General features: G+C 36.9%; 62 protein-coding genes and 1 pseudogene (1 of these 63 running past the window's edge). 53 read left to right on the plus strand and 10 right to left on the minus strand.

Going from position 1 to position 57,671, the window contains the following annotated elements; all coding sequences use genetic code 11:
• Positions 1-91: 91 nt before the first annotated feature.
• Positions 92-1,657, minus strand: a complete 1,566-nt coding sequence (gene guaA, locus ADH92_RS04740; protein WP_049497491.1) for a glutamine-hydrolyzing GMP synthase — start codon at positions 1,655-1,657, stop codon at positions 92-94.
• Between the two features lie 128 nt (positions 1,658-1,785).
• Between guaA and ADH92_RS04745 the strand changes: the two genes are divergently transcribed.
• The 15 genes from ADH92_RS04745 (at position 1,786) to ADH92_RS04815 (ending at position 14,638) form a co-directional block, all read left to right on the plus strand.
• On the plus strand, positions 1,786-2,484 hold the full coding sequence (locus ADH92_RS04745; protein WP_049492807.1) for a GntR family transcriptional regulator: 699 nt from the start codon (positions 1,786-1,788) through the stop codon (positions 2,482-2,484).
• A gap of 240 nt (positions 2,485-2,724) precedes the next feature.
• Positions 2,725-4,002, plus strand: a complete 1,278-nt coding sequence (locus ADH92_RS04750) for a glycosyltransferase (protein ID WP_049497493.1) — start codon at positions 2,725-2,727, stop codon at positions 4,000-4,002.
• Complete coding sequence (locus ADH92_RS04755) at positions 3,999-4,976, plus strand: NAD-dependent epimerase/dehydratase family protein (protein ID WP_049497494.1); 978 nt, start codon at positions 3,999-4,001, stop codon at positions 4,974-4,976. The genes ADH92_RS04750 and ADH92_RS04755 overlap by 4 nt, the downstream gene beginning before the upstream one ends.
• On the plus strand, positions 4,951-5,778 hold the full coding sequence (locus ADH92_RS04760) for an MBL fold metallo-hydrolase (RefSeq protein ID WP_049497496.1): 828 nt from the start codon (positions 4,951-4,953) through the stop codon (positions 5,776-5,778). The genes ADH92_RS04755 and ADH92_RS04760 overlap by 26 nt, the downstream gene beginning before the upstream one ends.
• On the plus strand, positions 5,744-7,009 hold the full coding sequence (locus tag ADH92_RS04765) for a F390 synthetase-related protein (RefSeq protein ID WP_049497499.1): 1,266 nt from the start codon (positions 5,744-5,746) through the stop codon (positions 7,007-7,009). The genes ADH92_RS04760 and ADH92_RS04765 overlap by 35 nt, the downstream gene beginning before the upstream one ends.
• 12 nt (positions 7,010-7,021) lie before the next feature.
• Entirely contained in the window at positions 7,022-7,966 is a 945-nt protein-coding gene (locus tag ADH92_RS04770) for a 3-oxoacyl-[acyl-carrier-protein] synthase III C-terminal domain-containing protein (protein ID WP_049497501.1), read from the plus strand.
• An 80-nt stretch (positions 7,967-8,046) separates the two neighbouring features.
• Complete coding sequence (locus ADH92_RS04775; RefSeq protein WP_003001435.1) at positions 8,047-8,379, plus strand: putative DNA-binding protein; 333 nt, start codon at positions 8,047-8,049, stop codon at positions 8,377-8,379.
• Between the two features lie 2 nt (positions 8,380-8,381).
• Complete coding sequence (locus ADH92_RS11395) at positions 8,382-8,597, plus strand: hypothetical protein (protein ID WP_031573261.1); 216 nt, start codon at positions 8,382-8,384, stop codon at positions 8,595-8,597.
• A gap of 17 nt (positions 8,598-8,614) precedes the next feature.
• Positions 8,615-10,186, plus strand: coding sequence for a signal recognition particle protein (gene ffh / locus ADH92_RS04785; RefSeq protein WP_049497504.1), 1,572 nt, complete (start codon positions 8,615-8,617; stop codon positions 10,184-10,186).
• 66 nt (positions 10,187-10,252) lie between these two features.
• The gene (locus ADH92_RS04790) at positions 10,253-11,020 is read left to right on the plus strand and encodes an alpha/beta hydrolase (protein WP_049497506.1); all 768 of its coding nucleotides are present in this window, start codon (positions 10,253-10,255) and stop codon (positions 11,018-11,020) included.
• Positions 11,021-11,125: 105 nt separating this feature from the next.
• Positions 11,126-12,109: an acetylxylan esterase gene (locus ADH92_RS04795; protein WP_049497507.1), complete on the plus strand. Its 984-nt coding sequence runs from the start codon at positions 11,126-11,128 to the stop codon at positions 12,107-12,109.
• Between the two features lie 723 nt (positions 12,110-12,832).
• On the plus strand, positions 12,833-13,216 hold the full coding sequence (locus ADH92_RS04800) for a hypothetical protein (RefSeq protein WP_049497509.1): 384 nt from the start codon (positions 12,833-12,835) through the stop codon (positions 13,214-13,216).
• Positions 13,217-13,332: 116 nt separating this feature from the next.
• Positions 13,333-13,602 (plus strand): hypothetical protein, encoded by a 270-nt coding sequence (locus ADH92_RS11190; protein WP_049497511.1) that lies wholly within the window; start codon positions 13,333-13,335, stop codon positions 13,600-13,602.
• A 24-nt stretch (positions 13,603-13,626) separates the two neighbouring features.
• Positions 13,627-14,223, plus strand: coding sequence for a hypothetical protein (locus ADH92_RS04810; protein ID WP_049497513.1), 597 nt, complete (start codon positions 13,627-13,629; stop codon positions 14,221-14,223).
• Entirely contained in the window at positions 14,201-14,638 is a 438-nt protein-coding gene (locus ADH92_RS04815; protein WP_049497515.1) for a hypothetical protein, read from the plus strand. The genes ADH92_RS04810 and ADH92_RS04815 overlap by 23 nt, the downstream gene beginning before the upstream one ends.
• Before the next feature lie 632 nt (positions 14,639-15,270).
• Here the strand turns inward: ADH92_RS04815 and ADH92_RS04820 are convergent.
• Positions 15,271-15,902 (minus strand): annotated as a pseudogene (locus ADH92_RS04820) (IS982 family transposase); the annotation flags it as partial.
• A gap of 473 nt (positions 15,903-16,375) precedes the next feature.
• On the minus strand, positions 16,376-17,389 hold the full coding sequence (locus tag ADH92_RS04825) for a hypothetical protein (protein ID WP_049497517.1): 1,014 nt from the start codon (positions 17,387-17,389) through the stop codon (positions 16,376-16,378).
• Positions 17,390-17,487: 98 nt separating this feature from the next.
• Here ADH92_RS04825 and ADH92_RS11400 point away from each other — a divergent pair, with 98 nt between their 5' ends.
• The 14 genes from ADH92_RS11400 to ADH92_RS04890 all read left to right on the plus strand — a co-directional run bounded on the left by ADH92_RS11400 (position 17,488) and on the right by ADH92_RS04890 (position 33,403).
• Positions 17,488-17,688, plus strand: coding sequence for a zinc-ribbon domain-containing protein (locus tag ADH92_RS11400; RefSeq protein WP_301355111.1), 201 nt, complete (start codon positions 17,488-17,490; stop codon positions 17,686-17,688).
• A 564-nt stretch (positions 17,689-18,252) separates the two neighbouring features.
• A complete protein-coding gene (locus ADH92_RS04830) occupies positions 18,253-20,010 on the plus strand; it encodes a DUF4365 domain-containing protein (RefSeq protein ID WP_049497519.1) in 1,758 nt (585 codons plus the stop codon).
• 127 nt (positions 20,011-20,137) lie between these two features.
• The gene (locus tag ADH92_RS04835) at positions 20,138-21,625 is read left to right on the plus strand and encodes an LA2681 family HEPN domain-containing protein (RefSeq protein ID WP_239681848.1); all 1,488 of its coding nucleotides are present in this window, start codon (positions 20,138-20,140) and stop codon (positions 21,623-21,625) included.
• Positions 21,626-22,165: 540 nt separating this feature from the next.
• A complete protein-coding gene (locus ADH92_RS04840; protein ID WP_049497521.1) occupies positions 22,166-22,765 on the plus strand; it encodes a hypothetical protein in 600 nt (199 codons plus the stop codon).
• Between the two features lie 286 nt (positions 22,766-23,051).
• Positions 23,052-23,753 carry a lantibiotic protection ABC transporter ATP-binding protein PcfF gene (gene pcfF, locus ADH92_RS04845; RefSeq protein ID WP_037606813.1) on the plus strand — a complete coding sequence of 234 codons (702 nt, stop codon included), beginning with the start codon at positions 23,052-23,054 and terminating at the stop codon, positions 23,751-23,753.
• Positions 23,754-23,757: 4 nt separating this feature from the next.
• The gene (gene pcfE / locus ADH92_RS04850) at positions 23,758-24,498 is read left to right on the plus strand and encodes a lantibiotic protection ABC transporter permease PcfE (RefSeq protein ID WP_049492839.1); all 741 of its coding nucleotides are present in this window, start codon (positions 23,758-23,760) and stop codon (positions 24,496-24,498) included.
• Complete coding sequence (gene pcfG / locus ADH92_RS04855) at positions 24,498-25,238, plus strand: lantibiotic protection ABC transporter permease PcfG (RefSeq protein WP_049497525.1); 741 nt, start codon at positions 24,498-24,500, stop codon at positions 25,236-25,238. The genes pcfE and pcfG overlap by 1 nt, the downstream gene beginning before the upstream one ends.
• Positions 25,239-25,310: 72 nt before the next feature.
• Positions 25,311-25,970: a response regulator transcription factor gene (locus ADH92_RS04860; RefSeq protein WP_049497527.1), complete on the plus strand. Its 660-nt coding sequence runs from the start codon at positions 25,311-25,313 to the stop codon at positions 25,968-25,970.
• Positions 25,961-27,328 (plus strand): sensor histidine kinase, encoded by a 1,368-nt coding sequence (locus ADH92_RS04865; protein WP_049497530.1) that lies wholly within the window; start codon positions 25,961-25,963, stop codon positions 27,326-27,328. Before ADH92_RS04860 ends, ADH92_RS04865 begins: the two co-directional genes overlap by 10 nt.
• Before the next feature lie 527 nt (positions 27,329-27,855).
• Positions 27,856-28,731 carry an aminoglycoside phosphotransferase family protein gene (locus ADH92_RS04870; protein ID WP_049497534.1) on the plus strand — a complete coding sequence of 292 codons (876 nt, stop codon included), beginning with the start codon at positions 27,856-27,858 and terminating at the stop codon, positions 28,729-28,731.
• 133 nt (positions 28,732-28,864) lie between these two features.
• Positions 28,865-29,482, plus strand: coding sequence for a DNA alkylation repair protein (locus ADH92_RS04875; RefSeq protein ID WP_013903434.1), 618 nt, complete (start codon positions 28,865-28,867; stop codon positions 29,480-29,482).
• Between the two features lie 684 nt (positions 29,483-30,166).
• The gene (gene gggC / locus ADH92_RS04880) at positions 30,167-31,708 is read left to right on the plus strand and encodes a streptosactin export ABC transporter GggC (protein WP_049497537.1); all 1,542 of its coding nucleotides are present in this window, start codon (positions 30,167-30,169) and stop codon (positions 31,706-31,708) included.
• Between the two features lie 33 nt (positions 31,709-31,741).
• Positions 31,742-32,527, plus strand: coding sequence for an alpha/beta fold hydrolase (locus ADH92_RS04885; RefSeq protein WP_049497539.1), 786 nt, complete (start codon positions 31,742-31,744; stop codon positions 32,525-32,527).
• A gap of 21 nt (positions 32,528-32,548) precedes the next feature.
• The gene (locus ADH92_RS04890) at positions 32,549-33,403 is read left to right on the plus strand and encodes an ADP-ribosylglycohydrolase family protein (protein ID WP_049497540.1); all 855 of its coding nucleotides are present in this window, start codon (positions 32,549-32,551) and stop codon (positions 33,401-33,403) included.
• Positions 33,404-33,507: 104 nt separating this feature from the next.
• Here ADH92_RS04890 and ADH92_RS04895 read toward each other — a convergent pair whose 3' ends face one another.
• Genes ADH92_RS04895 through ADH92_RS04905 form a run of 3 tightly spaced genes read right to left on the minus strand, consistent with a single transcriptional unit; the run spans position 33,508 to position 35,836 of the window.
• On the minus strand, positions 33,508-34,224 hold the full coding sequence (locus tag ADH92_RS04895) for an ABC transporter permease (protein WP_049497542.1): 717 nt from the start codon (positions 34,222-34,224) through the stop codon (positions 33,508-33,510).
• A complete protein-coding gene (locus ADH92_RS04900) occupies positions 34,221-35,036 on the minus strand; it encodes an ABC transporter ATP-binding protein (RefSeq protein ID WP_049497544.1) in 816 nt (271 codons plus the stop codon). Before ADH92_RS04900 ends, ADH92_RS04895 begins: the two co-directional genes overlap by 4 nt.
• On the minus strand, positions 35,033-35,836 hold the full coding sequence (locus ADH92_RS04905) for a MerR family transcriptional regulator (RefSeq protein ID WP_173018722.1): 804 nt from the start codon (positions 35,834-35,836) through the stop codon (positions 35,033-35,035). Before ADH92_RS04905 ends, ADH92_RS04900 begins: the two co-directional genes overlap by 4 nt.
• A 378-nt stretch (positions 35,837-36,214) precedes the next feature.
• Between ADH92_RS04905 and relB the strand changes: the two genes are divergently transcribed.
• The 4 genes from relB (at position 36,215) to ADH92_RS04925 (ending at position 38,541) form a co-directional block, all read left to right on the plus strand.
• A complete protein-coding gene (gene relB / locus ADH92_RS04910; protein WP_049497549.1) occupies positions 36,215-36,508 on the plus strand; it encodes a type II toxin-antitoxin system RelB/ParD family antitoxin in 294 nt (97 codons plus the stop codon).
• On the plus strand, positions 36,501-36,839 hold the full coding sequence (locus ADH92_RS04915) for a type II toxin-antitoxin system RelE/ParE family toxin (RefSeq protein ID WP_049497551.1): 339 nt from the start codon (positions 36,501-36,503) through the stop codon (positions 36,837-36,839). Before relB ends, ADH92_RS04915 begins: the two co-directional genes overlap by 8 nt.
• Positions 36,840-37,362: 523 nt before the next feature.
• Entirely contained in the window at positions 37,363-37,749 is a 387-nt protein-coding gene (locus ADH92_RS04920; protein ID WP_049497555.1) for a hypothetical protein, read from the plus strand.
• Positions 37,750-37,785: 36 nt separating this feature from the next.
• On the plus strand, positions 37,786-38,541 hold the full coding sequence (locus ADH92_RS04925; RefSeq protein WP_049497558.1) for an alpha/beta hydrolase: 756 nt from the start codon (positions 37,786-37,788) through the stop codon (positions 38,539-38,541).
• A 127-nt stretch (positions 38,542-38,668) separates the two neighbouring features.
• Here ADH92_RS04925 and ADH92_RS04930 read toward each other — a convergent pair whose 3' ends face one another.
• Positions 38,669-39,490: a CPBP family intramembrane glutamic endopeptidase gene (locus ADH92_RS04930; RefSeq protein ID WP_049497561.1), complete on the minus strand. Its 822-nt coding sequence runs from the start codon at positions 39,488-39,490 to the stop codon at positions 38,669-38,671.
• Between the two features lie 4 nt (positions 39,491-39,494).
• Entirely contained in the window at positions 39,495-40,382 is an 888-nt protein-coding gene (locus ADH92_RS04935) for a helix-turn-helix domain-containing protein (protein ID WP_049497562.1), read from the minus strand.
• A gap of 412 nt (positions 40,383-40,794) precedes the next feature.
• On the opposite strand from ADH92_RS04935, the gene ADH92_RS04940 reads away from it, so the two are divergent.
• The 19 genes from ADH92_RS04940 (at position 40,795) to ADH92_RS05025 (ending at position 56,818) form a co-directional block, all read left to right on the plus strand.
• Positions 40,795-40,995, plus strand: coding sequence for a helix-turn-helix transcriptional regulator (locus tag ADH92_RS04940; protein WP_003003382.1), 201 nt, complete (start codon positions 40,795-40,797; stop codon positions 40,993-40,995).
• Positions 40,982-41,500, plus strand: a complete 519-nt coding sequence (locus ADH92_RS04945; RefSeq protein ID WP_049497565.1) for a DUF3278 domain-containing protein — start codon at positions 40,982-40,984, stop codon at positions 41,498-41,500. Before ADH92_RS04940 ends, ADH92_RS04945 begins: the two co-directional genes overlap by 14 nt.
• 85 nt (positions 41,501-41,585) lie before the next feature.
• The gene (locus tag ADH92_RS04950) at positions 41,586-42,026 is read left to right on the plus strand and encodes a GNAT family N-acetyltransferase (RefSeq protein WP_049497568.1); all 441 of its coding nucleotides are present in this window, start codon (positions 41,586-41,588) and stop codon (positions 42,024-42,026) included.
• A 186-nt stretch (positions 42,027-42,212) separates the two neighbouring features.
• Positions 42,213-43,232, plus strand: a complete 1,020-nt coding sequence (locus ADH92_RS04955) for a DNA/RNA non-specific endonuclease (RefSeq protein WP_049497570.1) — start codon at positions 42,213-42,215, stop codon at positions 43,230-43,232.
• A 119-nt stretch (positions 43,233-43,351) separates the two neighbouring features.
• Positions 43,352-43,528: a hypothetical protein gene (locus tag ADH92_RS11285; RefSeq protein ID WP_173018723.1), complete on the plus strand. Its 177-nt coding sequence runs from the start codon at positions 43,352-43,354 to the stop codon at positions 43,526-43,528.
• Between the two features lie 186 nt (positions 43,529-43,714).
• Positions 43,715-44,590: an Abi family protein gene (locus ADH92_RS04960; protein ID WP_049497573.1), complete on the plus strand. Its 876-nt coding sequence runs from the start codon at positions 43,715-43,717 to the stop codon at positions 44,588-44,590.
• A 221-nt stretch (positions 44,591-44,811) separates the two neighbouring features.
• A complete protein-coding gene (locus ADH92_RS04965) occupies positions 44,812-46,560 on the plus strand; it encodes a glycoside hydrolase family 13 protein (RefSeq protein WP_049497575.1) in 1,749 nt (582 codons plus the stop codon).
• An 86-nt stretch (positions 46,561-46,646) separates the two neighbouring features.
• Positions 46,647-47,186 carry an RDD family protein gene (locus ADH92_RS04970; protein WP_049490761.1) on the plus strand — a complete coding sequence of 180 codons (540 nt, stop codon included), beginning with the start codon at positions 46,647-46,649 and terminating at the stop codon, positions 47,184-47,186.
• Between the two features lie 59 nt (positions 47,187-47,245).
• Positions 47,246-47,689: an 8-oxo-dGTP diphosphatase gene (locus tag ADH92_RS04975; RefSeq protein WP_049490763.1), complete on the plus strand. Its 444-nt coding sequence runs from the start codon at positions 47,246-47,248 to the stop codon at positions 47,687-47,689.
• A gap of 220 nt (positions 47,690-47,909) precedes the next feature.
• Positions 47,910-48,770 carry a MerR family transcriptional regulator gene (locus tag ADH92_RS04980; protein WP_049490765.1) on the plus strand — a complete coding sequence of 287 codons (861 nt, stop codon included), beginning with the start codon at positions 47,910-47,912 and terminating at the stop codon, positions 48,768-48,770.
• A 150-nt stretch (positions 48,771-48,920) separates the two neighbouring features.
• Positions 48,921-49,232: a hypothetical protein gene (locus ADH92_RS04985; RefSeq protein WP_049490766.1), complete on the plus strand. Its 312-nt coding sequence runs from the start codon at positions 48,921-48,923 to the stop codon at positions 49,230-49,232.
• 203 nt (positions 49,233-49,435) lie between these two features.
• A complete protein-coding gene (locus ADH92_RS04990; protein ID WP_049497578.1) occupies positions 49,436-50,023 on the plus strand; it encodes an Ltp family lipoprotein in 588 nt (195 codons plus the stop codon).
• Positions 50,024-50,223: 200 nt separating this feature from the next.
• The gene (locus ADH92_RS04995) at positions 50,224-51,111 is read left to right on the plus strand and encodes a DUF4300 family protein (protein ID WP_049490769.1); all 888 of its coding nucleotides are present in this window, start codon (positions 50,224-50,226) and stop codon (positions 51,109-51,111) included.
• Between the two features lie 3 nt (positions 51,112-51,114).
• Positions 51,115-51,531, plus strand: coding sequence for a hypothetical protein (locus ADH92_RS05000; protein WP_049497580.1), 417 nt, complete (start codon positions 51,115-51,117; stop codon positions 51,529-51,531).
• Positions 51,532-51,553: 22 nt separating this feature from the next.
• Entirely contained in the window at positions 51,554-52,309 is a 756-nt protein-coding gene (locus ADH92_RS05005) for a CPBP family intramembrane glutamic endopeptidase (protein WP_049497582.1), read from the plus strand.
• Complete coding sequence (locus ADH92_RS05010; RefSeq protein WP_049497584.1) at positions 52,306-53,061, plus strand: CPBP family intramembrane glutamic endopeptidase; 756 nt, start codon at positions 52,306-52,308, stop codon at positions 53,059-53,061. The genes ADH92_RS05005 and ADH92_RS05010 overlap by 4 nt, the downstream gene beginning before the upstream one ends.
• Positions 53,062-53,218: 157 nt before the next feature.
• A complete protein-coding gene (locus ADH92_RS05015; RefSeq protein ID WP_049497586.1) occupies positions 53,219-53,890 on the plus strand; it encodes an ankyrin repeat domain-containing protein in 672 nt (223 codons plus the stop codon).
• Positions 53,891-54,077: 187 nt separating this feature from the next.
• Positions 54,078-55,586: a glycerol kinase GlpK gene (gene glpK, locus ADH92_RS05020; protein WP_049497588.1), complete on the plus strand. Its 1,509-nt coding sequence runs from the start codon at positions 54,078-54,080 to the stop codon at positions 55,584-55,586.
• Between the two features lie 467 nt (positions 55,587-56,053).
• Positions 56,054-56,818: a (S)-acetoin forming diacetyl reductase gene (locus ADH92_RS05025; protein WP_003006860.1), complete on the plus strand. Its 765-nt coding sequence runs from the start codon at positions 56,054-56,056 to the stop codon at positions 56,816-56,818.
• 49 nt (positions 56,819-56,867) lie between these two features.
• Here the strand turns inward: ADH92_RS05025 and ADH92_RS05030 are convergent, their stop codons facing one another.
• A complete protein-coding gene (locus tag ADH92_RS05030) occupies positions 56,868-57,287 on the minus strand; it encodes an SP_0198 family lipoprotein (RefSeq protein ID WP_049497591.1) in 420 nt (139 codons plus the stop codon).
• Here ADH92_RS05030 and ADH92_RS11195 point away from each other — a divergent pair.
• On the plus strand, positions 57,274-57,453 hold the full coding sequence (locus tag ADH92_RS11195) for a hypothetical protein (RefSeq protein WP_049497593.1): 180 nt from the start codon (positions 57,274-57,276) through the stop codon (positions 57,451-57,453). The two genes, ADH92_RS05030 and ADH92_RS11195, sit on opposite strands and share 14 nt — an antisense overlap.
• Here ADH92_RS11195 and ADH92_RS05040 read toward each other — a convergent pair.
• On the minus strand, positions 57,446-57,671 hold the 3' portion of the coding sequence (locus ADH92_RS05040) for a type B 50S ribosomal protein L31 (RefSeq protein WP_021153079.1). Its footprint extends 17 nt past the window's final position; the window shows 226 of its 243 coding nt (coding positions 18-243); its start codon lies beyond the right edge, outside the window — the gene reads right to left on this strand; its stop codon occupies positions 57,446-57,448. The genes ADH92_RS11195 and ADH92_RS05040 overlap by 8 nt on opposite strands.

A 57,671-nucleotide genomic window follows, 5' to 3' on the forward strand; every position in this document is an offset into this window, starting at 1 on the left:
TATTTCTTAGCTCGTGAATCAAGGTCCCCCGGACCTTAGACTCGCTTTTCTATTTCTTAGCTCATGAAAAAAAGGTCCCCCGGACCTTTTTTTATTCCCACTCTACAGTTGCAGGTGGTTTACTTGTGATATCGTAGACGATGCGGTTGACGTGGTCAACTTCGTTTACGATACGGACTGAGATTTTTTGAAGGACTTCCCATGGAATCTTCGCAAAGTCAGCTGTCATTCCATCGATAGAAGTGATAGCACGAATGGCGATTGTGTAGTCGTAAGTACGGCCGTCTCCCATAACACCTACGGAACGAACTCCTGTGTTGACAGTGAAGTATTGCCAGATATCGCGGTCAAGACCAGCTTTGGCGATTTCTTCACGGAGGATAGCGTCTGATTCACGAACTGTTTCGAGTTTTTCTTCAGTGATTTCACCCATGACACGGATAGCAAGACCTGGTCCTGGGAATGGCTGGCGCCATACGATGTGATCTGGCATACCAAGCTCAGTACCAAGGGCACGAACTTCATCTTTATAAAGAGTGTTCAGTGGTTCGATAAGCTCAAACTGCATGTCTTCTGGAAGTCCACCCACATTGTGGTGAGACTTGATGGTTTGAGCAGTATCTGTACCAGACTCGATGACGTCAGTGTAAAGTGTTCCTTGTGCTAAGAATTTCACATCTTTAAGCTTGCTTGCTTCATCATCAAAGACATAAACAAACTCGTTACCGATAATCTTGCGTTTTTGTTCTGGATCAGACACACCAGCCAATTTATCAAGAAAACGTTTAGCAGCGTCTGCTTTAACAATGTTCAAACCAAATTTGCCACCAAGCATCTCCATAACTTGATCTGCTTCCCCTTTACGAAGAAGACCGTGGTCTACAAAGATACAAATCAATTGATCGCCGATTGCTTTTTGGAGAAGAACCCCAACAACAGAAGAGTCAACACCACCTGAAAGGCCAAGAAGAACACGTTTGTCTCCGACGGTTTCACGGATTTTTTTGATCTGCATGTCAATGAAGTTGTCCATGGTCCAGTCACCTTTAGCCCCACAGATGTTCAAGGCAAAGTTACGCAAGATATCATAACCGTGAACAGAGTGACGAACCTCAGGGTGGAATTGGATCCCGTAGATTTTCTTGTCTGGATTTTCAATCGATGCAAATGGACAGTCAGCAGAAGTACCTGTACGGATAAAGTCAGCTGGAATTTCTGTAACAGCGTCTCCGTGGCTCATCAAGACTAATTGTTTGTCTGGTGTGTCCGCAAAAAGAGCAGAAGATTCTGTCAAAGTCAATTCAGATTGACCATATTCGCGGTTACCAGCATCACCTGCTGGAACGACCTTCCCACCCAATTTATGGGTCAACAATTGCATCCCGTAACAGATTCCAAGGATTGGAATACCGAGTTCAAAAATTTCAGGATCGATATCAAAAGACCCTTCCTCGTATACTGAGTTTGGTCCGCCTGAAAGAACGATCCCAACTGGATTGATTGCACGAACTTCATCAGCAGAAATCTTATGGCTCTTCAATTCTGAGAAGACACCAATTTCACGAATTCGACGTGAAATAAGCTGATTGTATTGGCTACCGTAGTCAAGCACAATGATTTTTTCAACATCATGCAAATCAGTTGATAGGTTTGTCATCTTATCCCCTTCTTATAGAAATTTACTTTCCTCTATTCTAACACAAAAGCCATGTCTTTACCAATCTCTGATTGAAGAATTAGGAATTTTACGCTACAATAGAAGTAACACAGAGAAAGAGCAATGTTATGATTCCAGCTTACATTCAAATTCATGATCAGATTAAATCTGAGATTGATCAAAAAATATGGAAAATTGGAGAGCGGCTTCCCAGTGAACGCGATCTAGCTGAAAAATTCCAGGTGAGTCGGATGACTCTTAGGCAGGCCATTACCCTTCTGGTCGAAGAAGGAGTACTTGAAAGACGGGTAGGAAGTGGTACCTTTATCACTAGCACGCGCGTCCAAGAAAAAATGCGCGGAACAACCAGTTTTACTGAGATTATGAAATCGCAAGGTAAGGAACCTTCTAGTCAAGTGATTTCTTACCGTAAAACCATTCCTAGCCTCCAAGAAGTGGATAAATTAGGCATCGATAAGACAGACACCATCATTCGGATGGAGCGGGTCCGGTATGCGGATGGGATCCCTGTCGTTTATGAAGTGGCCTCTATTCCAGAGAAATTTATTAAGAATTTCAATCGTGAAGAGGTTACCAGCCATTTCTTCCAAACCTTGGAGCGTCATGGCTATAAGATTGGAAAGTCGCACCAGACCATCTATGCGCGATTGGCCAAGGATAAGATTGCGGAGTACTTACAGATTTCAAAAGGGCAGGCTATTTTAGGTCTGACACAGGTTTCCTATTTTGAAGATGGGACGGCTTTTGAGTATGTAAAAAGTCAGTATGTCGGCGAGCGGTTCGAATTTTATTTAGAAAATAACTAAGCTCGCAAATCGTAAAAATAGAAAACTCTTCAAATGTGTGAGAGACTCACTCTCTTTGGCATTTGGGAGCTTTTTTTAGGTTGAAATCATTCTTTCTAAATAGTGATAGTAAAGGCAACATTGAAAATTTTTAAAAATTTTAAAAAAAAAATTTTATTTTTTCTTCAATTTTTGATTTATTTTACGAATTAATAGATAGAAGCTAGTTTTAGATCTAAAAAAGATATAAGGCAGGAAAAAATGAAAAAAATTAAAATCGATGTGGTAGCTGTTCCCTTGAGTGGGCATCTGTACCCAACTTTAAATCTCGTTAAACCCTTATTAGATGATCCAACTATGGAAATCCGAGTTTTCACGGGTCCTCAGAAAAAAGCCGTCGCAGAAAGTCTCGGCTTCACGGTCGTTCCGATTCTAGAGGACAAAGTAGAAGAATTTGAACGTGTGGCTAATAACGATAAAAAACACAATCTCTTTTCAGCTTATCGGCAATTGTCTAGGAGTCTTGATTTGATTAATCATGTATCGGATCAATTGCTAGAGGAGTGGCGTGTCAACCGTCCAGATATTGTCATTGCTGACTTTATCACTCTATCAGCAGGCTTTGTGGCAGAAGAGTTAGAAATTCCTTGGATTACCACCATGGCAACACAATTTGCAATCGAAACTCCTTATGGTCCTCCTTGCTTCTTCGGAGGGATGGGAGTCGCGCGCACAAAGAAGGAAGAGAAGATCCAAGCACTATGCCGTAAACTCACACGCATTGGAAAATACTGTGGCGCCTTCCTCTTACGCAAACGCTTAAAACGTTACAATTTCAAGTTGTACAATCAAAATGGAGTGGAGACCATCTACTCTCCTTATGCCATCTTTGGAATTGGTATGATGGAGCTAGAGTTAAAAACACACTTCCCTCATCAATATGCCTGGCTTGGCCCTTTGGGAACTTCTCTTGAAAAAGCTGAAGATTATCCTTTAGATCTCAGTCCTTATGAGGACAAGACGAAGGTACTCGTGACATGTGGAACCCAGTTGCCTTGGGCAAAAGAGAACTTGCTCCAGCAAACCCAGCAGTTGGCCAAAGACCATCCAGAATGCCACTTTTTCGTCACCTTAGGAGATGGAGCAAAGGAATTCTCTGAAGAAGAAGTAGCGCCAAATGTGACGGTCGTCTCTTATCTGCCCTACAAAGAATATATTCCGCAGATGGACTATGTCATTCACCATGGAGGAGCTGGAATCTTTTATCAGTGTATCGAATTTAAAAAACCAGCCTTGATCTTGCCACATGATTATGATCAATTTGACTATGCGATTCGAGGAGTAGAAGCAGGAATTGCTTTTCAAGCTCATCGCAATCGCACCGAAGAGATTCAAGCAGGTTTCAATGCCCTATTAGAAAAAGAATCTTGGGAAAAGTTAGAGAGACTAAACAAACTTTCAAAAACCTACAAGCCGTTGGATACCTTGGAGTTTGAGATTCAACGATTATTAAGACGTGGAACGGATGGGAAACTATGAAAATTCTTGTAACAGGTGCGACTGGCTTCCTTGGAAAATATGTGATTGATGAGTTGTTGGAACACAACTATTCCATTGTAGCCTTTGGCCGAAATGAAAAAATTGGGAAGGCTCTGGAAGGTGAGTGCGTCCAATTTATCAAAGGGGATTTGACCTCTATTGAGGAATTAAGACAAGCCTTTCAGTCTGTTGATGCTGTGGTTCATGCAGGAGCTTTATCTTCCGCTTGGGGACCTTGGAAGGCCTTCTATCAGGCGAATGTAGTTGGCACTCAAAATGTCCTTGACTTGTGTAGTGAATATGCGGTAAAACGCTTGGTTTACGTATCTTCTCCCAGTATTTACGCAGCTGGAAAAGATCAATTTAACATCAAGGAAAGCGATGCTCCAAAAGAAAATCACCTCAACAATTATATCCGAAGCAAATTGGCGTCTGAAAAACTTTTTTCTGACTATCCGGATGTGCCAAGTATCATCTTGCGTCCTAGAGGATTATTTGGTGTGGGAGATACCAGTATTTTGCCTCGTGTCTTACGCCTCAGTCGAAAAATTGGAATTCCCTTGATTCGAGGAGGAGAGCAGCTCATGGATATGACCTGTGTGGAAAATGTTGCCCTAGCCATTCGCTTGGCTCTGGAATCAAAAGAAGCACACGGACAAGTATATAATATTACAAATGGGGAACCAAAGACCTTTAAGTATTTGATCGAAACAACATTAAAGGAATTGGGAGAGCCGATCCGCTATCGGAAAATTCCGGCAGGTCTTGTAGCAGGTGCGGCCTATAGCCTGGAAGGAGTATATCGATTCTTTCATCTGAAAGCCGAACCCCCATTGACTCGCTATACCTATTATCTCCTTCGATATAGCCAAACTCTCGATATTCAAAAGGCCCAAACCGAACTTGGCTACTATCCAAAAATGACCATTGAAGAAGGGATTGACAACTATGTCCAACATGATCAAGCGCATTGATTATTTTCCAGCAGGCTATTGTAGCAGTCATTCCGGTCTCTTATTCAAAGGGATTCCGAATGAAAAAATGCAATTTCCAGCAGGTGTCTTTTTGATTCACCACCGTGAAAAAGGTTATATTTTGTACGATACCGGCTATCACTACGAGATTAAGAAAAAAGCTCGGTATTTTTGGTACCGTCTAGCCACCCCAATGCAGATGAAAAAAGAAGACCAGATCAATTATTTATTGCAAGAGCGTGGGATTGATCCAGCAGAAATTACTTATGTGATTCTTTCGCATTTGCACCCTGATCATCTCGGTGGAGCAGCCCTTTTCCCAAATGCTCATTTCTTTGTTACCCAGGAAGTCTATGAGGTGTACCAAAAACCGAAATTTAAAGATCTAATTTTTAAAGAGTTTTTGCCAGCTGATTTCAAAGATCGGGTGACTTGTCTCAAAGCAGATCAAAGGCATCCTGCTTTCCCCTATCGCCCGACTGCGGATCTTTTTGGTGATGGGAGCATTCTTGTATCGTCTATCGATGGACATGCGAGAGGGCAAGGTTGTCTTTATCTGGATGAGCTCAAACTCTTCATCGGAGCAGATCTTTCTTGGGGAGTAGACCTCTTGCCTTTCACACGGCAAATGCGTCTCATTCCTTCCTTGGTTCAGGATGATAAGAAGGCTTATTTAAAAGGAGCTGATTTGCTGGAAACACTCTTGCAGGATGGCATTCAAGTTGTGGTCAGCCACGACCCACAAGATCGGATTGAAAGGATTTTAAATGAAAAAAACAGTCTTTCTGAAAACCTTTATTGAAACCAGATGGTGCCATCGATTCCGTTCAAGGGAAGCCTTAGAAAGGTACCAAAAAAAGCAATTGGCGCGTTACCATGCTTTTATCACCTCTCAATCTCCCTATTTTCAAACCCATTCTCCCGAATCCTTTGGAACCATGGATAAAACCTTCATGATGACACATTTCAATGAGCTCAATACCCTAGGGGTGGATCGAGATCAGGCTTTAGAGATGGCAATTCGCGGAGAACAAACACGAGATTTTACCGAGATGAATGGAGAAGTAGCAGTAGGTTTGTCTTCTGGAACCTCCGGCCACCGAGGAGTTTTTGTCACCACAGAAAAAGAAAGAAGTATGTGGGCCGCAGCGATCTTAGCCAAGATGCTACCGAAAGGAAAACTGTTTGGTCATCGCATTGCCTTTTTCTTACGAGCGGACAATGAACTCTATCAAACCATTAATTCAGGCCTTATTCGCTTGGAATATTTTGATATTTTCAAGGATAGCAAGGAACATTTAGAGCGTCTCAAAAACTATCAACCAACCATTGTGGTTGCACCAGCTTCCACCTTGATTGAGTTAGCTAACTATGTCAGCAATCAGCAACTTGCGATCCAACCCGTCAAGGTTGTCTCTGTCGCAGAGATCCTAGAAGATCGAGATGCTCAGACCATCGCCAAAGCTTTTCAACTAGACAAGGTTGATCAGGTCTACCAAGCGACAGAGGGATTTTTAGCTTGTACCTGTTCAGAAGGCAATCTACATCTTAACGAAGATATTTTGTATGTCGAAAAAGAGTATCTTGATGATAGCCGCTTTTATCCGATTATTACGGATTTCAAACGAACGAGTCAACCCATCTATCGCTACCGACTCAATGATATTCTGGTGGAAGAAAAGTCCCCTTGTCCTTGTGGCTCCATCTTTACTCGAATCGCAAAGATCGAAGGACGATCAGATGATATCTTCTATTTCAAAAAAGAAGATGGCAGTAGCCAGATGATCTATCCGGATTTTATTCGACGGTGCATTCTCTTTGTCGAAAATATTCAGGACTATCAAGTAACTCAGTTGGCAGATGGATCCATTACCATTGCCTTGAGTCACCGGACAGAGTCTATGGAGCAAGCGATCTTTACTCAATTTGAACTCTTAGCTCAGCAAAAACAATTCATTCTCCCAAGTATTCTATTTATCGATTACCAATGGGACTCAACACGTAAATTAAAACGTGTTCAACGACTTCAATAAAAGGAGAATCCTATGACTACCGTAAAAAGACATTTGCAAATTAAAGGCTATGGAACAGCGCTTCCAGCTCATACAGTAACTTTCAAAGACCAGACTCGTTACCGCGTGAAAGAAGGAGAAGAAACACAGATTGATCTTGCAGCGCGTGCGATTGAGGCAGCTTTAAAACATGCAGGACTTGATATGACAGACATCGACTGCCTGGTTTCGGCTAGTGCGGTTGGTGTTCAGCCCATTCCTTGTACAGCAGCTCTTATACATGAGCGCGTGGCCAAGGGACTGACGATTCCTGCTATGGATATCAATACCACTTGTACCAGTTTTGTATCAGCTTTGAGCACTGTTTCTTATCTGATTGAAGGTGGTGAATACCAACGGGTTCTGATTGTATCCAGTGAAGTAGGAAGCCTAGGGCTTAATCCCAAACAAAAAGAAAGCTTTGAACTGTTTAGCGATGGCGCTGCAGCCTTTATTTTTGAAGCAACAAAGGAAGATAAAGGAATCATTGCCAGTATGCAACGTACCTGGTCTGAGGGAGCCCACGATACCGAAATTTGTGGTGGTTTGACAGCTTATCATCCGAAATTGTACTCTGAAGCAACCAAGACTGATTTCATGTTTGACATGAAAGGGAAGAAAATTCTTTTGCTTTCTGCCCGTGTTATTCCAGAAATGTTCCAAAAATTCCAAGAAAAATCAGGCATTTCTAAAGATGCTGTAGACTATATTATTCCCCACCAAGCAAGTCGCGCTTTGCCACTCGTCATGGATAAATTGGGAGTTAGCAAAGACAAGTACCTCAATATTGTCAGTGATTATGGAAATATGGTTTCGGTAGCCGTGCCTTTCGGCCTAGCCTATGCACTGGATCATGGCTATGTGAAGGAAGGAGATACCATCTTCTTGATGGGAACTGCAGCAGGGATGACGGTCAATATGTTGGCACTGAAACTTTAATGATGAATCCTCTTACTTCAAGCTCAAAAAGCATCAAGTCCCGCTAGTCTTTAGCGGGCTTTTTTGATATAATGAAAGGTATGGAAATTGAGAAAACCAACCGAATGAATGCGCTCTTTGAGTTTTATGCAGCGCTCTTGACGGACAAGCAGATGAACTACATCGAGCTTTATTACGCAGATGACTACAGCTTGGCTGAGATTGCAGAAGAGTTTGGAGTGAGCCGTCAAGCTGTTTATGATAATATCAAGCGGACGGAGAAAATCCTAGAGGATTATGAGATGAAATTGCACATGTACTCGGACTACATTGTACGCAGCCAGATTTTTGATCAGATTTTAGAACGCTATCCGGAAGATACTTTTCTACAAGAGCAGGTTGAAATTTTATCAAGCATTGACAATCGGGAGTGATTATGGGCAGTCTCGTCATTTATCAAGGAATACCTTGCAAACTATTAGTAGCAGAGGAAGTATTTCCTACTCGACTACAGATTATCTCGCCCAATGATATCTCCAAAGCTATGCAAATAGGTTTTAGCTGTTGGGGATATCCAAATGAAATCATGAAAGAAGTCACACCCGAAGAACTAGAATGTTTGCAACATTTCGAACGATTTCCACTGAATTGAAAAAATAGGAGAAAATAATGGCATTTGAAAGTTTAACCGAACGTTTACAAAACGTCTTTAAAAATCTTCGTAAGAAAGGGAAAATCTCTGAAGCGGATGTCCAAGAGGCAACCAAAGAGATTCGTCTAGCCCTCTTAGAGGCCGACGTTGCCCTTCCTGTTGTAAAAGACTTCATCAAACGGGTCCGCGAACGGGCTGTAGGGCATGAAGTCATCGAAACCCTCAACCCTGCCCAACAAATCGTGAAGATTGTTGATGAAGAATTGACAGCGATTTTAGGTTCAGAAACAGCAGAAATTATCAAATCTCCAAAGATTCCAACCATTATTATGATGGTCGGTCTTCAAGGGGCTGGTAAAACAACCTTTGCGGGGAAATTAGCTAACAAATTGGTCAAGGAAGAAAACGCACGTCCTTTGATGATTGCGGCCGATATTTATCGTCCAGCAGCCATTGACCAGTTGAAGACCCTTGGTCAACAGATCAATGTCCCTGTCTTCTCACTTGGTACAGAGGTCCCTGCAGTAGAGATCGTTCGTCAAGGTTTGGAGCAGGCGAGAGCCAACCACAATGACTATGTCTTGATCGATACGGCTGGTCGTCTGCAAATCGATGAAAAACTCATGGGTGAGTTGCGCGACGTCAAAGCTCTTGCTGAGCCAAATGAAATCCTCTTGGTTGTGGATGCTATGATTGGTCAAGAAGCGGCCAATGTGGCCCGTGAGTTCAATGAACAACTCGAAGTAACCGGGGTCATTTTGACCAAGATCGATGGGGATACCCGTGGTGGTGCAGCCCTTTCTGTCCGTCAGATTACTGGGAAACCAATCAAGTTCACTGGTACTGGTGAAAAAATCACTGATATCGAAACCTTCCACCCAGACCGTATGTCTGGTCGGATCCTCGGTATGGGGGATATGCTGACGCTGATCGAGAAGGCTTCTCAAGAATACGATGAGAAACGCTCCCTTGAACTCGCTGAGAAGATGCGTGAAAATACCTTTGATTTCAACGATTTCATTGATCAGTTGGATCAGGTACAAAATATGGGACCAATGGAAGATTTGCTCAAGATGCTTCCAGGGATGGCCAATAACCCTGCCATGAAGAACCTCAAGGTCGATGAACGAGAAATTGCTCGCAAACGTGCGATCGTATCATCCATGACACCAGCTGAACGGGAAAATCCAGATTTGTTAAATCCAAGCCGTCGTCGTCGGATTGCTGCTGGATCAGGGAACACCTTTGTCGAAGTCAATAAATTCATCAAGGACTTTAACCAAGCCAAACAGATGATGCAAGGCGTCCTCTCTGGTGATATGAACAAGATGATGAAACAAATGGGGCTCAATCCAAATAACATGCCGAAGAATATGCCTGGTGGAATGCCTGATATGTCTGCCCTCGAAGGCATGATGGGACAAGGTGGCATGCCTGACTTGTCAACTCTTGGCGGAGGCGCTGGAATGCCTGACATGAGCCAAATGTTTGGCGGTGGTCTCAAAGGAAAAGCCGGTGAATTTATGATGAAACGGGCGATGAACAAGATGGCCAAACAAATGCGCAAAAATAAGAAAAAACGGAAATAATCGTTTCTAATAAGGGCCTGGAACACACTGTTCTGGGTTCTTTTAGAAACTACTACTAGAGGAAAGATGTTAAAAAAACTATTTCAACAAGTCATTCGTTTCTTTGCAAGATTGTTTTCTTCGCACAGAAAGGCCTTTGAATTTCCTAAAGGGTCGAAGAAACCACCGATTAGACCAATCATCTTTGTACCTGGGAGTTCAGCCAGTATCCAGCGATTCAACGGAACCATCCGTATGCTCCATCGCTTTTCTAGAAAAAAACAGAGTCTCTTAAAAATAAAAGTCAACAAAGATGAGTCTATAGAGATGGAAGGAAGACTGAATACGAAAGAGCCGAATCCTATGATTGTGATTGGCTTTGAGAACAATCGAGATGGCTACAGCAATATCAAGCAGCAAGTTGAATCCCTTAAGATAGCTCTAACCTACCTTCTTGATCACTATCATTTTACAGAGTTCAAGGCAGTCGGGCATTCTAATGGTGGACTGGTTTTGACTGGTTTATTGGAAAGTGGCTTTTTAGAGAAAAAGAAGGTAACCGTCAGCAAGTTGGCTATTATTGGCAGTCCTTACCAATTCAATAAAGAAATGTTTGACGATTTTCAAAAATGGAAGCATCGCCTGGGAAAAGAAGTAGAAGTCCTTAATTTTATCGGTAGCTTTGCTGGAAAATCAGATGGCATCGTCCCTCTTTCTAGCGCACAAGCAGCACAATCTATTTTTGACAATCAGGCCTATACAGAAGTGAATTTAAATGGTCGTAAGGCTCATCATTCAGCTTTACCCACTAATCCAGATCTAGTAAAACAATTAAGTCTGTTTTTGAATCTATAATTAAATTACATAATTTCGGTTATGTAATTTTTATTTGTCTCTTGCAATCCTTAAGTAAATATGGTACATTTTTGGTAACGATTACATATACTTAAGGAGGATTTTATGAAAGATCCCAAATTATTAGAAACAATGAAAGATTACAAGGGGCGGGATGAGGTTCCCGCAGATTTTGATGCTTTTTGGGATCAAGTCCTAGCAAAAATTACTGAACTGCCTGAATACAAGCTCGAAGAACGAGATTTCAGCATTCCAAATGAGATTTGTTATGAATTAACCTTTAAAGGAACACGAGATGGACTTGTTTATGCGCGGGTTGTTCTCCCAAAAACGGATCAAAAAGTTCCCGTTATTTTCCATTTTCATGGCTATATGGGACGTTGTTGGGATTGGGCTGATATGTTAGCTTATACAGTAGCCGGCTATGGTGTTGTGTCTATGGACGTGAGAGGGCAGTCAGGCTATTCAACCGACGGAGATCGCTCACCACTTGGAAATACGGTTAAAGGACAGATTATCCGCGGAGCCGTGGAAGGTCCGGATGAGCTCTTTTATAAGGATGTCTATTTAGATCTTTACCAGTTAATTGAAATTGTAGCCAGCCTCCCTCAAGTAGACGACAGCAAACTTGCTAGCTATGGAGCCTCTCAAGGCGGTGCCCTGGCTCTGGTTGCTGCCGGATTGAATCAACGGATTCAACGAACAGTCGCCATTTATCCATTCTTATCAGATTTCAGACGGGTATTAGAGATTGGAAATACTAGCGAGGCCTATGACGAGCTTTTCCGTTATTTCAAGTTCCATGATCCATTCCACGAGACCGAAGATAAAATCATGGAGACTTTGGCCTATATTGATGTGAAAAATTTTGCCCATCGCATCAAAGGACAAGTTCACATGATTACCGGTCTAGATGATGATGTCTGTTATCCAATAACACAGTTTGCCATTTTTAATCGATTAGAATGTCCGAAAGAGCATTTAATCATGCCAGAATATGCTCACGAGGCCATGAATGTTCAAGTCAATGATCGAGTCTATAATTGGCTCTGTGGTAGCAAGATCCCATTTCGATATGTAGAAAAATAAGTTACAGAAGAAAACAATCAGTAGATCCATGAGATTTCCTGATTTTATTGTATTTAAAAGATATCTAGTATAGAAAGAAAAACTAAAAGTTTATGTACAATTGACTTAACATGAGCTAAACAATTGATACAACTGAATTAGAAGCATAAAGTACATTCTTTAAGGAGTGTACTTTATTTTTGTTTTGTACATTATTTTAGGGGTGAATAATGTACATTTTAGGTAGTGAGTTATAGTGATTATGTAGTAGATTCAATTGTACATTTTTGGGGGGATGAAGTAGATGTGGTGAGATGGAATAAAGTACATTTTAGAGTTGGTTTTATTCTAAAATTAAGAGATTTTGAACCTTATAGATTTAAATTTATATTGTCGTTAGTTACGGGTTCTTCTTCGATATCATAATGATGATACTTGTACGAGATATACAGGTAGGTAATTTAAAACCTCAAGAAGCCGCAAATATGATTAATGTGTTGAACTTTTTTAGTAGCTACTGAAATCTCACATTGTTCATGTCATAGAACTTAGATTTGTTTAAGTCGACATCCTCATGACTATAAATTAGAAGTTACTTTGGGAATTTAATATTATACGCTTGATGTAGTTCCAGTGAGTTCCTCCCTTGAAAATAAAGCGTTTATTTGATAAAATGATTTAAAATGTAGTTGTTAAATAATTTGTATAGATCAAGAGTATGAAATATTATATAGAGTATAGAGAATGCAAGGTTTTTATAGTAAATATTGTAAAAAAAGAGACAGTGAAGACGAGTTGTATTTCTTTGAAGGATTTCAAGGACAGATTGAAATAAAGAAATGTAATATGAAGTTCCAGAAGGAATCTGAAACACTTCTTGTAAGATACGCTAATCCTAAATTAAACTTTGATAGATTACGTTTTGAAAAATTTGAGTATGATACTGATACACAGAATGATGAAACTTTATCCTTTGATTCAGCACTTTTGGAGATAGAACAAGATTCGGAACGCTTTGTTTCAGATTTGTCAAAAAATAAAGAAATTTATTTTCTTCCAACAAATCTTGAAAATATTATAAAACAAATAATACTTAATAAGCAAAAAAAAATATACCTGAGATTTTAAAACCATTAATACCGGATGATATTCAGCATCAAATTGAATTTAAATTTATTCCTACTTCAAATTCGGAAATTATCACTTCCGATAAACTTGGAGAGTTCGCAACTTCTTTTACTAAGTTGGAAGAAGCCAAGAATGTTAGTGAAGTAAAAAATAATATGGATTGTATAAAACATAATTTTAGCGATAGCTTTATTGATGGAATAAATGATTATTTTATTGGGGACATAAAGGAAGGCCTAGGAATGATGCAACGAGATTTTGAAAAGAAATACGAAACTCCCAGCACGTTTCATTACAACTTCGTCCTAAGAAAAAGTGGTAATGATAGTATCGAATCAGTATTAAAAATATTAAGTGGAGATTTTCAACCGTATCCTTTTGAATAGTGAAATAAATGAAAGAGCAAAAATATGAACAAAGAAAATCTAAAAGAAATTTATGAAATTTTCAAACTGGAAGAGCAGCATAAATTTAAAATGCCACTATTAGCTATAGATGAACCCATTTTTGGTATTGTTACTTATCTAGATAATATCTATACATTTTATGTTATGCAGGATAGAACGCTGTTGAAAAATAAACAACTGGTAGATATCAAAGAACTTTTAATTGTTGAACCTGATATTGAAAATTTAGATAAAGTAATTGATGGTGAAATTTCAATTTATAATTTTTTCTCTGAATCTTATAAGTGTAGAATTGGAAAAATTGCTGATAAAATATTTGCACCAACAGTAGTAAGAAATATGGCGGAAATTTCGCCTAAAATAGTTTCGGAAGAATTACATTTATCTTTGAGTAAAGAGTGTAAGAAGTACTATAAATTACATATTCATAGCCGTTTTGAACGACTTAAAGAATATAATAATTTTGAACCTATAAAAGGGTACAGTAATTTTACTACTTGTGATTTTCAAAAAAGAATTAAAAATATAGATGAAAATAAACAGACAAAATATTTTAAAAAAAATTGGAAAGTAAAAGATGAAATATATAGCTATAGATAACGGTCTTAAAATAAATACATTGGAATACAATACTTTTGATATTGATGGATTTGAATCTGGAGAGCAAATCCTGGAAAATCAAAGTGTTGATATTTCTATAAAATCAGGAGTTAATAAACAAAATGAACTTAAAAGAGTTTTTTTGTTTGATATTTTTATTGAAGGGAAAAATGAAGAGATATTGTTACGTAACTTACATCTTGACCTATTTCTTGAATTTGAATATAAAGATAGATATCCTGAAGCTGATTCAGAAAAGTTAGACTTATATATGACGAAATATTTTTTGAAAAAAATTAATGGAATAATTAAAAGCGTAAGTTCGATTGATCAAAAATCAGGTTTCAATTTAGATGAAGCAATCAATGAAGTTGCAGAAAAAATTCCAAATGATTTTTCTGTAAGCGTCCAATGAGGCTTACACATGATATGATAGAGTCTTATTCGAGAAAACGTCGCAAAGAACCTTGTTTGATTTGCAAAGGACGAAGACGAAAAAGACAGCATTTTGTTCCGTATAAAAAAATTTAATTGATCAAGTCATTTAGTGGCTTGGTCTTTTTTTGTAGAAACGGCTTTTTTAGTGAATAGGGGGTATACCGAAAGATGCCAATATACTATGATATATCAAAGCAATAAACAAAAATGTACATTTGAAAAATTTTTAGTTTTCACTTAAATAAAGTACATAATCGAGCGTAACTGGCATTAAAAAAAATTTTTGGTTACCATGTAAACTATAAGTTTATTGAGGAAAACTAAAATTTTATGTACAATTGACTTAACGTGGGCTAAACTATTGATACAACTGAATTAGAAACATAAAGTACATTCTTTAAGGAGTGTACTTTATTTTTATTTTGTACATTATTTTGAAGTGTTATTTTGTATATTTCTAGTTCATAACATCATCTGATTTAAGGAATTGATTTGTACATTTTTACTCTAATAGGTGCAGAAGAAGTAGTGGTTCAATTGTACATTTTTTGCTACTCATTTAAGGTCTTGGTCTTATTGATAGTAAGATATAGATTTTTACTCGTGGTGCTAGTTAATCTCAAAGTATTTCAGATTATAAGTCAGTGCAATTTGCTCCATTCTCAACTGCAATCCTGTTAAGCCTCTAGCTAGTGTTTGTTCGACATCAAAAAAGCACAAAGTTCTGAAAATCGAGTTTCAATAGTCCGTCTCATAGCCATTAGTTTCCAATGATTATGTTGTTTAGCTCTTACCATATTTTGACGTAAAGGCGTCCAAAGATGGTAACTTTTCTGTTTCAACTGTTCTCTGAGTACATAGTTAAGATATGCTAAATCAGCTAAAACATAGGATTGAGAACAATTTTCTAGTAAGTCATCAACTGCCCTAATATCATGTACTGAGGCAGGCGTTACAACATAATTCAGAATATAGCCTGATAGGGTGACCAGCATATGTACTTTGAATCCATAGACCCAAAGGTGCTTAGAGGAATTGTAACCAATGTCGGCTAGTTCATTAAAAACATGTGCTCTATGGTTACGGACTAGTTGACAAAGTGATAAGGGGAAACTATCTATGATGACAATGTTATTGGGAGAAATTTGAGTATTTATGGCTTGCCGAATAATTTGGACTAACCAAATCAACTGCCTTGACCGTCGGTTAAACCGACTTCTTTCAAGGAGACACCCACAAGGATTCTTGTTTAGAAGCACCGAATCAATCAAGAAGGAGCATCCTGAGGTTCCAGCATTTGAAGAATATGACGAGCTACTTGAAGCAATCAAAAAATCCCTATAAAGGGATTCTTTTATACCTATAATACCTTGTGCAAAATAGTCGTATATATCAAAATCAGAGTCACGTTACCTACTATTAGACCAAAAGTAGCAAGCAAGGTCTTTGATGTACCTGGCTTAAAATCTGCACTAATCAAATATGGCCAAAAGCATACTATTGGGAAAATGGCTATTAACACGCATACATAGGTAGGAATGCTTGTCCAAAGAAAGCGTGTCGTCTCTAACCAGTGACCCCATGAAGGTATCACTATTTTGCTTATAGTGAAAAGTATGCATATAAGGTGGACCACTAGAAGATAAATAGCATACTTTGTCTTACTTAGTACTTTTTTCTTTTTCATTTTGCCTAATTATCCCTGCAAATTCTTCTATCGCTCTGCTGCAATATTAGAACTAAAATTAAAATTAACTATATCATTATTCGAATCAAGGTCTAAATTCATAAAATAATGATTCCAAAAGAATTCATTGTTACCTGCTCCCCACTGCACGCCATAATGACCCAAATATTCATCTCTTGGCTCGCTTGGAGTCAGCCATATTTTTTTCCCAAATACTTTCGTGAACTCGTTTTCGTCAAGCTTCTTTAGCAAATCTATACCATCTATATTATATGGAATTCCATATTTTTTAGCAGCTGCTGTGCATTCAGAATCGAAGCAAACCTGCGTAACTACACAGTCCTTCAGCTCCGTACTCTTCCTCTTATCTCCGTAAACACCTATACATCCGAGAACTACATTCTTCTTTACAAGAAGATAAGTCGATCGCGTAACTGCTGAGTCATATGGCTTAAAGCCGTTTGGTACGCTAACCCCCGATCCTTGGTATTTAGAATAGCTTCCCGTTGTCAAAAGCTCATTATAATTAGGATAATCATGTCTACCATTTGACACATAGATTTCAAACCCCTGGTCTATCAAATCCGAAATCTTAGTCTCTGTAAGATGAATTTCAGTTCTGTCAATTTTAAGTGGAGGTGCGTTATCAGGTAGACCTATAATTATATATACAAACATCAAAAACACGAATATCATAAGCACTGCAACGATACCTATCCAAGATTTCCCGGTTCTCCTTCGTGCATTGAAAAGCGCCATTATAGAAGGCGTGATTATAGCAGCACCAATTGGCGCCGCCCCATGACGGAACATGCCCATGACCTTAAAGGCAATTACAGCGCTAATTAGTATTAAAACTATGTGCACTGCATACTCTCCTACGCTTAGCTTACTCGTTCTAGTCTGATTATTTGCTGGGGCATCGTACACTGGAACACCGTTCTCAAAGGTGTTCTCCATTCTATAACGCAGCCAAAACAATATTCCAATAAACACAACTGCCAAGAAAACTAGCATTCCGATAAAAACTAATTTTTCCATATGTAACCTTTTGTCTGACCTAATTATCGTCCATCAAAATTCATATCTAGTCTACCACATTACAAGAAATATTAAAAGAATAGGATTATCTTAATAATATTTTATTAGCAAATCCAACTGAAATAACTGAATTAAGTAATACTAATGTATGGTGGATATGTAAGGAAAACTCAAATCATCGATACAAACTTAAAATTAATGAAAAAATTAAGTATAAAAAGCGCTCATTAATAAGTTGCCCAATTTGCAAAGGTTTAAGAAGAAAACAGGAGCATTTTGTTAGATTAAAGATATACTAGAGAATACTAAAATCAAACAAAGTAAAAACACTCTAAAGTTCATTAAATTGATTATAGAGTGTTTTTTGTTGTCAAAATGTACATTTGAAAAATTTTTAGTTTTCACTTAAATAAAGTACATTTTACAGAAGATGAACGGCTTTAAAAATTTCCAGTGTTCACTTAAATAAAGTACATAATTGAGTGTAATTAGCTTAAAAAATTTTTTTGGTTATTACATTTTAATTAATAAAAACTAAAAGTTTATGTACAATTGACTTAACAAGACTTAAACCATTGATACAACTGAATTAGAAGTATAAAGTACATTCTTTAAAAAGTGTACTTTATTTTGTTTTGTACATTATTCTGGAGTGGTATTTTGTATGTTTTCTAGTACATAATATCCTCTAATCTGAGAAATTGATTTGTACATTTTTTACTCAAGTAACAGCAGAAGAAGTGGTGGTTCAATTGTACATTTTTTTGAAACTTATTTATGTTCCTACTGAACACAAGATATAGATTTTTATTTTGTTGATGGTATAATAAATAATACATAGTGTTATGTTATGAGGTGATAATTTGGCAAATAATAGACAAATTGAAACGTTAGGCGTTTCATATCTGGCAACATTTATTAACAGAAATAAGTTGCTTCAGACTTATTTCGATAACAATGATAAAACTCCAGCGTGGGATGGAGAAATTCATGTTCTTAAAAATGCTAGTGAGAAGAAGAGCGAAATATTTGGGAGAGTACCTGTCCAAATTAAAGCAACTAAACGTAAGAACAATTCAATGAAATCTTTCCAAGTAGATATGCGTGATTTAGAATTGTATTCAAAAAATGGTGGGGTAGTTTTATTCGTAGTTTGGTTAGATGAGAACAGTACTTTAAAAGATATTTTTTATAAGTCGCTGCCACCTTTTTCTATAAAGAAGATAATTAAAAGAAGTAAATTAAAAAATAAGTCTACAATTAATAAAACGCTTTCGGTACAGATTCATAAACTAGATGAACAAACAATTTATCCTATGTTAGTTGATTTTGTTACTAATAGTCAGAAACAGTATAGTTTTATAAATATCGATGGGATGTCAATTGAAAACATACCCAATAATAAAGAGATTAAACTTTACTTTTATGGTCAGGGCCATGAAGGAATATTTAATTACCAGAAGGAACACGACCTCTTTCTTTATCTTAGGGATCCTGAAACTGACATCGAAATTCCACTTGAAAATTCAATAGAGATTGTTGAAACTTTCGAAGCAACAGATTTAATTATAAAAATAGGAGATTATATTTTTGAAGATGTAGAGAGACATTATTTTCCTGACGGAGGGGTACAGCTTCATTTTGGGGAAGGTTTTAAAATATCCTTTAACAATGGGAAAGCTCAACCTAAATTTAATTATTCAAGACCTAATATGCTGTCAGATGCTATAAAGTGTACTCAGGCACTTAAAGAACTAGGAAATATAGGATTTTTCACACTCAATGGAACTAGTATAGAACTAGATGAACGGTCTTTATCGGAGATTCATTCGCTTGATTTAGATAGTCATATAAAAGAATTATTGAAAATATCAAAGTTCATGAGGAAAATGGGGATAAAAAAAGAGCTAGACTTATCCCTCTTTAATGAACAATCTCAAAGAAATTTAAATATACTTAATTCAGGCCTTGTATTAAAAAATAAAGTAGCATTAAATTACGAGGAATCGAAACTATTTAATCTGAAGATTGCTAACATACATATTATTACTCTATATGAATTTCATACAGACAATAATGGAACTATGATAGATATTTTTACTGAAACTCCTTGGTGCAGGAAGGGCGAGGATGAGGATATTTCTTTATTTGAGGTTTTCAGGCCCGAAGATTGGTTAACAATTGATAACTGTAACTTTGATTCAGTTATTGCCTCATACCAAAGATTAGTTGATTATAGTGTAGAAAACGTGAGTGCTGACGATACCATAATAAAAATAGTTGCTGCAGCCGATATGGCAGAAGAAGTTTCAAAAAAAGAACAGTTGCTTAACTGGGCTCAACGTCTTTCTGACTGGAACATAAACCATATAAAAGAAAATAGCATAAGCATCATAAATGATCTTCAAATTAAATATAGAAATCGTGAATTAGATAATACTGAAATAGAGAAGCTTACTAATATTTTATTGAATAATAAAGATAATGATGAAATTTGTTTTGGTGCATCAGTGTTATTAAAATCAAAACCACAAGCTAATTTATTTTGGACTAAGTTAGATAAAGAAACTCAAGAAAGATATCAGGTTTACCCTATTTATAATTTATATAAGGTATTATAACTTAAATTTATTGCAACTCGAATTTTTCTTAATCTTAATATGATAAAAGAGTTTTTATCTGATATGTTAGTTGAAGAACAGGAAAATAAAGGAAAATCAAATTTAAAATCGAAATATTTAGTTTGGAATGAAGATGTTAACAAATAATCCAATTAATCATAGTGTACTTAAATTGTCAATAGGTTTCGATAATGCTTTTAAAGATAAAAATATAAAGGAAATCCATAGACTAATAGAATTTGGAAAAAATATGGAAAATACTATTGATGATATTTCCAAAATTCATTTATTTTATTCTATTGGGACAGCATATGGTGATATATTTGAACTAAGTGATAACCTAGTATTCAACATAGATACCGATTGTACAGTTCAACAAATTTATTACTTTAGAAAAGCTATCGAAATTTCAAATAATATTGATATAAATTCTGAGAACAATAGCTTTGTTCACCCATTATTATGTTCACTATACACCAATTACGCAAATCTATTAGATGCTTGTGGTAGAAAACAGTTAGCTATTAAGATGTATTGTAAATGTATACAAATCAATCCAAGATTCACAATGGCTAGTGGTAACTTGGCTATTTGTCTACATCATTATCGTAATTTTTTGAATGAGAACGAACACCTTCACTTTATTAAAAAAATTAAAAATTTAATAGAAACAAGCATAACTGTTTCAGACCCAAACAGAGTTGATTATGCAGAAAAGCGATTTATTGAACTTTACGAACAATATCTTAATTATAAAGACTTAGATGAATGCTCTTGTAAAACCATCGATTATAATCCTAATTCACTAAAGTATCGTGAATGGTGTTGGAACAACGGGCTGTATCTTAATCCACTTAATGACTTGCAAGCTGACGATATAAATAGATATGATGATAATCTTTTACTACCAAGTTTATTATTTCAATCGGATAAAGATTTGAACAAATATATTTCTATGTTTAATCAAATTAAGCAAGAATATGTTTATGCGCGTTATCTCTGTTTTAATAGCATTGAGGTTGATTCGGTTCATTATGCTGATGAGAATGTTAATCTTATTGATTGTCTAGACTACGTACAATACTCTATCAGACTTGAAGGATTAAAAGCGGCTTTTAAAACACTATATTCATTATTAGATAAAGTTGCAATGTTTATAAATGAATATTATTCTCTTAAAATTAAGACTAGACAAGTAAATTTTCATTCAATTTGGGGGCCTAATAGTGATTTAAATAAAATGTTGGATAAGAATATTGGTCTGTCATCTATATTTTGGATAGAGAAAGATTTTGATAATGGTGATAATTCTTTAACAGCAAATCCACACGCAAAGCTATTAAAAACTATTAGAAATTATTTAGAGCATAGGTTTACTAATATTACATTGAATTTTATTGATGGAAGTGAAGAAAATAATGAAACTAGACTGTATCTAACTGAATTTGAACTTCAAGAGTGTACATTAGATTTATTAAATCTTGTAAGAGAAGTTATTTTTTCACTCAAAAATGCCATTCAAATAAGTGAAAATGAAAAACAATCTACTCTAAGCAGTGAAGTTGCTTTAATTCCGATAAATTATGAAGAAGTAGATTCGGAAGATAAATTATAACATTGAGCATACAATTTATAGTCGTTATAAAAAGCAATAGTCTAAATTCATTTAACTAATCGACTTAACTAGAGCTAAACCATTGATAAAACTGAATTAGAAGGATAAAGTACACTCATTAAGCAGTGTACTTTATTTTTGTTTTGTACATAATTTGTTGATTGCTTAATCAATACTACATCTCTATCAGGCAATTCAGACTCCATTTAGTCCTCTAAAACCCACGTTGAGGCGGTATCACTGCTTGTAAAAAATTAGAAACCTTTAAACGAAAGGGAGAATGAAAAGCGTGAAGGTAGCTTCTCTAATCGAATAGAGGGTAAGAATCAGAGTAATAGTTCAAGTATGGCTTCTGGATACTATAGTCTGACATGCTATCAATCTATTTCAGAAGCTGGACAAATTGTAATAACTTTCCTTGAAGGAATTGAGGTAGATTTATAAGAGACTGTGACTGGGAAGTTGCAGTCTTTTTAGGGGTTTAATGATATAATGAAATTATAAATGTGGATATTGTTTAAATTCTCTGGAGGACGCATAATGTTGAATTTAGTAAAAGGACACCAAGTTAGCTTGGTAGAAAACCTGTTTGAATCATTTACAAAGTTAACTGAACATCATTTGATGGCGAATGTACACGCAGAAAAAATATTAGAGGTTTTTCAACATTTTATTGCGATTCATGACGAGCCCTTGTTTTTTATTTTGGAATTGCCTGTCAGTATTGATAGAGAAAAAGTGATAGCAAAGAATATTATCAAGGAATCCCATAAGGATGTTTATTATATTGATGGTTGTTCAAGAGAGGAATGCCCAGCACTGTTGATTAGATACGGTGATTTGCTTATTAATGATGGACTTAGTCAGTTTGGATTTGGTGGTCATAAAAGTCATGATGAGATCATGCTTGATAGCTATAATGTTGTGACAATTTATAGTAAAGAACTATCGAAATTTAATGACTTTTTTGAGCCTCATAATATTCAATTTGTTGAAGAACTAGTGACAGCTTGGAAAACTTTTTCTAAGACCTCCCCAGGAATCTCTGAAATCTATGAAAGTAATGGAAAAACTGTTTATGATTTGCCTGAAGAATTAGCTGAATGGGGAATATATTTAGCTGAAACTCGAACAGAATAGGTATAACTATAGATTAGAAAGAGAATATTTCAATTCCTTAAAATTTTATTTAGAGCAAAGGTGGATATTGAAGTTGTAAGATAAATAATGATTATTTATGGTAGAACTCTGGTTCTGCCTTTTTTATTTATGAAGTATATGAAATATGGCATAAAAGACTAAAGAAAAAATGCAAAACGTTTAATAAATTAGAATTTTCTTGCTACTTTTTGAAAAATATTTTTTCCTTACAGAATCCTTAAAAATATTTTTTATACTATTTACAAGATTAAAGGAGGAACAAAATATGAGCAAATATATTTTGGAAACAAATGAGCTAACAAAAGTTTTTGGAAAACAAAAAGCTGTAAATAATGTGTCATTAAAAATTGAGGAAAATTCAGTATATGGATTACTAGGACCTAATGGTGCAGGTAAATCTACGACATTAAAGATGATTACAGGTATGTTACACAAGACGTCAGGTGAAATTATGTTTGAAGGACATGAATGGAGTAGAAATGATTTATCAGATATTGGTGCTTTAATCGAGATGCCACCCTTATACGAAAATTTAAGTGCAAGAGAAAATCTAAAAGTTAGAACATTATTACTTGGATTACCTGATGCAAGAATTGATGAAGTTTTAGAAATTGTAGATTTAAAAAATACCGGAAAAAAGAAAAGCGGTCAATTTTCTTTGGGGATGAAACAAAGATTAGGTATTGCAATTGCTTTATTAAATAATCCTAAACTATTGATACTAGATGAACCGACAAACGGATTAGATCCATTAGGAATTCAAGAATTACGAGATTTAATACGAAACTTTCCAAAAAAAGGAATAACAGTAATTCTGTCTAGTCATATTTTAGCAGAAGTGGAACAAACTGCTGATCATATAGGAATTATACATGATGGAGAATTAAAATATCAAAACACAATTAATCATAATGAAAATTTAGAAGAACTTTTTATGGATGTTGTAAAGAATGGAAAGAGGGTGTAGCTTAATGAAAAATTATATTTTTGCAGAAAATTTGAAACATAAACATAGCTTTTTGTTGAAGATATTACTCATTGCCCCGATTATAGCTTTACTAAATGCATTTGTATTAATGCCATCATATTTTAGCATAAACGCATACAATTGGTGGTATGTGATTTTAATGCCGGCAACTTTCGCTTTAATACCTGCAATGATGCATAGAAAAGAAGAGAGAAAATTAAACTACCGAGCAATTTTTCCACTCAATATTGATTTAAAAAAGATATGGATTTCAAAAATATTAACAGCTTCAATTTATCTAAGTATAACTGCTATTTTGCATATGCTAGGAGTATTTGTTTTTCAATTTTTCATTGGAGAACAATTAACAGGAAACTATGCATTCACGACATTATTATTCGCAAGTGTATTATTGGTTATAACTAACATATGGCAAGTTCCATTTTGTTTTTTCCTGGCTAAAAAGTTTGGGTTTATAGCAAGCATTGTAGTAAATGCTGTATTAGGTCTTGTGTTAGGAATTTTGTTAGCTGACGGTTCTATGTGGATTTATTGCCCTTATTCTTGGGGGATTAGATTGATGGTACCCGTTATGCGTATTTTACCGAACGGTATCCCAACAGAAGTATCAAATCCAATGATTTTAAACACATCCTTACTTGTTCCTTGTATTTTATCAATATGTTTGTTTACATTATTGACTTTCATTACTGCAAAATGGTTTTCTAAGCAAGAGGTGAAGTAATGATGAATATATTAAAATCAGAGTTTTATAAATTGAAGCATACTTGGATTCCATGGGCTCACTTTATCTTACCTGTTTTATATGCTCTAATATTTTATTGGGCAGCAACATTTACAAGTCTAAAAAATTTTTCTGATATGGATATCATGCTGAATTATTTTGTGCTTTTAGGTGCTATCTTACCAATAATATTTGGTGTTATCACATCTAAGGTTGTTGACATGGAAGCAAGTGCTGGACGATTTCAAGTGATTCTATCAACTACAAAATCCAGAAGTAAAGCTTATAGTGGAAAACTTATAATGCTCTTATTGAGTTTCCTATTTTCTATAAGTTTAGCAGTTTTTATATTTGCAATGCTATTTGGTAATCAAGGGACTATGGCTTGGTTAATTGAATTATTATTAGTTTTTATAGGATGTTTATCTACATATATGATTCATTTGTGGGTATCAATTATGTTAGGTGGTGGTGCATCTATTGGATTGGGATTTGTAGAAACATTGATTGCTTTACTTTCAATAACCAATTTAGGTGAAAACATCTGGTATTTTTTACCTTGTACTTGGGCATCGAGATTATCTGCAACATATATTGTTGGAAGTGAATTGGCTGATAGCTCATATTTAATTAAAGAGTTTACCATGTGGGGATATGTAGCAATACCTATTACAGTAGTCATTTTTACTGGCTCTTTATTATGGTTCAATAGGTGGGGTGGAAAGTCAATCAGTGAATAATAGCTCTAAATGTATTTGTAAATGGAATATGGTATAATAATAAAATATTTATAAATATGGAGGTGGTTTGGTATGGCAAGAATTCTTGCTATAGATGATGAATTAGATATGCTTACTCTAATCAAGAATATTTTAATAAAAGGAGATCATATTGTTGATATTTACCAAACCACGGTAGATATTGATGAAAATAGTTTGGGGAAATATGACTTAATATTACTTGATGTAATGATGCCAGAGGTTGATGGAATCAGCTATTGTAAAAATATACGTAGCAAAGTGGATTGTCCGATTATCTTTTTAACTGCAAAAGCAATGGAAACGGATATAGTAGATGGCTTATTAAGTGGAGGAGATGACTATATTACCAAACCATTTGGTGTTGGTGAATTGTTAGCAAGGGTAGAAGCTCATCTGAGAAGAGAACAAAGAGAAAAACATTCGAGTTTAAACCTAGGGAATATAAGATTTGATTTATCCTCCAATCAAGTATTTGTGAAGGAGGAAGAAATTCATCTGACAAAGTCTGAATATCAAATTTCGAAGCTTTTAGCAAAGAGAAAGGGACAAGTTTTTTCAAGAGAACAAATATATGAAATGATTTTTGGATTTGATGGGATTGGTGATTCTGCTGCCATATCAGAACATGTAAAAAATATTAGAGCAAAGTTCTTAAAATTTGGTGAAAATCCAATTTCTACAGTTTGGGGGATTGGTTATAAATGGAATTAATTAGAAAAGGACAGTCACTCAAAATAGTATTTCTTAAATACTTAATGACTGTTGGAGTTGGTTTAGGATGTGCCATCGTACTAGCTTTATTAACTTTTACAGCGTTTTATAGTGTTGGTTTGATTATTCCGGCTAACCATACAGAAAATTTATTACAAGAAAATAAATATAAAATTTTAAATAAAATAGACTTTGATGAAGCATTGATACCTAAAGGAGCTAGCTATATGTTTTTATCGCCAGATGGTGAAGTGATAAAAACTAATATGGATGAAGCTATTCAACTGAAAGCTAAGAATTTTCACAATCATGAGGGATTTTCAACTCCATCTTCTTCATTTATAGAATTTAAAAGGAATGATGGATATGTATTAATCCATTATTCACTAGAGCCACACTACAATAATGATTGGATGGAAAAATATTTCCCTAGTGTAGATTTACTATTAATATTTTTATTAATCATTTTCTTTTTAATGAGTGCATTTGTGGCTACTCTAATCTGGGCAAAACGAATAACAAGGCAATTATCGCCAATGCTAGAGGCATCAGATAAAATCGCCAACCAAGAATTAGACTTTGAAATAGGAAGTTCAAATATCAAAGAATTTAATGATGTCTTAAATAGCCTTGATATAATGAAAAAAGCCTTAAGTGATTCATTAAGAGAAAATTGGATTAAAGAAGAGAATAAGAGAAGTCAGATATCGGCATTGATGCATGACTTAAAAACTCCGGTTTCTATTGTCCAAGGTAATGCTGAATTGTTAAAGGTAACTGATCTAACTGATGAACAAAAAGATTATGTAGAGTACATTATAAAAAATTCAACACGTATATCAGATTATACAAAAGCTCTGATGGAGATGAATCAGTCAATTAAATTAAACTCGTTGAATTTAAAAAAAGTAAAGGTGTCAGAAATAATCGAAAGAGTTAGTGAAATAGCGAGAGAGATTACACTAATACATGACCGTACTATATCTAAATCTATTAATTGTGAAGATTCAGATGTAATGATAGATGTACAATTATTTGAAAGAGTCATTCAAAATATATTTAGTAATGCTATTCAATATTCACCAGACAAATCCAACATTGAATTACTAATAATGACTACAGATAAGATACTTTCAATATCTGTGATAGACGAAGGCCCAGGATTTTCTAATGAGGATTTAAAACGAGGAACGGAGCAATTTTACCGTGGAGATAAGAGTAGACATTCAGCTACAAACTATGGTTTAGGTTTATATAATTCTTGGAAAATAATGATATTACATAATGGACGCATCATATTAGAAAACAACACGGATAAACATGGTGCAAGTGTAAAGTTAGAATTACCATTACTATAATAGAACAGGAATTGTTTTCAAATGGAATTTATTAAAAATATATCCTTTTTGCTTTTGGTGTAGAATAGAAAATTTACTCCGCTATCAAGCAAGAATCGTACATAGTAGAAAGCTAAATGAACTTTGATAACTGAACAAATTCTAAAAGTTAACTTATAAATTTCTAGAAGGAACGGAAGAAAATCTGTGTTTAACTGCAACTAGTAAGTTGCAGTTTTTTATTTTGAATAATGATATAATAGGATAAGAAAAAAATGAAAACGCTATATATTTGAAAGTTGATTAGGAAACCAGGAAGTATGGAAACAATCGATATGATTATTAAATCATCAACTGAATTTTATAACGATTTAGTTTATCAGCTTTCAGATACGGTGAGACACATTTTAATTTTATTATTAGGGAAAGCAACTAGATAGCGCATTATTAAGATATTTTTACATATAGGAAACTAAAGTGTAGACGAACTGGATGGGTTACTAGTGAAAACTGCAAGAAGTGTTGGAAGGTGAATCGGAGAGTGCTTGATGAATTTTATTAGTAAGATAGCCATAAATAAAGGCTGGTCAGATGATAAAAAATATTGTGTGACAGATCAAAATCAGCAAAAATATTTCTTGCGTGTTTCTGATAAGGATAAGTTAGATTCTAAAAAATTTGAATTTGATATGATGGATAAGGTGGCTTCTCTTGGAGTTCCGATGTGTAAACCAATTAGCATAGAACTCTGTGATGACGAAGTGCATTCTTTACACGAATGGATAGACGGGAAAGATGCAAGAGAAATCATTTTAACTGTTTCAAAAGAACAACAATACTTTTACGGAGTAGAAGCAGGAAGAATCCTTCAAAAAATTCATTCACTCCCTATTACAGAAGTTCGTGAAGATTGGGAGGTCTTTTATAATCGAAAAATTGATGACAAAATCTCCAAATACAAAGAATGTCCCGTTCAATATGAAAATGGTCAGACCTTTATTGAGTTTTTAAATGCAAATCGAGAATTGTTAAAAGATAGACCTCAGGTTTTCCAACATGGAGATTATCATATCGGGAATTTCATGATTGGTGAAGATCGTAAAATCTATGTCATTGACTTTGATCGATTTGATCTTGGAGATCCTTGGGAGGAATTCAATCGTATTGTATGGTCTGCTCAAGTCTCTCCCTCTTTTGCGTCTGGTATGATAGATGGATATTTTGATCATAAGGTTCCGGATTTATTTTGGAAGCTTCTCGCTATCTATATTCTAAGTAACTTAGTGGGAGCACTTCCCTGGGCTGTACCTTACGGAGTTGAAGAAATAGCAGTAATGCAAAATCAAGCTAAGGAAATTTTAGAATGGTATGATGATATGAAGCAAATCATTCCTAGTTGGTATTTGATTGAGAAAAAGGCTTAATAATAAAAGAGTTTAAATATCAATTTGAAAAAATGTCAAGATTATTTGCTCATATTATAACGAATTCAATTCTTTATTAATACCTATCGAGAATTATCTTGAAACTTGGAATGTTGTTTTGGGGTCAAGTTACATGAAAGAATATATTTTAAATTTAGAAAAAGAATTCTCTTTAATAGAAAATGGATTTAAAGAAGAAGAGAAAAGAGCTCTTGCTGATTATCTATCAAACGATAATGTGTATACCAAAGAATTAGCATTTTTAGCTTTTAAATCCAATGTATATCAAGTTAGAATGTACAGTGTATTTCTCTTTGGCCATTTGTCATCGTATGAAGAAATTTTGATCTTTATGAGGGATGAGGTTTCAAAGGATGACAATTGGAGAGTTCAAGAAGTATTAGCAAAAGCATTTGATGAATTTTGTAAGCAAACAGGTTATGAAAAATCTCTTCCGGTTATTGACGACTGGCTACAAAATAATAATCCAAATGTCAGAAGAGCTGTTACAGAAGGTTTGAGAATATGGACGAGTAGACCATATTTCAAGGATAATCCAGATGAAGCTATTAAACGAATCGCAACATTAAAAGAAGATTCTAGTGAATATGTTAGAAAATCAGTTGGTAATGCTTTGAGGGATATTGGCAAAAAATTTCCAGAGTTGATCAAAGAAGAACTTGATAGTTGGGATGTTAAGAGTAAAGAGATTCAAAAAGTTTACAAGTTAGCAAGTAAATTTATTAAGTGACAATTATCAGCTATAAAGCTTGAAAAATGCTAACTATAAAATAGTTTCATTCTAAAGTTTAATTTTAAACAACAACTTAGTCATTTTCGTTCTATAATATAGAAGTTTACTAGCACCATACGTAGAGTGTGTGAGTTTGTTAGTGAAACGTAGCTAATCCTCAAAAGGTTCACTGAACCTTTTGAGTCCGCACATGCGAGAAGGTGCCCTGGGGTATAGCTGTCGTAGAGTAAGGAGTGTACGACGAAACGGTAGGTAAAAGCGTAAAAACCTTGTAATGAAAGGGATTGTAAAAAGCCTTGAGGTCAAGGCTTTTTTCGTGTACATAGGAAATATTAGAGAAAGAGTATAAGTTTAGTATCTTGGTTTGATAGATGGAATTGTTAGGATTCAATTTCCATTTACCCTTTTATTTTTCTATGTTATAATATTTTAGAGTAGACATAATCAGCTTTTAACTCTTCTCTTAGAGTGATAAATTCGCTCAATAGTATAATAACAAAGCCAGACTAGTCACTTTTATTCTACAATAAAGATGCTTTCCAGCACCACGTTGCATCTGTAGTTCTTCTGGTAGTAGCTTAGAAATATTTGAATGAAATATTTTTAAAGTGTTTGTATCCCAGCAAAGAGTTAAAGAGCGACTATCTAAGTTGGTAAATAACTTTAGGAGGTTTATACGTTATGCTTAGATCTTATGTAACCAAGAAGCACCTATTCTTCTATTTTATAGCGATTATGATTACTTGGCTGGAGGCTATCATTACACCAGCTTTGATTCAGTATATTGTCTCTAGTTTTACCAATCACCAGTTGCATTTGCTATGGCAGGTCTTGTTTTGGGGGATTGTTGGAAATCTGATTCTCTTGCTGGGTTTGGCGGGGAAACGTTATTACTACGCACGAGTGCTGACAGACTTCAAGTCGGGTATTAAGAAGGGGATCTTTCAGACTTTCTTATATAGCCGTCGGATAGCGGATCAAGAAGTTTTGTCAGACTTGGAAAATGATGTAAAACAGCTAGAAGATAATTATATTGAGCCGACTGTTATTATCATTTCTTCTTTGGGATTTACAACCGTCTCTATCTGTTATGCTCTTTGGACTAATTTTTATCTTGGCTTGCTCTTTATCATTTTTTATTCGATACCTGTTCTTTGTAGTGGAATTGGCTCTAAACGTTTGGATGAAATTACGAAGGAGAAGTCCTTGGCTAATCAAGCCTATGTCTCTCAAGCAACCAATATGATCGCAGGTGCTCGTTCCATACGGTATTATAGGGGACAAAGCTTGTTTTACAAACTGTTCTCTAAAGATTTGCACAAGGCTCTTAAGGAAGAAATCGCCTATGAAAAGCAGCGGACTATAAATAGTCTCTTTATCAATGGAATTGATGCTTTTTGCTCTGTTGCGCCTATTGTCATTGGTGGTTTCATGACCTATTATAACTACCTATCTGCAGCCAGCTTTGTAGGGATTTACCTCGTATCGTATAATATTGGCTATCAATTTCAGGAGTTATCTTACTTTATCAATACTAGAAAATCAGCCAAGTCTCTCTGTGATAAATATCAAAAATTGTTGGGAGTAGACTTGGATATGCCTTCTGTTCTCGAAGGTTCCGTCTTTCCTATTCAGTTAGAGAAAGTCAGTGTAGAGCGTGATGGTCAAGAAATCCTAGCTCCTTGTGACCTTACTATTGAGGAAGGTGAAAAGATTGCCATTATCGGAGAAAGTGGGGCTGGAAAAACAACCTTACTGAACCTAATCTATGGTGAAATCGAGCCTAGTCATGGTCGGATTCGCTACCATGGGCAAGAGCTAACCTCGGATGAACTCTATCAGGCAGGAGCCTATATTCTCCAGTCTAGTCATATCTTTGATGGTTTGAGCCTAGAGGAAAATATTGCTTTGGGACAAGAACTTGATATTGTAAGGATGGACGAAATCCTGCAACAAACTGGTTTGAAAGCTCTTCAAAACAAAAATCTTAGCAACCAGACTCTGTCAGGCGGTGAGAAGCAGCGCTTGGAAATTGCCCGTGCTCTCTATCACAATCGCCAATTTATCCTAGCTGATGAAGTCAAAGCCAATCTGGACTTTAAAAATCAAGAGAAAATCAGTCAACTTCTCTTCTCGCTCCCTCAAGCACTCGTAGAAGTGATTCATCACTATAGTGAAGAGGACTTGAAGCGCTATGATAAAGTAATAAAATTGGAGAAATAGGTGGAGATATAGATTTCAGTAAGGAGTTTAAACATGAAATTCCATGAATTTGGTGATAAGAATTTGCCTCCTATCTTACTAATACATGGCGGTGGCAGTTCTTGGTGGAATTATCTTCGTCAAGCACGGATCTTATCAAAAGAATACCGTGTTATTCTACCCACGCTTAATGGCCATGGCGAAGAATATCCACTCGTTTATGTTTCTACGGAAGATTCTGCTTTGGAGATCCTAGACTATGTCAAAGCAAACTGTGGTGGGAAGTTGTTTGCGATCGGTGGCGTTTCACTTGGTGGTCAAATTGCCATGGAGCTTTTGTCATTAGACAGCGAGATAGCTGAGAAGGCCATCATAGATGGAAGCCTCTGTATTCCTCAACCAAGGTTAGCTAAAATCAGCATCTTTCTAGTAGCTCTATTTGGTAAACTGATGTTCAGTAAATTCTCTTGCAAACTTCAATTAAGCATGATGGACAAACTCTATCCTAAACTCGCATATCCAGAGGAGATAAAAGCATATTATTTGGAGGATTTGCCAAGGACGCCTACCAAAACATTGGTGACCATTTACAAAACTTATATGGGGCGTTACAAGTTGAAGGACACGATTTCTGCTAGTAAGGCGCAGGTTCTGTATATCTATGGTGAAAAAGAATTAAACTGTGTGAAAGCATCAGCGAAATTATTTCAGCAGCTACATCCCAACACGATCCTGTATGAAGCAAAGGGGTATAACCATGGCTATTTATCAGCTTACCTGCCTCAAGAGTGGATTGATTTGGTGGTACCATTTTTAAAGAGCGACCCATTGGAAATCTAATATGCTGTAAGGAGGAATCTTATGCTAGGAGCAATAGTAGGAGACATTGTAGGTTCTGTTTACGAATGGGGCAATATTAAAACGAAAGACTTTCCATTATTTCGTGAGGATTGTTTTTTCACGGACGATACGGTTATGACCTGTGCTGTTGCTGAAGCCATCATGAACGGTGGTCAGAAGGATGACTTTATTGATGCCATGAAGAAATATGGCAGGATGTATCCCGATGCTGGGTACGGGCCTAGGTTTAATACATGGATTCAAAGCAATGATTGCTCCCCTTATAATAGCTTTGGCAATGGCTCAGCCATGCGTGTTTCTCCTTGTGCTTGGGTCATGGATTGTAGTTTCTGTGCCAGAACAGGTACTTGGCCATCTAGTAGAAATCTTGCGAGAATTTCTGCAGAGGTGACTCATAACCATCCAGAGGGGGTCAAAGGAGCTATGGCGACGTCTGATGCTATCTTTATGTGTCGTTATTACTTTGGAGGTTACAGTGGCGACTATGGAAAACCGGTCAACGATCATCCTACAGAGTGTAAGAGACTCATCAAGGAACACATAGAACAAGAGTATGGATATAATCTTTCTCAAACACTAGATGACATTCGTCCTACTTATCGTTTTAATGAAACTTGCCAGAATACGGTACCTCAAGCTATCATTGCTTTTCTTGAAAGTACTGATTTTGAAGATGCTATTCGAAATGCCATATCTCTTGGTGGGGATAGTGATACTCTTGCTGCCATCACAGGAAGTATAGCAGAGGCCGCATATGGTATCCCTGATTGGATTAAGGATAAAGCCTATACCTATTTAGATGAGCCTTTAAAAGATGTGCTTAGCCGATGGGAGCAAGAAGTTTCAATAACATAACAGAGATTAGATAAAGACAATCAAAAACACTAAAGCGACGGGATTAGTAACAATCTCGTCGCTTTTGCTTAAAAGTTAATGTTGCTATGGATTTATTCAGGCACCTAGTTAGATTTTTGCTGATTCAAGAGGAGGATACAAGTCATTACTGAGATACAGGATACAAGAATCAAATACCATAGATTTTCAAGTCGAAGCCCTTTATCTAACATCAAACGGTATCCCCAAGAAGCGGGGAAAAGACGCCCGATTACTTGAAGAAAATCAGGTAGCAAACTAATTGGAAACATAATCCCCGAAAGCATAATTGAAGGCAAAAATACAAGTTGCCCTATCATGGTCAGCTTTGCTTGATTATTAACAGTAAGGCCCAGTATACTTCCGATACTCAACGATACAAAAATGTAGATGGCAAGCGCGAGAAAGAATAAGGGAAATTGACTTGGTAGATTTGCTTTAAATAAAATTGGAGCAAGTAGTAGGATCACCATGCAGGTAATCATCAAATGAAGAAAGGCAGAGAGAACCATGGTCACCAGTCCTAAGTGAATAGGCACACCATTTGCTTTATAAATCTTTTTTATGTCGCTTCCGTATGTTTCAATCAAGGAAGGCGGTAAGCCGAGAAAGGCCCCCATAGAAACACTCAGGACAATCATTGACTGTATGAGTGTACTACCCATATCAGGTATAACGGAAGTAAAAATACCACCCATGAGAAGAAAGAAAATAAGCGGTACAATATAGTAAGTAACCAAGAGAGACTTACTTCGTATGTCCAATTTCCACTGTAATGCTAGGCTATATAAAAAACCATTCATTCCGATCCCCTCCTTGCCATTTCTATGAAATGCTGCTCCATTGTGCCACGATCAACCTTAATATCCAGTATCTGGATATTATTCTGTTTGCATTCTTCCAATAATGAAATCAAAGTGTCCTCGATCGTATCTGTTTCAAAAGATTCCTCTCCGTCCCGGGTCTTTAAATGGATGAAATATTTTCTTCCAAGTTTTTCTGTCAGTTCTGAAGGAGTACCACAAAAGACAATCTTTCCACTATTCAAAATAGCAATGCGGTCACATAAGGTTTCAACTTCGGCCATATCGTGGCTTGCTAAGACGATTGTCTTTTCCTGTGATTTGAGCTTTCGGATTTGTTCATGGAGAGATAGTCGTCCTTCAACATCAAGTCCCGCTGTCGGTTCATCGAGAAATAGAATATCTGGATTACTGATAAGTGCAAGAGCAAGATGTAATCTTCTTTTTTGCCCAGTGGATAATTCTATGTATTGCGACTCTTCAATTTCTTTTATGCCAAGGGCCTTTAGCATAACATCATCAATGTGTGTATGATTCCATTTTGCAAAGAGTTTTATGGCTTCCATCGGTTTGATGTGAGCGGGTAGAGAGGAGGACTGTAGTTGAATTCCGGTTTTCCCGTTTACAACTATCTTGCCTTCATCATATTTTCTCAGACCTTCGATACATTCAAGCGTTGTTGTTTTACCAGCTCCGTTTACTCCGAGCAGAGCAAATATTTCTCCTTGTTTGATTTGAAAATCGAGGCCCCCAAGAACCAATTTGCTACCATAACTTTTCTTTAATCCAGAAATCTTTATCGCGTCTTTCATGGTTCCACCTCCTCAAAGGGATTTGTTCCAAGCCTTGAAAAATAGACTTGTAGGGCGGGTCCTATATAGTCATTGACGATTTTTTGCTTTTCTTCCCAAGCGTTTGAGGCGGTATCAATATTCCCAACCTCCATCAACTTCGGAAGCATGCTCATATCACCATTTGTAAACTCCATAATCAAGCTCCAGTATTCTTGCACAACCTGTTGGCATTGTTCGCTTTCAGCTGGTACGTTTTCTTTCTGAAGCTCCACGATTTGATCACTTAGGCGGTTCAACCTGTCCATAAAGTCTTGTCCGCTTTTCTTGTCAAATCGACTGCGAATCTGGTCGAGCGTATCATCATCAAAGCGCTTAATGAGAGAGTAGGAGTCATTCTTCATCTGTAGATTGACAATAATGTCTGCATATTTCTTAAAATTGACCGTTTGTATTTGTAAAACTTCTACCTTTAACTGCTCTATTGCGATCAAAGAATCCTTAAGTTGCTCTATATTTTTACGAAGAACATCTGCCTGCTCAGTAAGAGCTTTAGCAACATCATCAGGTGTTTTTAAAGAGATCAAACGGCTCTTTATATCCTTGAGAGAAAATCCCAGTGATTTTAAAGATAGAATCTGATGGAGTAGCACTATATCTTTATCGGTATAAAGCCTGCGACCTCCCTCACTTTCTGCCGATGGGGAAAGCAGCCCCTCTTTATCGTAATATTGTAGAGTACGGATGGTAACGCCCATTTTCTTAGCAAGTTCCCCAACTGTCATAAATCCTTCCGGAATTGCTCTATATTTAGCCATCATTACTCCCCTCCTCATACCTATTATACATCGTTACGTAACGTCATGAACAAGATTATTTTAAAAAAATTTGATTGAAAAAGACCTTTTCATATTCGAGAAAAGAAAGAGAGGTCATAGATAAAATGAAGCATGTGACAAAATATTGACATGATTCCTACCCTTTAGAATATTATTGATGAGTATGTGTCATGATTTAGAAAAGCAAAGCACAATTACAAGATGATCAATAGCAAACACAAGGTGATAGACAGAACAATCTATCACCTTTTTCTGTCAAAACTATTTATCACCAGTTATGAACTCAGCTTTCACTTGAATACTTTCTCTTTCGTATGGTAGAATGTATATACAAATTGTATGTACAAAGGAGAGGTAGAAATGGCAAACACGAAAGCAGTGAATTTTCGCGCAGATGCGATGTTTTACCAGAAAACAAAAGAGGTGCTTGCAGATGAAAAAATTTCTGTATCAGATGTCCTGAATGCAGCACTTCGAAAAATTGCCAACGGGACTGTGGATCCAAGAGAATTTGTTTCAAGTGATTTGCAGAACACGCAGTATCAAGTGGCCTTTGAGGATTTGAAGAAGGAGATTTTAGTGGGGCACCAGGAAATCGCTCAAGGGAAAGTCACTTCTGTAGCCGATGTGAGAAAGGAATTTGGTCTTGACTAAGTTGAAACGCTATCAGGTCTTTCTTGCAGATCGAGCTAAGCAGGACTTGCGTGATATTCACGACTATATTCTTGTGAATTTTTATAGCCAGCAAGCTGCAGATGGTAAAGTCGATTTGCTTTTAAGTGCTCTTGAGACCCTAGAACTTTTTCCAGAAGCGTGTCCTCTGGTATCAAGCCGAGGGTATGGTGAGATGACGAATGATGGAAAACCCTATCGTTATATGCCAATAGAGAACTATCTCGCATTTTATTATATGGAGAAGCATACAGTGTATGTTGCTCGTATCCTAAGTGCAAAGCAGGATTGGGTCAAGATTTTTTATAAGTAGGATGAGGAACTTTGTGTTGCACTTCATTTTACAACGTGGCTCTTATAAAAAAATAAGACTGAAACCAAGGTAAAAACTATATGGTTCAGTCTTTTATCCTATTTATGTAGTATAATGAAGGGAGTAGAGGTTCTACTTTTTAATAGATTTTTTCCAAGCTGATATTAGTCATTCTATTGAGTTAAAATCCAGATTAGAGATAAGAAAGTTGAGTGAATTCGAGAGATTATTTCTTATTTTATTTTAGAGAATTATCTTATCAGGGAACCATTTCCCTACACTTGGATGACAGGGCTTTTTTAGGTGTGGGATCTCTCTATCTGTCCATGCTTTGGGTGATCCTTTATTTTAGTGCTTTTGTCATCGAATAGGCCCAAAGGAATATCTGGCTATGGATTGTCATCGGTATAGTTGTTATGGCATCTATAGTAGCAACTCCAATAAGGAGATACTACTTTGATTTATAAGTCATTTTTAATTTTAAGTTAGTTTCTGATGGCAATTATGTAGAAAGAGGAAAAGCATGAAGCAATCACTTGAATTTTTAAAAGATAGAATCACTGATAAGATGCCTTTAGAGGATATGGTAGAAATCTTTGAAGATTTGTGTAGTGTTCCTATTGAGGATGAGATGATTTTATTTGAGACAGGGACATATTCAGCTGTATCTAATAAACCCTTGTTTCAACTATCGTTAGTAAGGCAAGCTCCAAATGAAGATGAAGAGTTTTATCAAGTTCACCTTGATATTTTCTATGAAGCTAGTCAAGATAATCAAATCTTCAGTGAAGCCACCTGGGACGAAGATATCGAGGAAAATATTTTTGATTATATTAGAGCCTCAGATGTATTTGCTTATGCTAAAAAGCAAGAATACCTAGCAGTCAATATTTATCTGGATGAAACTTAAGAAGAGTAGTAAAGGAAGGAAATCTGGTGGAAAAAAATGAACATTCTTGATCTTAATTCTAATCAGAAGGAGACGATATTATTAATCCATCCAATGTTATCTTCTGCACAAGGGATGAAATCGCTGATTGCAGATCAGATGGGACAAGAGTTTAGATATATCATTCCGGATTTATCTGCACATGGGCAATTAACTTCGACCATTTACGAATCGGCTCTTAAGGAAAGCCAAATGATTTATGAATATTTAAAGGATCATCATATTAAAGACTTGCGTTTAGCGTTCGGTGCTTCCTTGGGTGGAGTCGTTTTACTAAAATTATTGAAATATAAGGATATCGGGTTTGGTAAGGTTGTTTTTGAGGGGGTAAGTTTATGGACAAAATCAGCTTTGCTTGATGTATTTACTAGGTACCTATTGCTAAAAAAACATAGAAAAGCTATACGCAACAGAGATTTAGCTGTTCGAAAGATGGTTTCACTTTATGGAGAAAAAGGAGTGATGATGGCAGATTCTTTCATTGCTATGGATGAAGAAAGCATCAAACATATTTCCCATGATTGTGCATTTGTGGATTTGCCCAACCTTACGCCAGAGGAACAAAAAAGTTGTGTATTCTTTTATGGTTCAAAAGAATTCGACTTGATAGCTGCTAAAAAAGTTCTCCCCCAAAAGTATCCTCAAGCCAAATTTCATATTTGGCAAGGATATGGTCACTGTCGCAAGATCACTGAAAATCCTAGAGCCTACTCTAAGATTCTGCGAAATGAAATATTAAGTTCGAACTGTTGATTGGGTAAGCTTGTTACTGAAACAGTAATAGAGTGAAATAGCGATAGATTAAATAATGACTAAACTAAGGAATTTGCAAGTGATTTCATTTTAAAAGTTAATTGTTGGACTTTTTCTCAGAATAGGTTCAAAATTTTGTACGGTTAATGGTGGATTTTTCCCATGATAATCTCTCCACAGTTTTATTACGTATATGAATTGCAATCGGAGTGATAAGTAGGTATAGCAAGGTCAAAATGATAAAAAATCCGATATCAGCATCCAAAAATACATATACAATATTAAAGCCAAAATGCATGAAAATAGAATAAATCAGGTTATTATATTTTTCCAAAATAATATTCATACAAATAGTAATAGATGTAATCACAACTATATTAGCAATAATATAAGGAACGGCCCGCCAGTCCGTAAATTTTGAATCTACTACCCACAGAAGTGTATGCCAGAAACACCAGACTAGGCCTTGGTAAATAGAGGATTTTAAAAAATGATATTTTTTATTAAATTCTTCTCTCATATAACCACGCCACCCTAATTCTTCACCAGTCGGACCTGATGTAAATGATAAGAAAATACTTAGTGGCAATGATACGGTTCCTAGATTGATGTAGGAGAGCATTGTTTTTTGGGTCATAAGTGAGTAGAGGAAGAGTGATAAAATACTGAGCCCAAATGTAAGACCAAATGAAGATAGAAGTGGGAGTAACGACACTTTAGCAGAGAAACACCGCTTAAGGAAAGTTGTTCTTTTCTCATCAGTCCTGAAATACTTCCATCCAAATAAAAGAAGGTATGATGGAGACCATGCGATGATATTTCGTACAATCCACATGATAACAGGTGGAATCTTAAATACTAAACTTGCAGGAGCTGCTACAAAAATAATGAGTGCCCAAACAAGTACATAAGAACTGATGATGTATCTTTTTAAATAATTTACATTCATTTAGTTACCCTCTTTCTTCAGCTGTATAGATAACTAGTTCACTCTTAATACCATTCAATTCAATTATATTATCTGCATCGGGTGAATCGAAAGGTTCAGTTTTTTGCCCATTTTTTTCATAATAAATATTTGTTCCAATCCCTTTGGTAACAGCAGTAAATAGGCTGTTTTCAGGAATACGAATTCTGGATGTTGCTGAAATCTGGTTAATGTCAACTTCACCGTTTAATGAATGACATAATACTTCCATATCAAGATTACAGTTTATTTTTACTTTACCTGAAATATCTTCTAGGGTAATACGAGATGTTTTAAGGTCAAGTTCGATATTGTCACATTCTAGGGAGTGAATTTCTACAGACTCTGCACGAACCGCGCATTCAATGTGACTAATATAGCGAGTTGGGATTTGCACAAAGATACTGACCGTTTCTTTAGCCGTTGCCTCTGTTACACCATTGTAACGTTTTACATCTAGGTCAATTCTTTTTCTACTATCATCAATTTTTACTTTAAAATCATTTTGAAGTGTAGAAAGAAGATTGGATACCAGACGAACTCGAATCTTTTCTCCCTTGTATCCGGACAATACAAACTTTTCTGCGCCTCCAAATTTCATATCATAGCTCTTGATCTTATCGATATCATACTCTGTGATACTCTCAAAAAGATATTCGCTTGTCTTAAGACTAGTTCTTTCATTACAGATTAGCTCATCGATAGAGATGTTAAATAGGTTTGAAATGGATATCATATTTTCGATATCTGGAATTCCAGCACCAGTTTCCCACTTTGTTACAGCCTGTCTTGATACACCGATTTTTTCAGCTAAAAGTTCTTGTGACATCCCTACTTGTTTACGTATGGATTTTAATTTTTCAGCAAATGTCATGTTGTATGACCTCCTCTATATTCTATGATGTAATTTGTCATAAAGTAGCAATATGACTGATTTTAGTATAGAATAAACGATGATTACAGCACAAGCAAGTAGAGGTTGCATTCTCATTATTTTTGCTACTTTGCGTGGCATTTATCGTTTTAACGTTGATTTTTAGCATTATTTTAGTTATTTTACCATACATTCAAATAATAGAATTAAAAATAATATTTTGAAATCTGAACTGCACCCCAAAAGTTAGACAGAAAAAAATCTAACTTTTGGGGTGCAGTTCAATTTTTTTTTAAAAAATTGAGAAAATATTTTTAGAAAACGATGTCAAATATAGTTGACATTAAACAACTAATATTGTAAAATAAATGTATCAAATATATTTGACACATTTGTGATTAGGAGGTGCCAAGTGAACCGGGTGAAAGAATACAGAGTCAATCTTGGTCTTTCTCAATTGGCTTTGGCAAAAAGTATTGGAGTTTCCAGGCAAACGATTAATATGATTGAGAATGGGAAGTATAACCCTTCCTTAGATCTCTGTATCAATCTGGCAAAAGAGCTTGGGACGGATTTGAATTCTTTATTTTGGAGGATCGATGATGATGAATAAAAACTGGCAATTGAAATGTGTTAAAGCCTTCTACGATATTACAGGTGAGCTTGACGAATACAAGGAAAAAGAATTGAGTACCTTTGGGAACAACATGTACATGCTCTTTATGTCGGGGATTATCCTTGGATTCCTGCTCAGTTTCATGTTCACTACAGATTGTGTCGGTGTGATCACGTTTTTAGTATTTTGCTACTCTCTGTACCAACAAGAGCAGGTGATTCATCGTTTGGAACTCGATATCTATGAGGTTTCAGAAGGTGAAGTAGGAGAGGCGAAGAAAAAAATGCTAAAAAGAACTTTCCTTCAAACCTTGATTGTGATGGGACTGGCTATTTTTGTTGCTATCGGTCTTTGGAGAACAGGATTGCTACAAGAAAATAAGATAAGCTTTGAAATGTATTTCACTTTTATTTTCCCTCTTGTCATTGGGCTGATTACCATTATCAGTTTCTTGAGTAGTTTCATTGCAAATAGAAGAAAAATCAAGGTGATTCGGGAGTAGATCCATCAGAGATAAGACTGGATATTTTTATTAAGATTAAGCTAAAAGTAAATGGAACCCATTATGATGAAAGAAATGAGTAAGTATGAATAGAATAGTAGACGATCAGATAGTGCTTATTCCCTATTATAGGAATGATGAGATCTCCCTTTTTTGGTATCAAGATAGCGAGGTTTGCAAACAAGTGGATAATACTGATCAGATTTACGATGTAACAAAACTTCATAAAATGTATGATTACCTATCTTCACATGGTTCTTGCTATTATATCCAATATGAGGGAGTGTTAGTTGGAGATGTGACACTTCAAGATAATTCAGAGCTTTCTATAGTGATCAGCAAAGAGTATCAGAATTTACATATCGGAAGACGATGTGTTTCTGAAATGATACAGTTGGCCAAAGAGAAAGAAATGGTTAAGGTAACTGCTCAAATTTATCCTTTTAATACTCAAAGTCAAAGAATGTTTTTGGCTTTGGGATTTCAGAAAGTAGATGAAGAGTGGTATGAATATAAGTTGATTTAGAATAGTTGTGTATCATTTTATGTATTAAAATAATAGTCAATATTTTATACACTAAAGAATATTAAAGTAAAAATAAACTTATTAAAAAATCTAATTGACATAGGAGAAGAAATTGCCTATCTTCTATGTTTGTAACCGCTTTTTTCTGCTATAATATCACTAGATAGAAATGTGGGAGTTTCAATCATGGTTACAAAACGATTTTTGAAAAATGTTATTGTTGCGATGGTCTCGGTTTTTATGTCCTTGGCCATTGTTCAAGGGGCTCAAGCTCAGCAAACGGGCCTCGATTACCAGAGACTTCATCTACTGCCTTTTAATGGCAGTAAGCAGCTTGTACTGGGGGATTTTGATCATTTAGGTCGTGCGACCTCAGCCCATATTCAGCTGCAGGACAAGGATGAGCCAAAGAAAAAAAGAGAACCACGTCTCAACTATAATCCGGTTGGCTGGCACAATTATAAGATTGCTTATGGAAACAAAGGAAAGAAGGCCTGGCTGTTCCATAGAGGGCATCTGATTGGCTATCAATTTAGTGGACTGACCAATGAAGGGAAAAATCTGGTTGCTCTAACTGCCTGGACCAATACGGGAAATTATAAAGGGACAGCAGATAGTAATGTGGAAGGTATGCTCTACTACGAGAAACGACTCGATAGCTGGTTGGCCACCCATCCCAATTATTGGCTGGATTATAAGGTGACGCCTGTCTATACTGGGGATGAAGTGATTCCTCGGCAGGTGACCTTGCAATATGTAGGAATTGATCGAGATGGCAACCTCCTACCAATCAATTTAAGTAGCCCCAAAGAGTCAGTAGATGCTTATGGGATCACCACCGTTACCTTGGATAATTATTCCAAGAATGCGACCATTGACTATCTGAAGGGGACCGCTAAGCCATCTTTAGTGCCGACGGAACCAAGTAGTCAACCACAACCAGCCAGTCCTTCTGTAGAGACGAAACCAAGTCAAGCCCCTCAACCGAGTCAGTCAGCAGGACCTGCACAGCCAGTTCAACCTGTAGAGCCTACAGAGCCAACTCGTCAACTAGCTCCAGTTGTTTATGTGGCCAGAAATGGAAGTGCTGAGGTTTATTGGTACTCTAAGGATAGCATGCCACGAAATACTAACTTTGCCAAAGTAGTTGAAATGTCAGAAGAGCAAGCGCTCAGTCTTGGAAAGCGGCATACAAGTAAGGAATAAGTATCAGTCATTTAGATGATGAGAAAGCCCAATTGCTGGGCTTTTTGTGTAGGGTAAGTTCTAAATAGGAGAACTAAAATGATTGAAAATATGCTATAATAATAGGACGGAGGTAGAATATGACCTTAGATGTAGATAAAGAAAAAATGATGATTATGGGTGTGATTTTTGACAACAAAAAGGTTTTTAAGAGCGTCTGGTTTGCTCTTAGCACCAATATGATTGAAGGATGGCATCCCACGGTAGAAGACGTGGAGCGACTGAGAGAAGTGGCCATTCTGGAAAGTGCAAACTAGAATGATCTGTTTTTGAACTATACTTGTAGGTTTAATTTTCTGTTTGTATGAATAATTGTGTAAGTAAATTTTAAAAAATACGAATAACACTTGAATTATCTAGTAAAAACTGTATAATGTAGTTAATAGGACCGCCCACCTCTCTTTGATGTGACAAGGCGGACATTTTTTTATCTGGAAGTTTTTATGGATGTTAAAGAATTTAAGACTTGGAAAGAGCAAGTAGCTAAACTAATTGAGCACGGTTGTATAGATATCAAATCGGATGAGTTTGCGATTGATATTTTGAAGAAGGTTAATTATTATAGGCTAACTGCTTATTTTTTACCTTTTCGTGATAAGGAAACGCAGAAATATGATTCTAATAAGGTTTCTTTAGAAAAGATCTATGAAATTTACTGTTTTGATGCAGAGTTACGCTTGCTCATTTTTAAGTACATTGAAGATATTGAATTATACTTTAGAACCCAAGTTGCCTACTATCATGGGAAACTATACGGAGCTTTAGCTTATAAAGATAAAACTTCTTTTAATAAATTTCATAAACATGATGAATTTTTGGAAGGTATTGACAAAGAATTAGGACATAGGAAGAAAAGTCCTATTTATAAACATCATCAGATAAAATATGATGGAGTGTTCCCTATTTGGGTTTTAGTAGAGTTTTTCACCTTTGGTATGACATCAAAATTTTTTGCCGATTCTCCTACAGATGTTCAACAGTCTATTGCTAACAATGTTGGTCTAAAATCTTCTCAAATCAGAACCTATCTAGAAGTTTCTGTAGTCTTAAGAAATTACTGTGCTCATTATAATCGACTATACTATACAAGCTTTACAAAAATCCCTGGTCAACTTCCTTCTTTTATGCATGAAAATAGCAAGTTAAAAAATAGATTAATGGCCCAACTTTATGCTATTAAATGCCTTTATCCTGATAAGAAAAAATGGAATGATGGATTTTTACGTGAATTATCAGAACTTATTCAACGCTATCGAGAAGCGATTCATCTCCATCATATTGGCTTTATTGATAATTGGAAAGAAGTACTAAAGAAATAAAAATATTGAAATAACTATTTAAGAATAATTCCACAAAGATCTTTAAGCCCAATTGCTGGGCTTTTTGTGTTGCACTAGAATCTTAACAAGTTAGTAGTCTAAAATTATCTCACAAGCTCTTGCAAACCTTTTTCTAAAGTTGTATACTAGAGTGAGTTTTGTGTAATCGTTTGCATTAAACGGTAAATGATGAAAAGAGAGTATAGTAGGAGACGAGACAGATGGAATTAACAGCGATTTATCATCGGCCTGAATCGGAGTATGCCTATCTTTATAAGGACGGGCAGCTTCATATTCGCATCCGGACCAAGAAAGAAGATATCAAACGGATTGTCTTGCACTATGGGGATCCCTTTATTTTTATAGAGGATCTTTATGAGGCAACTAAGGAAATGGACAAGGTGACGACAGACGACCTCTTTGATTATTGGCAAGTGTCGGTATCTGTCCGCCATGCCCGGATCCAGTACCTCTTTGAATTAGAGTCCACGGCGGGAGAGAAGACCTTGTACGGAGATCGAGGTGTAGCAGCCTACACCAAGGAGAACCTGGACTTCGTCATGAACGGCTTTAAGCTTCCTTTTATCCATGAGATTGATGGGTGTGCTGTTCCAGATTGGGTGGCGCAGACGGTTTGGTACCAAATCTTTCCTGAGCGCTTTGCCAATGGGAATCCAGCCATTTCACCAGAAGGCGTCCGCCCTTGGGATGCCTCTATTGCTCCTCAAGTATTGGATTTCTTTGGTGGAGATTTACAAGGGATCATCGATCACTTGGACTACTTGCAGGAGTTAGGGATTACAGGGCTCTACCTTTGCCCGATTTTTGAATCTCCAAGCAACCACAAATACGATACCATTGATTATTTTGAAATTGATCGACATTTTGGTGATAAGGACACCTTCCGCCAGCTAGTGAAAGAGGCTCATGCGCGTGGAATGAAGATTATGCTGGATGCCGTCTTCAACCATATTGGTTATGATTCACCCCAATGGCAGGATGTGGTCAAACACGGGGAGGATTCGATTTACAAGGACTGGTTCCATATCAAAGAGTTCCCTGTCTCCTCAGAAAATCTGTGGAATAGTCGCGACTTGTCTTACCATGCTTTTGCCTTTGCGGGCTATATGCCTAAGCTCAATACGGCTAATCCAGAGGTGAAGGCCTATCTCTTGAAGGTTGCGACTTACTGGATTGAAGAGTTTGATATTGATGCTTGGCGATTGGACGTGGCCAATGAAATCGACCATCAATTCTGGCGGGATTTCCGTAAGGCGGTCTTGGCTAAGAAGTCAGACCTCTATATCCTCGGGGAAATCTGGCATTCGTCTCAACCTTGGCTCAATGGTGATGAGTTCCATGCAGTGATGAACTATCCGCTCTCTGAGAGTATCAAGGATTATTTCCTGCGTAGGCATAAGGAGACGCAACGCTTCATTTGGGAGATCAATAGCCAGTCTATGTACTACAGGCAACAGATCTCTGAGGTGATGTTCAACCTCTTAGACTCCCATGATACAGAGCGTATCTTGACGACGGCTAAAGGCGATCTTCATTCTGTCAAGTCTGCCCTCGCCTTCCTATATCTGCAACGGGGAACGCCGTGTATCTATTATGGAACGGAGCTAGCCCTCATCGGTGGCCCAGACCCAGATTGCCGCCGTGTCATGCCTTGGGAGCGCGTGTCAGCGGACAATGACATGCTGAACTTTATGAAGGAATTGATCCAGCTACGAAAAGAAGTGGCGGGCATGATTCAACATGGTAAAGTGAGCTTAGAAGAAGTAGAGCCAGATATAGTAGCAGTAGAATGGCAGCATGAAGGACAGTTTCTTAAAGCCTACTTTAACCACTCTAAGAAAGAATTTGTATTAGAAAGAAGACAAGCAGATCTGATCAGCCATGGGACCATTTCCGATGATCGATTGATCATTCAACCGAATGGATTTGTTATTTATAGAGAAAATTAGGAATGAAGTAGACTGGAATCGAAAGATTGCAGTCTTTCTTTTTTATTAATAGTTTCTTTATTCGTGCCCTTATATTATAATAGGAGATGAGAAAGGGGGAGACAGTGATGAAGATATTAGCAATCAATCCTATTTCATTTAAAAAAAGAATGACAGAATTTCTGTTTGATTATCTTTTCATTCTAGCTTATTTAGTACTTCTGTTTTTAGGTTCGATGCTTATTTACATCATCTTTTTTAATGGCGTCCCAGAGTTTACAGAAATTCAGTCACAGTGGCTTGTATTTTTCACCTCTGTTTTGCCAATCACGCTCCTGTTCACATTCTTGGATTATAAAAATGATGGCAGTTTTGGGAAGGTAAAAGCGGGACTGGAACTGGTCTACCTGAAAAAAACAGTGCAGGCTAGCTTGATTAGAAACGTCATCAAATTTTTACCTTGGCAACTCGGTCATATGGGCACGATTCATGGCTTCTATAGTGATTTTGATGTGTTATCTATTATCCTTTCTATTTCAGCAACTCTACTCGCAGTTTTGCTACTAGCAATGACGATATTTAGGAAAGATAAGAGGCATCTTGGAGACCTGCTAGCCCATACGCAAGTTCAGCAAAAAGGTGACTAGGATACAGATTGTCTATTCTGTCCTCAATGAAAAAATACACATAGTTAGGAAGTATCTATATGAATGAAAACGTCGAGTTTACGAATCTTTGTATGGTAAGAGATGGCGATAGAGTTCTTGTTATGGATCGTAAAAAAGAGGACTGGCCAGGCCTTACATTTCCTGGAGGTCATGTCGAAGTGGGAGAGTCATTTACGGAAGCAGTGATCCGTGAAGTGAAGGAAGAAACTGGCTTAAGGATAGCTTCTCCCCAGATTTGTGGAATGAAAGATTGGGTAGAAGACGGCATTCGTTATGTAGTTCTCTTTTATAAGACAGAAAAGTTTGACGGAGAATTAATATCCTCTGAAGAGGGGAAAGTCTGGTGGGAGGACCTGAAAGAATTGCCAAAACTAGACCTCTCCTTAGATATGGAGGATATGCTTCGTATTTTCCTTGAAGAAGACCTGTCTGAATTTTTCTACTACCAAGATGGAGAAGACTGGAAGTACGATTTAAAATGAAATTGAACGCTGATTCTTCTAATAATTAACTTGATAACTTTTTTTAGCAGTTAACCCAATGGTTGGCTGTTTTTCTTTTTTTATGACAGATATATTCGTGGAACCTTGTTATAATAAGAAATAAAAGAGATTAGAAAAATGATTGTCTTCTGTTTATAAGGTAAAGGTTGACATGTCCCTTGGGGACAGGAGTATCATATAGTTAAGGGGGTGCAAGATTATGTTAAGAAATGATATTCAAAGAATAACAGGTTTAACTCGAAAAGCACTAGAATACTATGAAGAAAAAGGTTTTATTCATCCTCGAAGACTAGAAAATGGGTATAGGGAATATTCGGAAAAGGATGTGGAGATTCTGAATAAGATTGCCTTGTTTAAAAAATTAGGGCTAAGCATAACAGAAATAAAGGACTGTCTGAAGTCAGATGGGGCTACTGCATCTAGTATTCTCAGAAGAAAAGAGCAAGAACTAGAAAGTGATGAGAAACGGAAAGTAGTGTTTGATCTCTATATAAAAGGTGCAGACACGGATCTGATCAATGAAAAACTTGCGGTCATCGAAGCTGAGGACTCCATTTATAAGAGACTCGAAAGAGCATTTCCAGGATACTTGGGGCAATGCTTATTTGCTGCCTATCAACCTTTTTTACAGGAGCCCTTGTCAAAAGATGGAGAAGAAGCATTTAAGAAGTATATTCAATATTTAGATAGCCTTCCAACCTTTGAGTTAAGCAGAGAAGAACAGGATTATGTTGATGAACTGAGTTCTAGTTTTAATATGAAGACCTTAAAAGAGGTTAATGAAGCTAAGATAGCTGCGGTAGAAAGTTATGAAAAGTGGAATAATGAAAATAAGGACACAATTTCTATTTATGATCGCTATTTGAACAGTGATGATTACAAAACAAGTCCAATGAAACACATTCAAGATCAACTGAAAACATTTTTGATTAACCATCACTACTATGAAGTAGCTATTCCTCTGATTAGACAATTTAGTAAGAGTTACGATCATTATTATAAAAAACTAACGGAGGCAAGTGACTATTATTTAAAGCAAAAGGGAGATGCTCCACAGTAAATCGGAAATCAATATACTTCATAAGATTTAACGATTAAGAGATAGAGTCAGGAATGGCTTACCCTTGTTCTATTTTTCAGTTTCTTTAATTGTACTTTCCCCTACATAGGTGTATAATATGTCCTTAGATAAACAAATGAGGAATTTACTATGGAATTAAAAGATTTTACAGAAAAAGAACAAGAACAAATCAAGCAAGGATTGAGTACAGCTGAGATTTCTGATAAAGAAGCAGCGAAGAAGTTGCTCGCTTTAGTCTCGCAAGAATGGATCAAGCGTATTCCTTTCTTTGTCAGAGGGCATGCGACGACCAAGACAGTTGAGCGTGTAGCTAAGCAATACCCTGAACTTTATGCCGTGGCGAAACGTCAAGGAGACCTTCCTGAAAAAGAAGGAGAAGAGCTCCGCATGATTATGACAGCCATCTTTGAAGAAAAGATGAACAAACATAAGATTAAATAATCTAATATAATACTTTGTTATTTTTTTATCACACAATTGAATGAGTGATTGCAGTTGAAATGCAGTCACTTTTTTATTTACTAGCCATAGAGACTTTTACACTAGTAAATAAAAATGAACAATATTTCATGATATAATACTAATGAAAGCAGTTCCAGAGGGATGAAAATTTCATTGGAGAAAAACAAGTAAAGGTAGTCATGATGAAAAAGTTTTTGATATTTATTTTTACAATGTTTGGATTGATGTTAGGAATGTTAGCTATGATGTATAATGAATATATTCGAGCTTATGAAGCGGCTCATCATAGATCAAGCTTTCCAGAACCGAAAGAAAATTTACTAGTACCAGTAAGTACAAGGGCATATGCAAAAGCTAAATCTTGGTCAGAGAAATCTCCTTTATCGAAGCAACAAATTAAAATTTATCTTACTAAGTATGGCATGTATTCAGAGTATATTTCCCAGTCCGCTGTCAATAAGCTTAATATAGACTGGAAAGAGCAGGCTGTTTTAAGAGCAAAATCATATCAAAAGTTTCATTATTCAAAAGAAAAGTTAGTTGGGCAACTTGTAAATGTTGATCTATTTACTCCAGAAGAGGCTGATTATGCTATAGAAAAAGTTCATTTCGATTGGAAAGAGGAAGCTGTGAAAGAAGCGGAATCTTCTGCAAACGGTGGCAAGATTTCGAAAGAACGGTTATTAGAAATACTTGTTGAAAATAGAAAATTTACTCAAGAAGAAGCTGAGTACGCAATAGAACATGCCAAAATAGATTGGTCGAATTAAACAATAGTTTTAATTTTGATTTTTGTAATATATTGAAGAGCTGGACAGTTGCCAGCTCTTTTTTGCTACTTATAAACTTTTCTCATTTCGTAAAAAATAGTTGGAGCAAAGCCAGTTTTAAACTATAATAGAGGAAAAGGATTATCGATATGAAAAATTTATAGAACAAACATTTTAATCAATAGAGAAGGAACCAGTTTATGAAACCATCTAAAAAAATCATGCTCCTTACAAGCTGCGCCTTGGCGATCTTTGCTTTAGCGGCTTGTGGTAGCAACCAAAAGCAATCCAAGGAAAAGCAGGAAAGTTCCACTGTGCAGAAATCTAGTTCAGATAAGGAGCGCTACAAGGGAAGCTACAGCAACCTCAACAGCAAGGCGAGTGTCGATGAAGTGCGGACTCTTTTATCTACTTATTTGGATCAGGACAGTGTAGATAAATTTCTGGGTCTAGTAACGGACTACGATAGCATTGTCGGCTCTGTTGGCTTGACGGGTGACTTCAGTAAGTTCAAGAAAACAGACTACAATGTTGAGAAGATCAGTGACTTGTGGACCAAGAAAAAGGGCGATTTCGTCGGGACCAACTGCCGGATCAATAGCTATACTCTTCTGAAGAATCGCATCGAGATTCCTAAGATGAAAGCGGATAGTGAACTTTTATTCGTGGATAATGATGCCATTGACAAAGGGAAGATCTTCGATGAGGCAGACAAGGAAGCTTTTAACATTCTGTATTCACGGGTTCCGACAGAGGCGACAACAGATGTCAAGGTCCATGCCAAGAAGATGGAAGAATACTTTGCTCATTTCAAGTTCAATGAAAATGCGCGCATGCTTTCTGTCATCGTTCATGATAACCTTGACGGTAATACCCTTTTTGTTGGTCACGTGGGCGTTTTGGTACCTGCCAAGGACAGCTATCTCTTTGTCGAAAAGCTAACCTTCGAAGAGCCCTATCAAGCCATCAAGTTTGCGACCAAGGAAGATGTCTACAAATACTTGGAGACCAAATACCAAGACTACACAGGCGAAGGTCTGGCTAAGCCCTTTATCATGGACAATGAAAAATGGGTTGAGATGAAGTAGAGGATGAAAGACAGCGTGTTAGAATTTAGAAAGATAATGGAGTATGCTCCGATTCTATATGTGTTAGTTTTCTTGCTCTTTTCCACTGTTCTTCTTTACCTGAGAAGAAGGGCAATCGCGAGGGGTAGTAGTGGTCCCTTCTTTGCTCCTTTCCATATTAGCTATGGAATCTTCTATATCCATGTCGCACTGTGTTTCAGTCGGCGAATGATCCCACTGAAAGAGATCAAGCAAATCACCTATGCAATTTTTCGTGGACGATCTGGTGGTGGGGCTCGCTATGCTTTTTATATCGAGCTCAGAAATGGAAAGACTATTCCCTTCTTTTTTGGAAAAAGTAAGCGGAATGAAGAGCTAGTGGAGAAGCTCAAACGAAATGCTGGCAGGTATGGGTTTAAGGTAGATAGCACTGGAAATTAATTGAAAGAAAAAGGAATCACGAATGAGTAGAAAGCAAGCGCTATCCATGTATTTGATAGGGACCTTTGGTCAAGTATTAGGAGTCAGCCTTCTGGTGTGGTTTTTAAGAGCAGGAGGAGTCAAGGTTGATTTTACATCACCAATGGGGATGATTGCTGTTGTTTTAGGTGGCTTATCATCTGCTTTTTGGGGCAGTCTTGCAAGCATTAGTTACCATCAATCTAGTTTCAAACAAGTTCTAAAAGATTTTTTTCAAGTCAAAGACAGTTTAGCTAATTATTGTTTAGTGCTCGTTTTCTTGTTACTCGACTTTTTCCCCTATATCTTTTGTGCCAAGATCACCACTCAATCGTTGGTCTTGCCAGTGGTGCTCTTTTTCAAGGCTCTTCTTTTTGGTGGAGTTGAAGAAATTGGCTGGCGTTATTTCTTTCAACCAACTTTGCAGGAAAAAATACCTTATCTTTCAGCTACTGTGATCACCTTTTTAGCCTGGTCTAGTTGGCATCTTTTCTACTTCTACATCGATGGTTCTTTAGGTGTCATTCAATTGTTTCCGTTTCTAGTAGGTCTGCTAACTAACTGCTTTATCTTATCGGCCTTGTATCATAAAACGCAAAATTTATGGCTCTGTGTCATGACCCATGCCTGCATCAATTCCTTGTCTCAGATTCTAGTGAATGAAGAGGTATGGCTATCTATCGTCAGTAAAATTCTTATTATTAGTTTAGCAATCATGATTGCAAGAAAGAAGTATGTAACTGTAAAGGAAGAAAAATGAGCAAATTTATTTCAAAACAATCAGTCGCTATCTGGTATGCATTGACTGCTCTCCTTGCTACAGTTCTAGTAGGGCAAGTTATTCTTTGGTTTTTCCCAGATAGGACTAGTATGGGTGCCTCACTACTATTTATCCTAATGAACTTGATTCCCATGATTGTGGCTGCTGTCTTTTCTCTGGTGTTGAGTGAAGTCAACTCCTTGGGTGAATTTTTCAAAAAGGTCTTTCTTCAAAAAGAAAGTTCCCTATCTTGGATCCTAGCTTTCTTCGTTCCCGTCATCTATTATGGGATTTCCATCCTGCTTATGAACGTTCGCTTTACTGGGAACTCCCTCTTGGCCTTCTTCCTCTATTTCCCTTGGACCTTTTTATATGGAGGTTTGGAAGAAGTAGGCTGGCGTTGGTTTTTACAAGATCATCTTTCCTTTAGTAAGCACTTTATACCTAAAATGATGGTTCTTTCCATTGTCTGGTTCCTCTGGCATATTCCTATCTATCAACTCCCTTGGATTACAGCAGGTTCGTCCAACTATCTCATCTTTTACCTGATGATTTTAGGGAATACCTTCCTATTTGGAGCGCTCAAGGAGTACTCGAAAGGAGCTGTCCCTTGTATCCTCGCTCATATGCTGATTGATAGTCTGGCTGTCCTTATGCTGGTTCAGAGCTCTCTTCCTCAGATTATCCTTCTGGTTAGTTGCGAAATCCTAGTAGCTTCTTGGCTGGTGGCTATACGAAAATCAGAGAAATAGAGTTGTACCTCTTTCGGTGGGAGTCTGTCATCTTTAGCCTTTAGGACTTCAATGTAGACTCCATAAAATGGTATAATCAGTTTAACGAAGAGCCTAGAAATAGGATCAAAGTATCAACACAGTTTATTCTTATCCATAATGAGAGAGGGGAAAGACCATGCAAAAAACCTTTCAGTTGTTGCGAAGAGGAGATTTAGAGGGAGTCCGTCAGATATTGGATAAAAAGCCTGAAGAAGTCAATGCTGTTTCGGGTGACAAACCTAAAAGAGATCAGGGACAGTCGCTCCTTCAAGTCGCTATCAAATCGGGACATTTAGATATTGCAGACTTACTCATTGATAGAGGAGCAGATCTTAACTTTATTGAAGAGCCGACAGAGCTGAATCCATATTGTCAACCAGTCCTCCAAACAGCCGGAGGACGAGCTGTATTTGACTGTAGGCGCATGATCAAACGATGGAATAGTCAATATGAGATGTATTCGTCTAAGGAAAAGGCTGACCAGTCTTTCAAGGTTTTTGAGAAAATGTTGGAACTTGGGGCCGATATCTCTCAGAAGGACAGCCATGGTGGGACTTTGTTGCAAACTATTTTAATTGAAACCAAGGAAGTTCTGCCATCTTATTATTGGAAAACAAAAGAAACAAGCGATAATGTCCTCATAACGGATGAATTACGTCATGATTTAAATCGTATTTATGATCTATTAATTCGTTACGGTGTGACTGCGGACGAAATAGCTGTCTATCAGAAGATTCCTCTCAAAGAACTTTACCAAGACAGTCCGACCATGGAGTTTTTAAATCGGTTAGATCAGAACAGAGCTTGATAAGTATTTGAACTACTAGTTAAAAGAGCCTCAGGGCTCTTTTAATTTGATCTGATAGAGGTGGAAGCAGTAGGAAAATGTTAGACCGGATTTTCTTTAAAAAATGGATACAAATCCATGATGAAATAGAGTATACTAGTTTATGAAAGAACAAGATTTTTAAGTACCTAATTCAGGAGGGCAGTTTATGTCTCAAGAAACTTTCATTATGGCGATTGACCAGGGAACCACTAGTTCGCGGGCTATCATTTTTAATAAAAAAGGCGAGCAAGTTAGCTCTAGTCAAAAGGAATTCACTCAAATTTTCCCGCAGGCTGGTTGGGTGGAGCACAATGCCAATGAGATTTGGAACTCGGTTCAGTCGGTGATCGCTGAGGTCTTTATTGAAAGTGGCATCAAGCCCAATCAAATCGAGGCGATCGGCATTACCAATCAACGGGAAACGACAGTTGTTTGGGATAAGAACACGGGGCTTCCTATTTACAATGCCATTGTCTGGCAATCACGGCAAACGGCTCCACTGGCTGAAGAACTTAAAAACCAAGGCTATGTAGAAACCTTCCACCAAAAGACAGGTCTAGTCATTGATGCCTACTTCTCAGCGACTAAAGTTCGTTGGATTTTGGACCACGTAGAAGGAGCACAAGAGTGTGCGGAGAAAGGTGAATTGCTCTTTGGGACCATTGATACTTGGTTGGTCTGGAAGCTGACAGATGGAGCTGCCCACGTGACAGACTATTCCAATGCAGCCCGTACCATGCTCTACAATATCAAGGAACTGAAATGGGACGATGAAATCTTAGACATTCTCAACATTCCTAAAGCCATGCTTCCTGAAGTGCGTTCAAACTCTGAAATCTATGGCAAGACAGCGTCTTTCCATTTCTACGGTGGACAAGTGCCGATTGCAGGGATGGCGGGAGACCAGCAAGCGGCCCTCTTTGGTCAATTGGCTTTTGAACCTGGGATGGTCAAAAACACTTATGGAACTGGATCCTTCATCATTATGAATACGGGTGAGGAGATGCAGTTATCAGAAAATAACTTGCTGACGACGATTGGTTATGGGATCAATGGCAAGGTCTACTACGCCCTTGAAGGATCGATCTTTATCGCTGGAAGTGCCATTCAATGGCTCCGCGATGGCTTGCGTATGATCGACAGTTCACCTGAATCCGAGGCCTATGCTCTGAAGTCTCAGAACCAGGATGAAATCTATGTGGTTCCTGCCTTTACGGGTCTTGGAGCACCATACTGGAATCAAGAGGCGCGTGGTTCTGTCTTTGGACTTACCCGGGGAACAACCAAGGAAGACTTTATCAAAGCAACCCTTCAATCCATTGCCTATCAAGTACGTGATATTATTGACACCATGCAGGTGGATGCCAAGACTCCTATCCCTCTCCTAAAAGTAGACGGAGGAGCAGCGAAAAATGATTACTTAATGCAGTTTCAGGCTGATATTCTTGGAATTGCGATTGCTCGTGCCAAAAATTTGGAAACTACGGCTTTAGGAGCAGCCTTCCTAGCAGGTCTGACTGTAGGCTATTGGAAAGACTTGGAAGAATTAAAATCTCTTCATGGAGCAGCTCAAATCTTTGAACCCAAGATGGATGAATCTCGTAAGGAAGAGCTGTACAAGGGGTGGAAGAAAGCAGTCAAAGCTACTCAAGTATTTGCGGAGTCTGATGACTAAAGGGATCAATCAAATGAATAGTTTATGAGAGAGAGTGGGACAGAAATCGGTCATTCGTTAGAATTCGATTTCGTCGTCCCACCTCCGCACAGTTGAGTAGGGCTGTAAAAGCTGATGAAATCAGCGTAGTAGAGCCCACTCAACCACTGCGTCTTGCTTGACAATCCAAAAATAATTGAGAGGCTAGGACTTTTGTCCCAGCCTCATGTAGTTTTTACAGAATAGAACAGTTATCTGTTTTGGTTAAAAGCCATATTCTATTTCACTTATCACTAAATAAAAATATCATATAAATGAACTTTTTTTAAAAAATAACAGGCCAGAGTTTGACACTTTTTTCACAAAGGAGTATACTGTTAGCATAGTTTTGTCGGATATTTATAATAGATCCCATCAAAACTAGTTGTCAACCCTTGCTGTTCTGATAGGAACGTTTGCTGGTATCGTTGATACCAAGGAGGAATCATATGTCTAAAGTAGCTATTGTCACAGGTGCTGGTCAAGGAATCGGTTTTGCAATCGCAAAACGTTTGGTGCAAGATGGCTTCAAGGTCGGAGTATTGGACTACAATGCTGAAACAGCTGAAAAAGCAGTTGCTGAGTTGTCCGCAGAAAATGCTTTTGCGGTCGTTGCTGATGTATCCAAACAAGCAGAAGTAGCTGCAGCTTTCCAAAAAGTTGTTGACCATTTTGGAGATTTGAATGTTGTCGTGAACAATGCAGGTGTTGCGCCAACTACACCACTTGATACAATTACAGAAGAACAATTTACGCGTACATTTGCTATTAACGTTGGTGGCGTGATTTGGGGTGCTCAAGCTGCACAAGCTCAATTCAAAGCGCTTGGCCATGGCGGAAAAATCATCAATGCAACTTCACAAGCAGGGGTTGTAGGTAACCCTAACTTGACTGTTTATGGTGGTACTAAATTTGCAGTTCGTGGTATCACACAGACTTTGGCGCGTGACTTAGCGGATTCAGGAATCACTGTCAATGCTTATGCACCAGGTATCGTGAAGACTCCAATGATGTTTGACATTGCTCATGAAGTTGGTAAGAACGCAGGTAAAGATGACGAATGGGGTATGCAAACATTCGCTAAAGATATTACTCTCAAACGTCTTTCAGAACCTGAAGATGTAGCAGCAGCGGTCAGCTTCCTTGCTGGACCTGATTCAAACTACATCACAGGACAAACCATTATCGTAGATGGTGGGATGCAGTTCCATTAAGATAATAAATAGAGGTTGGGATCAACATCCTAACCTCTTATTTTTTATGCTATTTCGTTAATACAATGGTATCAGAAGGATCGCGATCGTCATCTTCAATAGTGAGTTGGTTACCTTCTAGTTTGTAATATTTGAGATCATCTCCCACAGTGAGAGTATGATTGTCGGAGTGAACGGTTACAGGCTTGCTTTCTTTCTCGCCATCCCTTTCAACCTCTTCCCATGTGCCCATCTTACCAGAGAGGGTCAGAGTGATCTGATCATTTTCATCAGTCCCTTTGTATGTACCGTCTAGATTTTCAGCTTGGCTAGCTGTTTGTGAACCTTTAGAGCTTGAAGTGCTCGAAGAAACCTGTTGTGAACTAGCAGAGTTTGCAGGTGTTTGAGCTGTCTGGTTCGAGCAGGCTACTAAAAGACCAAGAACTGCCAGTGAGGCAAGAGAAAGTGTGAGTTTTTTGGACAATGTCATCGGCTTGTCTCCTTTCTTTGATAATCCAAATATAGCAGAGGATAGAGGAGAAGACAATGAAAATGATTTTTCAGAAAAGGGAGAAAGAATTCTTTATATGTTCATCTTTTTAGATCAAAAAAACCACTCCCGAAAGGGAAGTGGTTCTGTGTTGGTTCTTATTTGAGACCGTATTTTTTGTTGAAACGATCCACACGTCCATCTGCTTGAGTGAACTTTTGACGTCCAGTGTAGAATGGGTGTGAGTCTGATGAAATTTCAACACGGATCAATGGGTAAGTTTCACCTTCGAATTCAACTGTTTCGCTAGAGTACTTAGTTGAACCGCTGACGAACTTGTAACCAGTAGTAGTGTCCATGAAGACAACAGGGCGATATTCTGGA

The organism is Streptococcus parasanguinis (genome assembly GCF_001073155.1).
Classification (GTDB): domain Bacteria; phylum Bacillota; class Bacilli; order Lactobacillales; family Streptococcaceae; genus Streptococcus; species Streptococcus parasanguinis_D.

What these genes read in the sequence shown, in the direction of transcription:
- guaA (WP_049497491.1), bottom strand. Translation starts at nt 1,657, where the DNA reads ATGACAAACCTATCAACTGATTTGCATGATGTTGAAAAAATCATTGTG.
- ADH92_RS04745 (WP_049492807.1), top strand. Translation starts at nt 1,786, where the DNA reads ATGATTCCAGCTTACATTCAAATTCATGATCAGATTAAATCTGAGATT.
- ADH92_RS04750 (WP_049497493.1), top strand. Translation starts at nt 2,725, where the DNA reads ATGAAAAAAATTAAAATCGATGTGGTAGCTGTTCCCTTGAGTGGGCAT.
- ADH92_RS04755 (WP_049497494.1), top strand. Translation starts at nt 3,999, where the DNA reads ATGAAAATTCTTGTAACAGGTGCGACTGGCTTCCTTGGAAAATATGTG.
- ADH92_RS04760 (WP_049497496.1), top strand. Translation starts at nt 4,951, where the DNA reads ATGTCCAACATGATCAAGCGCATTGATTATTTTCCAGCAGGCTATTGT.
- ADH92_RS04765 (WP_049497499.1), top strand. Translation starts at nt 5,744, where the DNA reads ATGAAAAAAACAGTCTTTCTGAAAACCTTTATTGAAACCAGATGGTGC.
- ADH92_RS04770 (WP_049497501.1), top strand. Translation starts at nt 7,022, where the DNA reads ATGACTACCGTAAAAAGACATTTGCAAATTAAAGGCTATGGAACAGCG.
- ADH92_RS04775 (WP_003001435.1), top strand. Translation starts at nt 8,047, where the DNA reads ATGGAAATTGAGAAAACCAACCGAATGAATGCGCTCTTTGAGTTTTAT.
- ADH92_RS11395 (WP_031573261.1), top strand. Translation starts at nt 8,382, where the DNA reads ATGGGCAGTCTCGTCATTTATCAAGGAATACCTTGCAAACTATTAGTA.
- ffh (WP_049497504.1), top strand. Translation starts at nt 8,615, where the DNA reads ATGGCATTTGAAAGTTTAACCGAACGTTTACAAAACGTCTTTAAAAAT.
- ADH92_RS04790 (WP_049497506.1), top strand. Translation starts at nt 10,253, where the DNA reads ATGTTAAAAAAACTATTTCAACAAGTCATTCGTTTCTTTGCAAGATTG.
- ADH92_RS04795 (WP_049497507.1), top strand. Translation starts at nt 11,126, where the DNA reads ATGAAAGATCCCAAATTATTAGAAACAATGAAAGATTACAAGGGGCGG.
- ADH92_RS04800 (WP_049497509.1), top strand. Translation starts at nt 12,833, where the DNA reads ATGCAAGGTTTTTATAGTAAATATTGTAAAAAAAGAGACAGTGAAGAC.
- ADH92_RS04810 (WP_049497513.1), top strand. Translation starts at nt 13,627, where the DNA reads ATGAACAAAGAAAATCTAAAAGAAATTTATGAAATTTTCAAACTGGAA.
- ADH92_RS04815 (WP_049497515.1), top strand. Translation starts at nt 14,201, where the DNA reads ATGAAATATATAGCTATAGATAACGGTCTTAAAATAAATACATTGGAA.
- ADH92_RS04825 (WP_049497517.1), bottom strand. Translation starts at nt 17,389, where the DNA reads ATGGAAAAATTAGTTTTTATCGGAATGCTAGTTTTCTTGGCAGTTGTG.
- ADH92_RS04835 (WP_239681848.1), top strand. Translation starts at nt 20,138, where the DNA reads ATGAAGATGTTAACAAATAATCCAATTAATCATAGTGTACTTAAATTG.
- ADH92_RS04840 (WP_049497521.1), top strand. Translation starts at nt 22,166, where the DNA reads ATGTTGAATTTAGTAAAAGGACACCAAGTTAGCTTGGTAGAAAACCTG.
- pcfF (WP_037606813.1), top strand. Translation starts at nt 23,052, where the DNA reads ATGAGCAAATATATTTTGGAAACAAATGAGCTAACAAAAGTTTTTGGA.
- pcfE (WP_049492839.1), top strand. Translation starts at nt 23,758, where the DNA reads ATGAAAAATTATATTTTTGCAGAAAATTTGAAACATAAACATAGCTTT.
- pcfG (WP_049497525.1), top strand. Translation starts at nt 24,498, where the DNA reads ATGATGAATATATTAAAATCAGAGTTTTATAAATTGAAGCATACTTGG.
- ADH92_RS04860 (WP_049497527.1), top strand. Translation starts at nt 25,311, where the DNA reads ATGGCAAGAATTCTTGCTATAGATGATGAATTAGATATGCTTACTCTA.
- ADH92_RS04865 (WP_049497530.1), top strand. Translation starts at nt 25,961, where the DNA reads ATGGAATTAATTAGAAAAGGACAGTCACTCAAAATAGTATTTCTTAAA.
- ADH92_RS04870 (WP_049497534.1), top strand. Translation starts at nt 27,856, where the DNA reads ATGAATTTTATTAGTAAGATAGCCATAAATAAAGGCTGGTCAGATGAT.
- ADH92_RS04875 (WP_013903434.1), top strand. Translation starts at nt 28,865, where the DNA reads ATGAAAGAATATATTTTAAATTTAGAAAAAGAATTCTCTTTAATAGAA.
- gggC (WP_049497537.1), top strand. Translation starts at nt 30,167, where the DNA reads ATGCTTAGATCTTATGTAACCAAGAAGCACCTATTCTTCTATTTTATA.
- ADH92_RS04885 (WP_049497539.1), top strand. Translation starts at nt 31,742, where the DNA reads ATGAAATTCCATGAATTTGGTGATAAGAATTTGCCTCCTATCTTACTA.
- ADH92_RS04890 (WP_049497540.1), top strand. Translation starts at nt 32,549, where the DNA reads ATGCTAGGAGCAATAGTAGGAGACATTGTAGGTTCTGTTTACGAATGG.
- ADH92_RS04895 (WP_049497542.1), bottom strand. Translation starts at nt 34,224, where the DNA reads ATGAATGGTTTTTTATATAGCCTAGCATTACAGTGGAAATTGGACATA.
- ADH92_RS04900 (WP_049497544.1), bottom strand. Translation starts at nt 35,036, where the DNA reads ATGAAAGACGCGATAAAGATTTCTGGATTAAAGAAAAGTTATGGTAGC.
- ADH92_RS04905 (WP_173018722.1), bottom strand. Translation starts at nt 35,836, where the DNA reads ATGATGGCTAAATATAGAGCAATTCCGGAAGGATTTATGACAGTTGGG.
- relB (WP_049497549.1), top strand. Translation starts at nt 36,215, where the DNA reads ATGGCAAACACGAAAGCAGTGAATTTTCGCGCAGATGCGATGTTTTAC.
- ADH92_RS04920 (WP_049497555.1), top strand. Translation starts at nt 37,363, where the DNA reads ATGAAGCAATCACTTGAATTTTTAAAAGATAGAATCACTGATAAGATG.
- ADH92_RS04925 (WP_049497558.1), top strand. Translation starts at nt 37,786, where the DNA reads ATGAACATTCTTGATCTTAATTCTAATCAGAAGGAGACGATATTATTA.
- ADH92_RS04930 (WP_049497561.1), bottom strand. Translation starts at nt 39,490, where the DNA reads ATGAATGTAAATTATTTAAAAAGATACATCATCAGTTCTTATGTACTT.
- ADH92_RS04935 (WP_049497562.1), bottom strand. Translation starts at nt 40,382, where the DNA reads ATGACATTTGCTGAAAAATTAAAATCCATACGTAAACAAGTAGGGATG.
- ADH92_RS04945 (WP_049497565.1), top strand. Translation starts at nt 40,982, where the DNA reads ATGATGATGAATAAAAACTGGCAATTGAAATGTGTTAAAGCCTTCTAC.
- ADH92_RS04950 (WP_049497568.1), top strand. Translation starts at nt 41,586, where the DNA reads ATGAATAGAATAGTAGACGATCAGATAGTGCTTATTCCCTATTATAGG.
- ADH92_RS04955 (WP_049497570.1), top strand. Translation starts at nt 42,213, where the DNA reads ATGGTTACAAAACGATTTTTGAAAAATGTTATTGTTGCGATGGTCTCG.
- ADH92_RS11285 (WP_173018723.1), top strand. Translation starts at nt 43,352, where the DNA reads ATGACCTTAGATGTAGATAAAGAAAAAATGATGATTATGGGTGTGATT.
- ADH92_RS04960 (WP_049497573.1), top strand. Translation starts at nt 43,715, where the DNA reads ATGGATGTTAAAGAATTTAAGACTTGGAAAGAGCAAGTAGCTAAACTA.
- ADH92_RS04965 (WP_049497575.1), top strand. Translation starts at nt 44,812, where the DNA reads ATGGAATTAACAGCGATTTATCATCGGCCTGAATCGGAGTATGCCTAT.
- ADH92_RS04970 (WP_049490761.1), top strand. Translation starts at nt 46,647, where the DNA reads ATGAGAAAGGGGGAGACAGTGATGAAGATATTAGCAATCAATCCTATT.
- ADH92_RS04975 (WP_049490763.1), top strand. Translation starts at nt 47,246, where the DNA reads ATGAATGAAAACGTCGAGTTTACGAATCTTTGTATGGTAAGAGATGGC.
- ADH92_RS04980 (WP_049490765.1), top strand. Translation starts at nt 47,910, where the DNA reads ATGTTAAGAAATGATATTCAAAGAATAACAGGTTTAACTCGAAAAGCA.
- ADH92_RS04985 (WP_049490766.1), top strand. Translation starts at nt 48,921, where the DNA reads ATGGAATTAAAAGATTTTACAGAAAAAGAACAAGAACAAATCAAGCAA.
- ADH92_RS04990 (WP_049497578.1), top strand. Translation starts at nt 49,436, where the DNA reads ATGAAAAAGTTTTTGATATTTATTTTTACAATGTTTGGATTGATGTTA.
- ADH92_RS04995 (WP_049490769.1), top strand. Translation starts at nt 50,224, where the DNA reads ATGAAACCATCTAAAAAAATCATGCTCCTTACAAGCTGCGCCTTGGCG.
- ADH92_RS05000 (WP_049497580.1), top strand. Translation starts at nt 51,115, where the DNA reads ATGAAAGACAGCGTGTTAGAATTTAGAAAGATAATGGAGTATGCTCCG.
- ADH92_RS05005 (WP_049497582.1), top strand. Translation starts at nt 51,554, where the DNA reads ATGAGTAGAAAGCAAGCGCTATCCATGTATTTGATAGGGACCTTTGGT.
- ADH92_RS05010 (WP_049497584.1), top strand. Translation starts at nt 52,306, where the DNA reads ATGAGCAAATTTATTTCAAAACAATCAGTCGCTATCTGGTATGCATTG.
- ADH92_RS05015 (WP_049497586.1), top strand. Translation starts at nt 53,219, where the DNA reads ATGCAAAAAACCTTTCAGTTGTTGCGAAGAGGAGATTTAGAGGGAGTC.
- glpK (WP_049497588.1), top strand. Translation starts at nt 54,078, where the DNA reads ATGTCTCAAGAAACTTTCATTATGGCGATTGACCAGGGAACCACTAGT.
- ADH92_RS05025 (WP_003006860.1), top strand. Translation starts at nt 56,054, where the DNA reads ATGTCTAAAGTAGCTATTGTCACAGGTGCTGGTCAAGGAATCGGTTTT.
- ADH92_RS05030 (WP_049497591.1), bottom strand. Translation starts at nt 57,287, where the DNA reads ATGACATTGTCCAAAAAACTCACACTTTCTCTTGCCTCACTGGCAGTT.